General features: G+C 43.4%; 42 protein-coding genes and 1 pseudogene. 23 read left to right on the top strand and 20 right to left on the bottom strand.

Annotation, left to right across the window (positions count from 1 at the left end; genetic code table 11):
* Window positions 1-211 precede the first annotated feature (211 nt).
* The gene (locus K2P83_RS07485) at window positions 212-922 is read right to left on the bottom strand and encodes a glutathione S-transferase family protein (RefSeq protein WP_292927826.1); all 711 of its coding nucleotides are present in this window, start codon (window positions 920-922) and stop codon (window positions 212-214) included.
* A gap of 134 nt (window positions 923-1056) precedes the next feature.
* On the opposite strand from K2P83_RS07485, the gene K2P83_RS07480 reads away from it, so the two are divergent.
* Complete coding sequence (locus tag K2P83_RS07480; protein WP_292927824.1) at window positions 1057-1416, top strand: helix-turn-helix domain-containing protein; 360 nt, start codon at window positions 1057-1059, stop codon at window positions 1414-1416.
* Between the two features lie 66 nt (window positions 1417-1482).
* Here K2P83_RS07480 and K2P83_RS07475 read toward each other — a convergent pair whose 3' ends face one another.
* The 4 genes from K2P83_RS07475 to K2P83_RS07455 all read right to left on the bottom strand — a co-directional run bounded on the left by K2P83_RS07475 (window position 1483) and on the right by K2P83_RS07455 (window position 6203).
* Window positions 1483-2856, bottom strand: coding sequence for an ammonium transporter (locus K2P83_RS07475; RefSeq protein WP_292927822.1), 1374 nt, complete (start codon window positions 2854-2856; stop codon window positions 1483-1485).
* A gap of 318 nt (window positions 2857-3174) precedes the next feature.
* Entirely contained in the window at window positions 3175-3684 is a 510-nt protein-coding gene (locus tag K2P83_RS07470) for a CNP1-like family protein (protein ID WP_292927820.1), read from the bottom strand.
* Window positions 3681-5669, bottom strand: a complete 1989-nt coding sequence (locus tag K2P83_RS14315; protein WP_363279443.1) for a DUF3501 family protein — start codon at window positions 5667-5669, stop codon at window positions 3681-3683. The genes K2P83_RS07470 and K2P83_RS14315 overlap by 4 nt, the downstream gene beginning before the upstream one ends.
* A 114-nt stretch (window positions 5670-5783) precedes the next feature.
* Complete coding sequence (locus K2P83_RS07455; protein WP_292927818.1) at window positions 5784-6203, bottom strand: rubrerythrin family protein; 420 nt, start codon at window positions 6201-6203, stop codon at window positions 5784-5786.
* 493 nt (window positions 6204-6696) lie between these two features.
* Between K2P83_RS07455 and K2P83_RS07450 the strand changes: the two genes are divergently transcribed.
* The 16 genes from K2P83_RS07450 to K2P83_RS07375 all read left to right on the top strand — a co-directional run bounded on the left by K2P83_RS07450 (window position 6697) and on the right by K2P83_RS07375 (window position 25328).
* On the top strand, window positions 6697-7845 hold the full coding sequence (locus K2P83_RS07450) for an MFS transporter (protein ID WP_292927816.1): 1149 nt from the start codon (window positions 6697-6699) through the stop codon (window positions 7843-7845).
* Window positions 7846-7924: 79 nt separating this feature from the next.
* Window positions 7925-9337, top strand: coding sequence for a 3-isopropylmalate dehydratase large subunit (gene leuC, locus K2P83_RS07445; protein WP_292927832.1), 1413 nt, complete (start codon window positions 7925-7927; stop codon window positions 9335-9337).
* 8 nt (window positions 9338-9345) lie between these two features.
* Window positions 9346-9984: a 3-isopropylmalate dehydratase small subunit gene (leuD, locus tag K2P83_RS07440; protein WP_292927814.1), complete on the top strand. Its 639-nt coding sequence runs from the start codon at window positions 9346-9348 to the stop codon at window positions 9982-9984.
* A 26-nt stretch (window positions 9985-10010) separates the two neighbouring features.
* Window positions 10011-11072, top strand: a complete 1062-nt coding sequence (gene leuB / locus K2P83_RS07435) for a 3-isopropylmalate dehydrogenase (protein ID WP_292927830.1) — start codon at window positions 10011-10013, stop codon at window positions 11070-11072.
* A 161-nt stretch (window positions 11073-11233) separates the two neighbouring features.
* Window positions 11234-12346 (top strand): aspartate-semialdehyde dehydrogenase, encoded by a 1113-nt coding sequence (asd, locus tag K2P83_RS07430; RefSeq protein WP_292927812.1) that lies wholly within the window; start codon window positions 11234-11236, stop codon window positions 12344-12346.
* 317 nt (window positions 12347-12663) lie between these two features.
* Window positions 12664-15051 carry a FimV/HubP family polar landmark protein gene (locus tag K2P83_RS07425; protein ID WP_292927810.1) on the top strand — a complete coding sequence of 796 codons (2388 nt, stop codon included), beginning with the start codon at window positions 12664-12666 and terminating at the stop codon, window positions 15049-15051.
* Between the two features lie 207 nt (window positions 15052-15258).
* Window positions 15259-16056, top strand: coding sequence for a tRNA pseudouridine(38-40) synthase TruA (truA, locus tag K2P83_RS07420; protein ID WP_292927808.1), 798 nt, complete (start codon window positions 15259-15261; stop codon window positions 16054-16056).
* Between the two features lie 25 nt (window positions 16057-16081).
* Window positions 16082-16699 carry a phosphoribosylanthranilate isomerase gene (locus K2P83_RS07415; RefSeq protein WP_292927806.1) on the top strand — a complete coding sequence of 206 codons (618 nt, stop codon included), beginning with the start codon at window positions 16082-16084 and terminating at the stop codon, window positions 16697-16699.
* Window positions 16696-17895 carry a tryptophan synthase subunit beta gene (gene trpB / locus K2P83_RS07410; protein WP_292927804.1) on the top strand — a complete coding sequence of 400 codons (1200 nt, stop codon included), beginning with the start codon at window positions 16696-16698 and terminating at the stop codon, window positions 17893-17895. Before K2P83_RS07415 ends, trpB begins: the two co-directional genes overlap by 4 nt.
* Before the next feature lie 127 nt (window positions 17896-18022).
* Window positions 18023-18823: a tryptophan synthase subunit alpha gene (gene trpA, locus K2P83_RS07405; protein WP_292927828.1), complete on the top strand. Its 801-nt coding sequence runs from the start codon at window positions 18023-18025 to the stop codon at window positions 18821-18823.
* 36 nt (window positions 18824-18859) lie between these two features.
* Window positions 18860-19738 (top strand): acetyl-CoA carboxylase, carboxyltransferase subunit beta, encoded by an 879-nt coding sequence (accD, locus tag K2P83_RS07400; RefSeq protein ID WP_292927802.1) that lies wholly within the window; start codon window positions 18860-18862, stop codon window positions 19736-19738.
* A gap of 50 nt (window positions 19739-19788) precedes the next feature.
* Entirely contained in the window at window positions 19789-21093 is a 1305-nt protein-coding gene (gene folC, locus K2P83_RS07395; protein WP_292927800.1) for a bifunctional tetrahydrofolate synthase/dihydrofolate synthase, read from the top strand.
* Between the two features lie 16 nt (window positions 21094-21109).
* Window positions 21110-21793, top strand: coding sequence for an SPOR domain-containing protein (locus K2P83_RS07390; protein ID WP_292927798.1), 684 nt, complete (start codon window positions 21110-21112; stop codon window positions 21791-21793).
* Between the two features lie 103 nt (window positions 21794-21896).
* Window positions 21897-22403: a CvpA family protein gene (locus K2P83_RS07385; protein WP_292927796.1), complete on the top strand. Its 507-nt coding sequence runs from the start codon at window positions 21897-21899 to the stop codon at window positions 22401-22403.
* 102 nt (window positions 22404-22505) lie between these two features.
* A complete protein-coding gene (gene purF / locus K2P83_RS07380) occupies window positions 22506-24026 on the top strand; it encodes an amidophosphoribosyltransferase (RefSeq protein WP_292927795.1) in 1521 nt (506 codons plus the stop codon).
* Between the two features lie 126 nt (window positions 24027-24152).
* A complete protein-coding gene (locus tag K2P83_RS07375) occupies window positions 24153-25328 on the top strand; it encodes an O-succinylhomoserine sulfhydrylase (RefSeq protein WP_292927794.1) in 1176 nt (391 codons plus the stop codon).
* Window positions 25329-25391: 63 nt separating this feature from the next.
* Here K2P83_RS07375 and K2P83_RS07370 read toward each other — a convergent pair whose 3' ends face one another.
* Window positions 25392-25883, bottom strand: a complete 492-nt coding sequence (locus K2P83_RS07370; RefSeq protein ID WP_292927793.1) for a peptidylprolyl isomerase — start codon at window positions 25881-25883, stop codon at window positions 25392-25394.
* A gap of 29 nt (window positions 25884-25912) precedes the next feature.
* Window positions 25913-26506, bottom strand: a complete 594-nt coding sequence (locus K2P83_RS07365) for a peptidylprolyl isomerase (RefSeq protein WP_292927792.1) — start codon at window positions 26504-26506, stop codon at window positions 25913-25915.
* 147 nt (window positions 26507-26653) lie between these two features.
* On the opposite strand from K2P83_RS07365, the gene cysS reads away from it, so the two are divergent.
* A complete protein-coding gene (gene cysS / locus K2P83_RS07360; protein WP_292927791.1) occupies window positions 26654-28036 on the top strand; it encodes a cysteine--tRNA ligase in 1383 nt (460 codons plus the stop codon).
* A 20-nt stretch (window positions 28037-28056) separates the two neighbouring features.
* Here the strand turns inward: cysS and K2P83_RS07355 are convergent, their stop codons facing one another.
* The 5 genes from K2P83_RS07355 to K2P83_RS07335 all read right to left on the bottom strand — a co-directional run bounded on the left by K2P83_RS07355 (window position 28057) and on the right by K2P83_RS07335 (window position 34051).
* Window positions 28057-28809, bottom strand: a complete 753-nt coding sequence (locus K2P83_RS07355; protein ID WP_292927790.1) for a class I SAM-dependent methyltransferase — start codon at window positions 28807-28809, stop codon at window positions 28057-28059.
* Window positions 28810-28824: 15 nt separating this feature from the next.
* Window positions 28825-29751, bottom strand: a complete 927-nt coding sequence (gene motB / locus K2P83_RS07350; RefSeq protein ID WP_292927789.1) for a flagellar motor protein MotB — start codon at window positions 29749-29751, stop codon at window positions 28825-28827.
* Between the two features lie 41 nt (window positions 29752-29792).
* On the bottom strand, window positions 29793-30653 hold the full coding sequence (gene motA / locus K2P83_RS07345; RefSeq protein WP_292927788.1) for a flagellar motor stator protein MotA: 861 nt from the start codon (window positions 30651-30653) through the stop codon (window positions 29793-29795).
* Window positions 30654-30944: 291 nt separating this feature from the next.
* Window positions 30945-32750 (bottom strand): ABC transporter ATP-binding protein/permease, encoded by a 1806-nt coding sequence (locus tag K2P83_RS07340; protein ID WP_292927787.1) that lies wholly within the window; start codon window positions 32748-32750, stop codon window positions 30945-30947.
* A 23-nt stretch (window positions 32751-32773) separates the two neighbouring features.
* Window positions 32774-34051, bottom strand: coding sequence for a divalent metal cation transporter (locus tag K2P83_RS07335; protein WP_292927786.1), 1278 nt, complete (start codon window positions 34049-34051; stop codon window positions 32774-32776).
* A gap of 203 nt (window positions 34052-34254) precedes the next feature.
* On the opposite strand from K2P83_RS07335, the gene K2P83_RS07330 reads away from it, so the two are divergent.
* Complete coding sequence (locus K2P83_RS07330; protein ID WP_292927785.1) at window positions 34255-34659, top strand: hypothetical protein; 405 nt, start codon at window positions 34255-34257, stop codon at window positions 34657-34659.
* Here K2P83_RS07330 and K2P83_RS07325 read toward each other — a convergent pair.
* From K2P83_RS07325 to K2P83_RS07315, 3 genes are all read right to left on the bottom strand, one after another.
* Window positions 34656-34958 carry a hypothetical protein gene (locus K2P83_RS07325; protein WP_292927784.1) on the bottom strand — a complete coding sequence of 101 codons (303 nt, stop codon included), beginning with the start codon at window positions 34956-34958 and terminating at the stop codon, window positions 34656-34658. The two genes, K2P83_RS07330 and K2P83_RS07325, sit on opposite strands and share 4 nt — an antisense overlap.
* A 60-nt stretch (window positions 34959-35018) precedes the next feature.
* Window positions 35019-36737, bottom strand: coding sequence for a YbaL family putative K(+) efflux transporter (gene ybaL / locus K2P83_RS07320; protein ID WP_292927783.1), 1719 nt, complete (start codon window positions 36735-36737; stop codon window positions 35019-35021).
* Between the two features lie 64 nt (window positions 36738-36801).
* Window positions 36802-38718 carry a hypothetical protein gene (locus K2P83_RS07315; RefSeq protein WP_292927782.1) on the bottom strand — a complete coding sequence of 639 codons (1917 nt, stop codon included), beginning with the start codon at window positions 38716-38718 and terminating at the stop codon, window positions 36802-36804.
* 270 nt (window positions 38719-38988) lie between these two features.
* Between K2P83_RS07315 and K2P83_RS07310 the strand changes: the two genes are divergently transcribed.
* Together K2P83_RS07310 and K2P83_RS07305 are read left to right on the top strand one after the other, a co-directional pair.
* Window positions 38989-39519 (top strand): hypothetical protein, encoded by a 531-nt coding sequence (locus K2P83_RS07310; protein WP_292927781.1) that lies wholly within the window; start codon window positions 38989-38991, stop codon window positions 39517-39519.
* 241 nt (window positions 39520-39760) lie between these two features.
* Window positions 39761-40324, top strand: coding sequence for a nucleoside deaminase (locus tag K2P83_RS07305; protein WP_292927780.1), 564 nt, complete (start codon window positions 39761-39763; stop codon window positions 40322-40324).
* A 143-nt stretch (window positions 40325-40467) separates the two neighbouring features.
* Here the strand turns inward: K2P83_RS07305 and K2P83_RS07300 are convergent.
* The 3 genes and pseudogenes from K2P83_RS07300 to K2P83_RS07290 all read right to left on the bottom strand — a co-directional run.
* Window positions 40468-40674 (bottom strand): annotated as a pseudogene (locus K2P83_RS07300) (IS630 family transposase); the annotation flags it as partial.
* Window positions 40675-40891: 217 nt separating this feature from the next.
* Window positions 40892-43264, bottom strand: a complete 2373-nt coding sequence (locus K2P83_RS07295; protein WP_292927779.1) for a hypothetical protein — start codon at window positions 43262-43264, stop codon at window positions 40892-40894.
* Window positions 43265-43436: 172 nt separating this feature from the next.
* Window positions 43437-44126: a septal ring lytic transglycosylase RlpA family protein gene (locus K2P83_RS07290; RefSeq protein WP_292927778.1), complete on the bottom strand. Its 690-nt coding sequence runs from the start codon at window positions 44124-44126 to the stop codon at window positions 43437-43439.
* Window positions 44127-44409: 283 nt separating this feature from the next.
* Here K2P83_RS07290 and K2P83_RS07285 point away from each other — a divergent pair, with 283 nt between their 5' ends.
* The gene (locus K2P83_RS07285; RefSeq protein WP_292927777.1) at window positions 44410-44784 is read left to right on the top strand and encodes a hypothetical protein; all 375 of its coding nucleotides are present in this window, start codon (window positions 44410-44412) and stop codon (window positions 44782-44784) included.
* Window positions 44785-45015: 231 nt separating this feature from the next.
* Window positions 45016-45237 (top strand): DUF2798 domain-containing protein, encoded by a 222-nt coding sequence (locus K2P83_RS07280; RefSeq protein ID WP_292927776.1) that lies wholly within the window; start codon window positions 45016-45018, stop codon window positions 45235-45237.
* Between the two features lie 276 nt (window positions 45238-45513).
* Here K2P83_RS07280 and K2P83_RS07275 read toward each other — a convergent pair whose 3' ends face one another.
* Together K2P83_RS07275 and K2P83_RS07270 are read right to left on the bottom strand one after the other, a co-directional pair.
* On the bottom strand, window positions 45514-46734 hold the full coding sequence (locus K2P83_RS07275) for an AAA family ATPase (protein ID WP_292927775.1): 1221 nt from the start codon (window positions 46732-46734) through the stop codon (window positions 45514-45516).
* Window positions 46734-47429 (bottom strand): OmpA family protein, encoded by a 696-nt coding sequence (locus K2P83_RS07270; RefSeq protein ID WP_292927774.1) that lies wholly within the window; start codon window positions 47427-47429, stop codon window positions 46734-46736. Before K2P83_RS07270 ends, K2P83_RS07275 begins: the two co-directional genes overlap by 1 nt.
* Window positions 47430-47867: the final 438 nt, after the last annotated feature.

Below are 47867 nucleotides of genomic sequence, written 5' to 3'. Positions count from 1 at the left end.
AAAGATTGTATTACAATGAGGCATGGCCTGATTCTCCTATCTGGTTCAACAAGTTATGCGAAAACTTATTATACCAATTAGGCCTGAATCGGGCCGCAGTACTTGCTCGTTAACGGGACAGCAGTGATATTATTTCCTCGTTTCCATTTCTTCCTCCAGTTAAGATTATTTTTTTAACTGGAGTGTCCATGTCTATTGGACCACATCACTATCAATTGCTTTGCAAATCAGGATAAAACTCACGCCCGATTCGATCAACATAATTGACCAGATTGTCTTTGGCTAGGCCATATTCCTTCAACGGTGATTCAATGGGGCAGCCGATGATATTGATGAGCAACCCAAAAGCTGTGGTATCCAGCGTGGTGGGTTGGTCACCCAAGAAATAGGTTTTGTTGCCGAGGCTTGCAGATAACGCCTCCATATCCTGCTTGCCAAGTGCGAAGATTTCTTCAGCTTGGTGTCTACCGGTGCCATGACCCAAAATCTGCTGCTTGATTTTGCGGCGCCAGCCACTAGCGACAATGTCGCGGATAATGGGCGGTAATTTGCCAAAAATCGCTTGTTTATTGACTTGCCAATTTTCATCCGTATATTGCCAGCGCGAATAGAGCGCAGCCCAAAATAAATGTTCTTCAAGTAAACGCTGCATGGCAACCGATAGGGCTAATTTATCTTCTGGCAGTCCTTTATCCAGGTCTTTATAAGTTGATTTGAGATGTGTGATGATAAAACGCGAATCACCCAAGGCTTGGCCATTATCTTCGATGTAGGGCAGTTTTCCCTTGGGTGCGCCTAAAGGAAGCGCTGGTTTAATTTCATATTCAATTTCCGCCATGCGCAAGTAGGTTTCTATTTTGCAACAGAAAGGACTTAAATTTGGAATACCCCAAGTGCGTTCAAACTGGTAAAGTTTTAGCATGTCAGCTCCTTATTAGTAATAATTTCAATGCTACTTGTATAGTGCAAGTTACTTTATATTATAAACTTGTTAATTGCAAGCTAGTGTATTACATTACGATTATTCTGTTATTTTTCAAGTAAGGTTTTTGGCGTATGACGGACAATTCGAACAAAACTATCTTTGAACGATCGCATTGCCCAATTGCTTGCGCGCTTGATCAGTTGGGGGATAAGTGGTCTTTGCTGATTATCCGTGATCTGTTGTTGGGGAAAAGGCGATACCAAGAGTTTCTGACATCGCCGGAACAAATCGCTACAAATATTCTGGCAGATCGATTGAAAAATCTCGAATCTGCCGGGATTATCGTGCAATATGCATATCAGCAAAAGCCGGTGCGCTTCGAATATGAATTAACCCAAAAGGGAGGGGATTTGCGGCCGGTATTAGAAGCTTTAGTCAATTGGGGGAAAGTTTATTATCCCGGCGCCACCGTTTTTAAATCTCATGAATAGTGATCACTTACCTTAGATAATAACCCCCCCGCTGCAAGCAGCGGAGGGGTTAAACTTGAAGAACTATTAACTCTGTGATTCTGGTTTTGCCTCAGTATTTTGCGTCGGTGCTGCCGCAACTCTACTTTCCAGAGTCAAGATGCGGGATTCCAGTCTTGCCACCAATGCTTTGGTTTCTGGTGATTCAACTGGGGCTTGTGGTTTAGCGGCACGGGTTTCCAGAACTTCAACGCGCGTTTGTAATTGCTCCGGCAAGTTCTCTTTTTCAGGACCGGCAAGGTGTGTAAATTCCACGCTATCTTCATAAGGCTCGCGCGTGGTACCGGTCGCTTTGACGATGGCACCGGCAATTAGCCCGCCAGTAATGGCGATGATAAGGGTAATCATGATGCCGTTGAATTGCGCAATGGCAATATCCGGCACAAAGAAGAAAGCACTAAGGCCGCCTATTAATCCAGGCATACCGTGCAAGTTATGCACGCCACAGGTATCAACGAGTTTAAATCGGGATTCCAATACTGGCTGGAGGAAAACATAACCTAAAACAGAAACCGTGCCAGCCAGCAAACCAATGCCAAATGCGCCGGTTGGAGATACCACATCGCATAATGAACCGATAGCTACACCACCCGCCAATGCCGCATTAGCCATATCGACCATGGAGGTTTTGCCGTTGTGCAGTTTGGAACTGAGGAAATAGGTAGCAATCGTCGCGCCGGAGAGTGCCAGTAATGTATTGACGACCGTTTGCGGCATATTTTCTAAAGGTACTAGTGCCGTGGCAAAACTTGGCCAGAATATCCAAAGCACCATGGAACCTAACATGGCAAAGCGATCGGAGGTGTGATCCGATTCGATCGGCTTGCTGCGCTGGTAAGCTGTGGTGAGCACGATGGACATACTTAATCCAAAATAGGCACCAAATGCATGAATAACAATGGAACCGGCTGAATCCTTAAATCCGGTGGTATAGCCAATCGCATCATCAAGTACGAGCCACTCATTCAATAGATAAAGCGGAACGACTAAAAGCGCGAGCAATGCGTATTGAAAAACACGCAGACGTCCTAGTACAGCACCCATAGCGATTAATGCCGTGGCGACTGATAATTCAGCAAATAGCAACGAATCCAACGTGTGCGGTGATAACTGGTGACCAAAGATGCCGTTCGCACGTAACAGGATGTAGAGCGGAAGTCCAACGGCGACGACGAGATAAGTGCCAGTTACAGCACCAAACCCATAGCGGCGGACAAATACCATGAGAAAACCGAAACCGACCAGAAGCATGGTCAGGATATTGATAATGTAATTATACTTTGCAACTACTTGTGCTTCACTCACAACAGCGGCTACTTCACTAGCGCTGACCCAACTGCTGAAACCTAGGAGAAACAGCCCCACTACATTTAGTAGTGTCAAGCAAAAGCCTTTGTTCATATGATTCTTCCTTATTTTGGTTATTTGGGATATTTCTGGGGAAACACTGTTTAATACTTGGTAGAAACTTCAGTGACCAATATGGTTACATTAATCGATTACTATGTTCTATGGCGAGACCTTTAGAACGTGTTTTAATTTGAATGCAGATCAAATCCCCGGTCAAGAGTTTGAACTCTAATTACCATAAAAACAATAGGGTCTAGCCAGATTGTTGATTATATTTGTGGTGAGACTTGCGTGCGAGCAAGAGTAATCTCTGATAAAAACTGGTGCCTAAATGGGGTTTACCTTATTGGCAATAGAACGATTGCTCCGCTAACGGAATATGTTTCGATGCATGCCTACTTTCAAAGCCTGGATGGCTTCTTCAGTGGTGCTTACAATTTGCTGATGGGGACAAAAGATATTTTTGGATAGTTCTCGTTGTGCATAAAATTGCCGGACAAAGTCGAGTTTCTGCCATTCCGATACGCGAGGTTGTGTCCAGGTTTTATCATTCCGGCCTAATGCATACACTTTTCTTTCTCTAGTAGCGCAACGGATGCCTTCATAACTGACATTCAAGGCGCCTGCAGAGGATTTGATAATTAGGCTAAAGCGGATGACACCATCTTCACCTATTTTGATGGAGGTTGTGTCAACGAAATATTTGTTACCGCTGACAGCACCTGCATCGAATGCCATCAAATTTTTCTCATCCGGGTAAGCGGGGAGTTGTGTCAGTTGTTCAATCCAGGGTTTGTCGCTTTCAAATTCGTCTTTGAATGCTGGCTTAGCGCAAGCAAACAAAAACAAAACACAAATCAGCGTAAGTGCTCGTTTCATGCAACGGATAAATCATTGACTAGTGATGCGCGAATGCTGGCATCCACGGCATCTATTGTTGCTTGATAGGCTGGGTGATCAACGCCCATGCTTAATGGCGCGCCTTGCTGGAGTGATTGGATCATTTCAGGGGTGAGCTCAAAACGCAGGAAATGAACGGACGAGGTTTTTTCGCTGGTTTCCCGTTCCAGATCTTCATCAGCAATCGCGTACACGGGCGCATGCCCGGCAATTTTGACCCACACTTTATCCTCAATGCCTACCATCGTAGCCAATTTGGCTGCACGCACCGTTGGGTCAGGGTATTCAATCATCATGGTGGCTTTCCAGTTATGTCCATCTGGAATCAATGGCGTATAAGTTTCAAGCTCGTGTACGATTTCTTCTTCCTGAAAAATACGTTCTACGTGCAACATTTCCTGAATTTGATAACGAACGGTCAATTCATCTTCAAAGATCAGCGTAATATTTTCTCCCAGCGCGATTTTGCGTGTTTTCTTATGTGCCATCACTTGTGCGCGGAAATCTTTGCGTATTTTGGCATATACTTCCAATGTCAGCAGGTTGTCACGGGTTATTGGCGTCATGTGTTTTTTACCGGGTTGTGTGATAGGTGTGACTGATAAGTTGGATTCGGCTGGTGACTGAAGATCGGTATCAATGCCATAAGCCATATGCAATAAAGTGAGCGGGTGTAATTTTTGCGCTTTACTCTCGCCTATGCCTTGTTCGATATGCCGTGCGGCGATGGCGCAATCTGAACTGATGTAATCCGGATCTGATGCAGCCATTTGTTTAAAAACCGGCCGGCCAATTTTCATCGAATCGGCGAAGTGCTCGCTTTTTACACCCCAGGTGCCGTCATGGCCTGAGCAGCGTTCTACGACGTTGATTGTTGTATCGGGTATCAGTTGCAGAATATCGCGAGTCTTTTTGCCAATATTTTGCACGCGTTGATGGCAAGGGATATGGTAAGCCACATTTCCCAGCGGTTTTTTGAAATCTGTTTTAAGTAAATTGTCTTGGTTTCTTAATGCCAGATATTCAAATGGATCGAACGTGGCGGCAGCAACGGCTTGAACATCCTCATCATCTGGAAATAGCAACGGCAATTCTTGCTTGTACATCAATGTACAGGAGGGCACGGCGGAGAGAATGGCATAGCCCGCTTGAGTCAGTTTCAGTAAGTGGGGAATATTTTCATTTTTGAGTTTTTCCACTGCTTCCAGATCACCCAATTCCAGTTTCGGCATGCCGCAACAGGCTTCTTTTTCCACCAGACAGGCTGGAATTTCATTATGTTCCAGTATTTTTAGTAAATCGTGGCCGATGCCCGGTTCGTTATAATTGATATAGCAGGTGGCATAAATAGCGACTTTTCCTAGTGTGCGTGCACCATCTTTTACTGGGAAAGTATCGTTGGGTGTAGCGTTCTCGCGGAATTTTTTGGCCGTGTATTCAGGCAATTTTCTATCGGCATGAATTCCCAGCATGCTGTCCATCAACTTCCGGGTAACCGGAGTTTTGTTAATGGTATTTACGGTTTGAACCACCACGGGAATAGTGGCAAGCTTACCCATCAAATCAGTGCTGGAGAGCAATTTGTCACGAAAACCGGCGCCCTGACTTTTATATTTGGCTGCTTTGGCGCGTAACATCAGATGCGGAAAATCAATGTTCCACTCATGCGGCGGCACATAAGGACATTTGGTCATGAAGCACATATCGCAAAGATAGCAACGATCGACCACTTCCCAGTATTGGTTTTTGTTGACGCTATCCAGCTCGCCGGTAGTGCTTTCATCAATCAAATCAAACAAGCGTGGAAAAGCGGTGCAAAGATTGACGCAACGGCGGCATCCCTGGCAAATATCGAAAACGCGCTCCATTTCCTGATTCAGACTGGCTTCGTTATAAAAATCAGGATTTTTCCAGTCAATGGGATGACGTTTCGGTGCTTCCAGACTGCCTTCACGAGTAGACATAAACGGGTTTCAGCGAGTAGAAAATTTATTCGATTAAAGGATGGGGTTTAACCAACGAATAGTTAGATAAACCCCAATGACTCTATGCAATAAGCGATCGTATCGTGTAACGAATTAATCGGCTAAGCTATCGAGTGCGCGTTGAAAGCGATTGGCATGCGAGCGTTCAGCTTTGGCCAGCGTTTCAAACCAGTCAGCGATTTCGTCAAACCCTTCATCGCGCGCTATTTTTGCCATGCCTGGATACATGTCGGTGTATTCGTGCGTTTCACCTGCAATGGCTGTTTTCAGATTGTCGCGGGAAGCTCCAAATGGCATGCCGGTAGCCGGGTCGCCACAGTTTTCCAGATATTCCAGGTGGCCATGCGCGTGACCGGTTTCACCTTCAGCGGTAGACCGGAATACAGCAGCTACGTCATTTTGTCCTTCTACGTCGGCCTTAGCTGCGAAATATAAATAACGGCGGTTAGCTTGAGATTCGCCGGCAAAAGCGGCTTTCAGGTTTCCTTCTGTTTTAGATCCTTTTAGTCCCATCATTTTCTCCTTTTTAGATTAACGAATTATTGTATTTGATAAAGATGAAAAAAATGTATTTACGTATCGCACAAAACTTTGATTAACTGAGAAACGCGGGCGTGAGGTGATGATTCTGCATCTTGCCAAAGTTTTCTTCAATCTAATCAGAGCATGGCGAGTGCGTGACAATACAAAATCCAATCCGTGCAAGGAGACTATCGAAGGGCTTGTGGATTGTCAACTGTCTGGGCGTAGAACAAGTAAACTTTCGGGCTAGTAGCGAAAGGTCTGCGGTGTTTTATTAAGGCATTTGATGGAGGCGTATCGAATTGGTTGCCGCTTGCTTCTCTTAGCTGCATGGAAGGCGAGAATTCTAGTAAAATTGATCCTTCTAGGCAGTTGTCCTCAGTACACCCAGTGAGTATTCGGTATTCAATTTGTAATTTCACCTAACAAACAACATTTAATCAACAATTTTTTAGTTTAATCACTGCGTCAATTAGCTCACTTTATGCGATCATTTCCTTATTGGCGCCTTTCCGGTTTTTATTTCTTTTACTTTGCGGTGATCGGCGCATTTGCGCCGTATTGGAGCTTGTATTTGCAATCCCTTGGATTTAGTGCGCTGCAAATCGGCGTATTAATGTCATTGCTATTGTTTACCCGGATTTTCTCGCCAGCTGCCTGGGGGTGGTTGGCCGATCATATGGGGAAGCGCGTTCGAGTTGTGCAGATTGCTGCTGCAAGTGGATTATTAAGTTTTTGTGGTTTCTTCCTGGGTGAATCGTTTGCCTGGGTATTTTTTGTTATGTTGGCAATGAGTTTCTTCTGGAGCGCGTCATTGCCAATCATGGAGGCAATTACCTTGTCGCATCTGGGCGAGCGCACCGATAAATACGGGCGTATTCGTTCCTGGGGCTCTGTCGGATTTATTCTGGCGGTGGTCGGTATCGGTTATTTCTTGCAAAGCGTGGAAATTATCTGGTTACTTTGGATTATTCTGGGATTAAAGTTTGGTATTTTGATTTTTTCTTATCAAATTCCTGAGAAGGAAATCATCAACTATACCGCGGGACTGCATACGGTACGGCAGATCTGCCTGCGCCCGGAAGTCACGGCTTTTTTGATCGCCAGTTTATTGATGTTGTTTGCGCATGGCGCTTACTATACATTTTTCTCAATCTATCTGGTTGAACATGGCTATGACAAAGGATTTGTCGGATGGTTATGGGCTACCGGCGTTATCTGTGAAATCGGTATTTTTTTTATTATGCCGTGGCTGATGCGGCATTTCAGTTTAAAGCACATATTAATTTTTAGCTTTGCCTGCGCTATTCTACGTTTTCTGCTGATAGGGCAGGGTGTCGAATGGCCGCTAATTATTATTTTTGCACAAGTTTTACATGCCGCAACTTATGGCGCGCATCATATTGCGGCCATGATGGTGATCCATCAATTTTTTCATGGCCGTCATCAAGCGAAAGGTCAAGCGATTTATACCAGCATTGCTTATGGACTGGGCGGTGCCTTGGGAGCAATTTCTAGCGGTTATACCTGGGATTGGCTGGGAGCAGAGACCACTTTCTTTATCAGTGCTGCCGCGGCGTTAACCGGCATGATCTTAATCGCATGGAAAATGAAACCATTCAGTCATCAATAGATTGTGCTGCGTATAGTTTGTTGAATCAGTAAACTTTATGGGATAATCGCAGGCTAATTAAAAATTTTAAACTTGTATGATGCAAACGTTATACGACAAGCTGTGGAATCAACATGTGGTTCATACTGAAGCGGCCGAGTCGGTCAGTATGGCATTGATCTATATTGATCGCCATTTAGTGCATGAGGTGACCAGTCCGCAAGCATTCGAAAGTTTGAAGCTGGCAGGACGGAAGCCTTGGCGCCTTGATTCTATCTTGGCCGTTGCAGACCATAATGTTCCAACGACCGATCGCAGTCATGGCATACATGACCCCATTTCCCGTTTGCAAGTCGATACCTTGGATCAGAATTGCGATGAACTGGGGATTACCGAATTTAAAATGCAGGATTTGCGCCAAGGTATTGTGCATGTCATTGGCCCTGAACAAGGCGCCACATTGCCCGGCATGACAGTTGTTTGTGGCGATTCACATACCAGTACGCACGGTGCTTTTGGTTGCTTGGCATTTGGTATCGGCACTTCAGAGGTTGAACATGTATTAGCAACACAGTGCCTATTGATGAAAAAAGCCAAAGCCATGCGTATTTCTGTTGAAGGCAAATTGGGGTTGGGAGTTACCGCTAAAGATATCGCTTTGGCAATCATAGGCGAAATCGGTACTGCTGGGGGCACGGGTTATGCGATCGAATTTACTGGCAGCGCCATCCGGGCGCTATCTATGGAAGGGCGCATGACACTGTGTAATATGGCGATTGAAGCCGGTGCGCGGGCTGGTATGGTGGCTGTTGATGATACAACGATTAATTACATTCAAGGACGGCCTTTTGCACCCAAAGGTGAGTTATGGGATAGGGCGGTTGCGTATTGGCGCACACTGCAAAGTGATGCCGATGCGGTTTTCGACCGGACAGTCGCTTTAGATGCTGCACAAATCAAACCCCAGGTTACTTGGGGGACTTCCCCTGAAATGGTGACCACAATCGATGGCACGGTGCCGGATCCTTCTCTCGTTACTGATGAAGTGAAGCGCCATGATATGCAACAAGCGTTGAATTATATGGGGCTAGTTGCCAATACACCGATTCGGCAGATTACCCTCGACAAAATATTTATTGGTTCTTGCACCAATTCACGCATTGAAGATTTGAGGGCAGCTGCACAAATCGTTAAAGGAAAACGCATAGCATCGACTATTAAGCTGGCGCTGGTTGTACCCGGCTCGGGTTTGGTCAAGAAACAAGCCGAGCAAGAAGGGCTGGACCGGATTTTTCTCACCGCCGGGTTTGAGTGGCGTGAGCCCGGCTGTTCCATGTGTCTAGCAATGAATGATGATCGGCTGACTGCCGGTGAACGCTGCGCTTCTACTTCAAATCGAAATTTTGAAGGCAGGCAAGGACCCGGCGGCCGAACACATTTGGTTAGCCCGGCAATGGCTGCAGCGGCCGCAATTGCCGGTCATTTTGTCGATGTGCGTGAAATAAGCGAGTAACCTAATCAATGGAAAAATTTCATACTTTTACTGGTTTGGTGGCACCTCTGGATCGTGCTAATGTCGATACCGATGCGATCATTCCAAAGCAGTTTCTTAAATCGATCAAACGCTCGGGCTTTGGTCAAAACCTGTTTGATGAATGGCGCTATCTGGATCATGGAGAGCCCGGTATGGATCCGGCGCAGCGCCAACCGAATCCGGAATTCGTGTTGAATCAACCGCGTTATCTAGGTGCGCAGATACTATTGGCGCGAGCAAATTTTGGTTGCGGATCGAGCCGCGAACATGCGCCGTGGTCACTTCAGGATTATGGTTTTCGTGTCATCATCGCCCCCAGTTTTGCCGATATATTTTTTAACAATTGTTTCAAGATTGGTTTATTACCGATCATTCTTGACGCGGCGGTACTGGATCGTTTGTTTGAAGCAGTCAAATCAACGGAAGGATACAGCCTTACGGTAGATTTACAGAAACAAACAGTGACTACGCCAAACAATGAGGAATTTAACTTTGACAGCGATACTTTTCGTAAACATTGTCTATTGAATGGCTTGGATGAAATTGGATTGACGTTGCAACAGACAGAAATAATCAAACAATTTGAACAAAAACGGCGCGATACGCAGCCGTGGCTGTTTATGTGAATGACATTGCTGAAAGTTAGGATATGATGAAAATTGCTGTTTTAGCGGGCGACGGTATCGGACCGGAAATCGTAGCGCAAGCCGTGCGTGTGTTGAATGCTTTAAAATCCGATGGTCTGTCAATTGAGTTGGAATATGGATTGATTGGGGGATGTGCTGTTGATGCAAGCGGAGAGCCGTATCCTGACGTAACGCATCGATTAGCGAGTCAGGCAGACGCGATTCTGCTGGGTGCGGTAGGCGGCCCTCAATATGATACATTGCCGCGCCAACAACGTCCCGAACGCGGCTTGCTTGCTATTCGTAAGGAGCTGAACTTATTTGCTAATCTTAGGCCGGCGATACTTTACCCGGAACTGGCTAATGCTTCCAGCTTGAAATATGACGTAGTTGCCGGACTCGATATCATGATCGTGCGCGAACTGACTGGCGATATTTATTTTGGTGAACCGCGCGGTATTGAAAGGCGTGACGGGCAACGTGTCGGATTCAACACGATGATCTACAGTGAAGCAGAAATCCGGCGCATTGCGCATGTGGCTTTTCGGGCAGCCAGTAAACGGCAGGGTAAGTTATGCTCCGTCGATAAAATGAATGTGCTGGAATGTACGCAATTATGGCGCGATGTTGTTATTGAAGTATCCAAAGAATACCCGCAAGTGACGCTTTCGCATATGCTGGTCGATAATGCTGCCATGCAATTGGTTCGTAATCCCAAACAGTTTGATGTGATTGTAACCGGGAACATGTTTGGCGATATATTGTCCGACGAAGCTTCGATGTTGACGGGTTCGATTGGAATGCTGCCTTCTGCTTCTCTGGATGAAAATAATAAGGGTTTGTACGAGCCGATTCATGGTTCGGCACCTGATCTTGCCGGGAAGGATCTAGCTAATCCGCTTGCAACCATACTTTCAGTTGCCATGATGTTGCGCTATACGTTTAATCAGGAGGAAGCTGCGCTTCGAATAGAAGACGCGATTAAGAAAGTATTGGCGTTGGGCTTCAGAACAAAAGATATAGATGAGCCGGGTATGAAATCTGTTGGTACGCATGCAATGGGCGATGCCGTTCTGTCATTTCTGTGAATTGAAATGATTCTAAACGGTAAATTTTATTTAAGGGTGGATTGAATTAAGGTGGAATTAGTGCATTAAATCATTTGTTATACATTTATAAAGTAAGCTAATATTTACAAAAATGTTTTTAATAGTTAACCGATTGTCAATTTTAGGATAAGAGATAAGCAATGAAACAAGTTGGTTTTGTTGGCTGGCGAGGCATGGTCGGCTCCGTACTAATGCAGAGAATGCGAGAAGAGGAAGATTTTTCGCTGATAGATCCTGTTTTTTTTACAACATCACAAAAAGGTGGTGCGGGTCCTGAAATTGGCAAGGAAATTCCATTCTTAAAAGATGCCTTTGATATCAATCAGCTCAGTGCAATGGATGTCATTATTTCCTGTCAGGGTGGTGATTATACTAATCAAATTGTCAAGCAGTTGCGTCAATCCGGGTGGCAAGGCTATTGGATAGATGCGGCATCTGCATTGCGCATGGAAGATGATGCGGTCATCATATTGGATCCGGTTAATATGCCTGTGATCAAACAAGCATTGCACAATGGCGTGAGAAACTATATTGGTGGTAATTGTACGGTAAGCTTGATGTTAATGGCTGTTGGTGGTCTTTTTGATAAAGGGTTGGTGGAATGGATGAGCGCCATGACTTATCAGGCGGCATCAGGTGCGGGGGCCAAAAACATGCGGGAATTACTCCAGCAAATGGGTGAAGCGCATAGGGTGGCAAAAGATTTACTGGATGATCCTGCTTCAAATATTCTCGATATAGATCGGGAAGTTGCAGGTACTTTACGTAATAATAAATTTCCGACAGAAAATTTTGGTGTGCCATTGGCAGGTAGTTTGATTCCTTGGATTGATAAAGAAGTAGCTAATGGACAGAGTCGTGAAGAATGGAAAGGTCAAGCAGAGACCAATAAAATTCTCGGCAGCAGTAACCGGCAAATTCCTGTTGATGGTATCTGCGTGCGTGTCGGTGCGATGCGATGCCATAGTCAGGCTTTGACGATCAAATTAAAACAAGATGTGCCATTAGATGAAATTGAAGAAATTATAGCTGGCTCGAATGATTGGGTGCAGATTGTTCCCAATGAAAGAGCAGCAACGACCTCAAGATTAACACCCACAGCAGTAACAGGATCTCTATCGATACCTGTAGGACGTATGCGGAAACTGGCGATGGGTGGAGAATATTTGTCTGTTTTTACAGTAGGTGATCAATTGCTCTGGGGTGCTGCAGAGCCGCTACGGAGAATGTTGCGTATACTGATTGAGCATTAAGTGTGTTCACTGACTCGTTCACTTAAAGATTTTAGCTGATGATTGGTTTGTTTAATATGAATTAGTCTGTAATTTAAAGCATAATCGCAGCTTGCGTGATTACGCTACAATGCTAGCCTTTCGATATTTATTTTCACAAAACCAGAGAGGGTACTTCGGTGTATAAAACATCTTTTAGAGTAAGCTTGTTTGTAATCATTCTGATGTTGCCATGCGCTGTTATTCAGGCGGCTGGACTCGGTAAATTAACACTCAATTCAGCATTGGGACAACCCCTGAATGCTGAAATTGATATCGTAACCACCAGCAGTGATGAAGTGCAATCTCTAAAAGCCAGTATCGCAACGCGAGAGGCATATACGCAAGCTGGTATTAGCTATGAGTCTATCCTGTCGTCTGTAAAAGCTTCGATAGAGTCAAGAATCAATGGCATTCCCTATATCAAGCTGACTTCGCCACAAGCTGTTAATGATCCCTTCTTAATGATATTGATGGAGCTGAATTGGGCTTCAGGGCGTATATTGCGTGAATATACCGTTTTGCTTGATCCGATTGAAGCAAATACACAGAATCTTGCTGCGGCGAATAGCAATACTGCCCCGATGATAACAGCAACAAGACTAGATGCTGGGGGATCTTCTGATATCAAAAAAAATAAGCAAGCGGCAAGCTCATCTAAATCGAACAATGGTTCCTCTAGTCAAACGAAGAAAACATATGGGCCGGTGAACCGGGGAGATACTTTATCTTCAATTGCCCGTCAGGTTTTACCGGCGGGGGTTGATCTTAATCAGATGCTTGTGGCACTTTATCGCGCGAATCGTGACGCCTTCATTGCTGACAATATGAATTTGCTCAGAGCTGGTGTCGTTCTAAAGATACCCGAGAAAAGTGAGATATCAGCCATTGATACATCAGCAGCAAAGGCTGAAATCAGGACACAGATTGGGGATTGGCGTAATTATCAAGGAAAATTGGCGACGATCAGCAGAGAATCACCAGCATCTCACACAATAAGTCAGTCGGATCAAGGTCAAATCGCGACCAGTATTGATAGAAAATCTATGGCAGCATCTGGGACCCCTAAAGAAGTTTTGAAACTATCAAGTGGCGCTCAATTGCTTGATAAAGATGATCAGATTGCTGAATCTACGTTAGTAGATCGTCTCCGGATGATGGAAGAAGATGCTATCGCACGCAATCTTGCTTTGCAGGAAGCCAATCAGCGTGTGGCGATGCTGGAAAAAAGCATTGAAAATATGAAGCAATTATTGGAATTGAAGGATTCTGTTTTAGCTCAAGCACAAATTAAAGCGGAGTCTGTTACAAGACAACCAGAGGTGCGTCCACCAGTGACGGTTAACGCGTTAACTGAAAAAGATCCAATGCTGGGTATGGACTCTCCGCAGGTGCAAGAAACTCCGGTAATTCAACCCGCCACTGAATCTATACAGAATACAACAATTAATCCATCGCAATCACCTGAAACCACGGAACGATCATTGACCGATCAATTATTCGACTATATTGAATATATTGGTGCTGCCTTGACTTTGGTATCGTTACTCACTTTGTTGATTCTTAAGCGGCGTCGAGATCAGTTAAAAGAAGATTTGGAAGAGAATGATACAACGAAAGAAGACTTTTCTTCCTCGATGCGATCGAGGATGGCATCAATGGCAACTGCTCAGACTGCAGTGTCTCCGGCTGATACAAAGCAATTTGTATCAGGGGAAGTGGAGGATGATTTAACTTATGAGAACATCAATGCTTATCCTGAAACAGAAGAGCAGGTTGAGGTCTTTGATAAAGAAGATATTTCTTACGAAGAAGATGAGCATGTCGAGAAATCTGACTCAAACATAGCATCTATTTCTGAGTCTCGGTTTGAAGATGAGTTGTTGCCAGATAATTCACAACAGGATGCTGAAGTAGATCTAAAAGAAGATTTTGAGGAAGATTATAGCCAATTCACCGATTCTTCACAGACGCGCGGTTCCGCTGAATCTGCCAATGAAATAGATTTTGATTTGAGCGATGAAATCGATAAAGACAAAAAGAATTTAGCTTCAAATGAAATTTTTTCAACAGAAAGCTCTGTGGAAGAAGGCACTGAATTCCCGGATGATTCGGAGAGTTTGGAAGAAGCCAATGTTTCCGATTATGCATTGGATATTAATTTTGATGAAACAGAGCAGCCTTTAGATGCTGTAAATTCCAATGATAAAGCTGTAGAGAAGAATATTGAGGGGATGGATATTGATCTTACTGATTCAGAAATTGATTTGACGGAAGAAGAATCTGTAAGTGAAATTGAAGTTCCCAGAATTAATGATGAGTTTAGTTCTTTTGATAGTGATGCAGAAAAACCCGGCTTAACGGTTAAACCTGTGGAAGTTGATCAATCTCAGGAGATTGCACCGGATACGGCGGAATCAGAGCCATTGTCTAAGATGCCCGAGTTGGAATTGGCCGATATTAATTTGGATCTTGAAGATACCAATCCGGTGGACGAGAAAGTTGAAAAAGCGGATTTAAATGATACGGGTGAGGAATGGCAGGAAATTGAAACCAAACTCGATTTGGCAAAAGCTTATCTTGAAATGGATGATAAAGAAGGTGCCAAAGAAATGCTTGAAGAAATAATACGCGACGGTGATACAAAACAACAGAAAGCTGCGAAGAAAATGCTGAAAAGCCTTTAACAAGCGCTAAGAAACTATTTGCATTGCCGCTGCCGGTGTTATTAACAAGCTCAAAATGGTCATTCATCATAAATACACTGCGCTTTTTCGCCTGGTTTTGCCTAGCATCGGCTTCCTCGAGTCGTTTTTCAAAGGCCTTTTAACGATATCTATTGGTTACATTGCAAGATTGGACATTGGTCAATTTGGAATGGCGGGTTTTTCTTCGTGCGGATAGTGCTAATCTTAGAATATGACGGCAGCCGGTATTGCGGATGGCAGAGTCAACCGGCAGGTTGTTCGATTCAGGATGTGCTTGAAACAGCCTTGTCTCAGATAGCAAAAGAAGCAATTCGCGTCATTGCAGCTGGACGTACCGATGCGGGAGTTCATGCACTTTATCAAGTGGTGCATTTTGATACGCTTGCGCAACGGCCTATCAGTGCATGGATACGTGGTGTGAATGCGCTATTGCCAGGGGACATAGCGATACTGTGGGCAACCGAAGTATCAGATGAGTTTCATTCAAGATACAGTGCAATAGAGCGACGTTACATTTACTTACTATTGAATCACCCAGTTCGACCGGGCGTTCATGATAAAAAAGTCGGATGGTATCATCAGCCGCTTGCTTTGGAGAAAATGCAAACTGCAGGTAATATCTTAGTCGGTGAACATGACTTTTCCTCGTTTAGATCGGCCGAGTGTCAGGCAAAATCCCCTATTAGAACAATGACACGATTGAATATCTCCCGTCAGGGAAATTTATTGATTTTTGATTTGCGAGCAAATGCATTCCTGCAGCACATGGTGAGAAATATTATCGGTTGCCTTGTATATATCGGTAAAGGAAAGTATTCTGCTGAATGGATGTATGAATTGCTGGTAAGTCGTAATCGGATATACGCGGCCTCAACTTTTTCTCCTGCAGGACTATACTTGGCGGGTGTAAAATATGACTACGGCTGGCGCATGCCGGAATTAGCTGGAGTGCCAATTATTCCAGGGCTATTCATGCGAAATTAAGGACCCAAGAAAGTTTATTGATATTATGTCAGTCCGTGTAAAAGTATGTGGGATCACCCGCTGTGAAGATGCGCAAGCAGCAGTTCAATTAGGTGTCGACGCAATTGGTTTTGTTTTCTGGCAGCAAAGCACACGTTATATTGATCCGGATTCGGCACGCCGGATTGCTACAGATATACCGCCTTTTGTTTGTGCCGTTGGTGTTTATGTTGATCCCGATGCCGCATGGGTTGAAGAAACCAGCAGAGTTGCTAAATTAAATCTGCTCCAATTTCATGGTGATGAAACACCGGAGTTTTGTAATCAATTTTCTCTGCCTTATATTAAGGCGATTAGAGTCAGACAAGACACGGATTTGCTACAATACGCTGAAAGATATAGGACTGCAAAAGCTTTATTGCTGGACACTTATGCTGCAGATATGCCTGGTGGTACCGGACATACTTTTAATTGGCAGCTTATTCCGCAATATCTTCCATTGCCACTTATTCTTTCTGGTGGTTTAAATTCAGATAATGTGACAATGGCTATTCAGCAAACTCAACCGTGGGCGGTTGATGTTTCAAGTGGCGTGGAAGCTTCAAAGGGTATTAAAGATAAGAAAAAAATTTTTGCTTTCATGCAAGGAGTTAAACAATTTTGAGTGCTTACGATCTCCCCAATAAGAATGGTCACTTTGGACCTTACGGAGGCATATTTGTTGCTGAAACATTAATTTCGGCACTGGAGGATTTACGCAAGCAGTATGAATTTTATCGTGATGATCCGGATTTTCAGGCAGAGTTTGCCTATGAGTTAAAACATTATGTAGGGCGCCCCAGTCCAATCTATCATGCGAAAAGATGGTCTGAGCATTTGGGCGGTGCGCAAATACTGTTGAAACGTGAAGATTTGAATCATACCGGTGCACATAAAATCAACAATACAATCGGACAAGCATTGCTTGCCCGGCGCATGGGAAAGAAACGCGTCATTGCTGAAACAGGTGCCGGTCAGCATGGTGTGGCCAGTGCGACAGTGGCTGCGCGTTATGGGATGGAATGCGTTGTTTATATGGGTTCTGAAGATGTTAGGCGGCAAGCAACCAATGTCTATCGCATGAAACTCTTGGGTGCAACAGTGGTGCCGGTAGAGTCGGGATCTCGAACATTAAAAGATGCGTTAAATGAGGCCATGCGTGACTGGGTTACTAATGTGGAGGACACTTTTTATATCATTGGCACAGTCGCCGGACCGCACCCCTATCCGATGATGGTCAGAGATTTTCAGGCGATTATAGGAACAGAGGCCAAGGTTCAGATGCAAGAGGATTTCAATAGGCAACCGGATGCGCTCATTGCTTGTGTCGGTGGGGGATCAAATGCAATCGGGTTATTCTATCCGTATATTGATGATGTGAATGTCCGGTTGGTTGGTGTAGAAGCAGCGGGAAAAGGTATTGATACCAACCAGCATGCAGCGACCTTATCAACGGGTAGGCCAGGAGTGTTACATGGAAACCGTACCTATCTCATCCAGGATGAAAACGGTCAGATTATTGAGACACATTCTATATCAGCAGGTCTTGATTACCCCGGCGTTGGGCCGGAACATGCTTGGCTGAAAGATTGCGGGCGTGCAGAATATGTTGCAATTACCGATGATGAAGCACTTGAAGCATTTCATACGCTCTGTCGTTATGAAGGCATAATGCCAGCGTTGGAATCAAGCCATGCTCTGGCTTATGCTGCTAAATATGCGCCTACATTGCCGAAAGACAAATTGCTGTTGGTTAATTTATCCGGTCGCGGTGACAAGGATATGGCGACTGTTGCGCAAATGTCCGGGTTAACGCTTTAGCATTTCAATAATCAGTGTTGTGCATGTGTATTTTTCAGAAAAGAATTGAGAGCGGATTGAGCCGATGAGCCTAGATAGTTTTAAGAATTTAATGAATTTTTTTAGTGGACAAGAGGATACTAAAAAAATAAATCGTATTGCGAAAACATTTGCTGCATTAATAAAACAAAATCGAAAAGCTTTAATTCCCTTTATCACGGCTGGCGATCCCAGTCCGGAAATCACGGTACAGTTAATGCACCAGCTCGTTCAATCAGGTGCTGACATCATAGAGTTAGGCATACCCTTTTCAGATCCGATGGCTGATGGACCTACGATACAGAGATCTTCGGAGCGTGCTTTAAAACATCATGTGAGTCTAAATGGTGTTCTGGATATGGTGGCCGAATTCAGAAAAACGGATACGGATACACCCGTTGTTTTGATGGGATATGCAAATCCTATTGAAGCATTGGGTTATGAATTGTTTGCAGTCAAAGCAAGTACGTGTGGTATCGATGGTATTCTAATCGTTGATTATCCGCCAGAAGAATCCGGTGAGTGGGTGCAATGCTTGGATCAGCACGGAATTGATGCAATCTTCTTGCTATCTCCCACAACACCTCAGGAACGTATTGAACAAGTAGCAAAAATGGCGAAAGGCTATATTTATTATGTTTCGTTAAAGGGTGTAACCGGCGCATCACACCTTGATCTTCAGGATGTGAGTGTGATGTTGAAGCAACTGCGCCAGTATATTTCGCTACCGATTGGCGTTGGGTTTGGTATTCGTGATGGAGTAACGGCTAAAGCAGTGGCCGGTTTGGCGGACGCTGTGGTAGTTGGTAGCCGAATTATAGAAGAAATTGAGAAATCAAATGGCGAGGAGCTACTACATAATGTAGGAAATTTGTTAAATACGTTACGCAAGGCCATCGATGAAAATTAAAACAATATTCAATCTACAGTTTAGGAAACGATACTCATGAGTTGGTTTCAGAATATTATTCCACCAAAAATTAAAAGAAAAGAAACCGGCGAAAAGAAAATTGTTCCAGAAGGCTTGTGGAGTAAATGTAGCACCTGTGAAGCCGTTTTATATTACACAGATTTGGTTAAGAATCTGAATGTTTGTCCTAAATGCGATTATCATAATCGTATTTCAGCAAGAAATCGTCTTGATTTGTTGCTTGATCCTGATGGGCGGAATGAGATTGGTGCTGAGGTAATTGCAACTGACGCGCTTAAATTTAAAGACAGTAAACGCTATGTAGATCGATTAGCGCAAGCAAAGGAGAATACTGATGAAGATGATTCTTTGGTTGTAATGCAAGGAACCATCAAGACTGTCCCGGTAGTCGTCGCAGTATTTGAATTTGGTTTCATGGGCGGTTCGATGGGCTCTGTTGTCGGTGAGCGTTTTGTACGTGGTGTTAAAACCTGCATTAATCAGCATTTGCCATTTATATGTTTTAGTGCCAGTGGCGGCGCACGTATGCAGGAAGGTTTGTTTTCACTCATGCAGATGGCTAAAACAACCGCTGCCCTAACTCGGTTAAGCCATAACAAATTACCTTTTATCTCCGTATTGACAGATCCGACCATGGGGGGTGTTTCAGCAAGCTTCGCCTTTATTGGTGATGTAGTCATTGCAGAGCCCGGTGCACTTATCGGGTTTGCTGGTCCTCGCGTTATTGAGCAGACGGTGCGTCAAACACTTCCCGAAGGCTTTCAGCGAGCTGAATTCTTATTGCAGCATGGCGCGATTGATATGATTGTGGATCGAAGACAAATGCGCGATAAGCTTGTCAATCTTTGTACACAGCTGATGCGTGTGCCTGCACCCATATCTTTGTTAAAGTAGCCCATACTTCAATATTTTGCTATTGTAGGATAACTAGTGGTTCATATTACATGAATGCACCAAGTAGAGAATCTGACTCACTCGTCGACTGGTTAACTTATCTTGAAGCACTCCATCCCAAAACCATTGAAATGGGATTGGATCGTGTGAATCAGGTCAAGCTGCAACTTGGACTGGCACCTAAATTTCCAATTATTCTAGTGGGTGGTACAAATGGAAAAGGTTCAGTGTGTGCGATGCTTGAATCGATATTGTGTTGTGCTGGTTATCAAGTAGGTTGCTATACTTCACCCCATTTACTTCGTTACAACGAGCGCGTGCGTATCGACAAAAAAGAGGTTGATGATGAAAGATTCTGCAACGCATTTGCGAAAATTAATGCCGTAAGAAAAAATTGCCAGACTTCTTTAACATTTTTTGAATTTGGCACGTTGGCTGCGATGTATTTGTTTATTCAGGATGAAGTTGATGTGGCAATTTTGGAAGTCGGTCTGGGTGGTCGTCTTGATGCAGTCAATATATTTGATGCGGATTGTTCAATTTTAACCAGCATTGATCTAGATCATATGGAGTACCTTGGAGATACGAGGGAAAAGATAGGATTTGAGAAAGCCGCGATTTTTAGAAAAAACAAACCGGCTATTTGTGCGGAAACTGATCTACCCGATTCGGTTAATCAGCAAGTTGAAAATATTGGTGCAAGTTTTTATCAATTTGCAAAAGCATTTGGTTTTTCTAAGAAAGATACACAATGGGATTACTGGGGGCCGAGAGGGTGGCGGTATTCTTTGCCTTTACCCGCTTTGCGCGGTGAGAAACAATTGAAAAACGCGAGTACTTGCTTGGTCGCACTGGATTCGCTAAATGAATTGTTGCCTGTCAGTATGAATGACGTACGTCAGGGATTAACTGAAGCGGTCATAACGGGCCGGTTTCAGGTTGTTTCAACGCAACCCATGATAATCCTGGATGTGGCACACAATCCGGCTGCAGCTTCTGTTTTGTCTGAAAATTTAGCTGCGACAAAACCGACTGGTCATACCTATGCAGTATTTGCTATGTTGCAAGATAAAGATATTTTTGGAGTGATTCAGGAATTAAAAAATGATATTGATTTCTGGCTGGTATCATCTATTTATACGCCTCGTACTGCTACTGCTGATTATTTAATTGATGAGATTCATAAAGCCGGTATTTCAAATAATAAGAATGTCATTTATAAGTTTTCGGATTGTGTGGCGGCTTTTGTTTTTGCCTGTGAACAAGCAACTAAAAATGATAGAATCTGCATATTCGGATCTTTCTATACGGTGGGTGACGTGTTGCGTTATTTAAACACGCTGCAAAGCAAGTAATAATTGGATATTTCAAATGACTAAAAATATCAGTGAGGAAGAATTATTACTACGAAAGCGCGCGAGAAGACGTTTGGTTGGCGCTATCATTCTAGTTCTCATTTCGGTAACTGTGTTGCCGATTATTTTTGATGAGCCAAAATCGGAGAATGAGAAGCATGAAATTGCTATTAATTTACCAATACCCAATCAAAACGACAGGAATAGTTTTGCACCTAAAGCAGAACCAGTTGGCCGAGAATATATTCATGGCGTAGATGTATTATCCGAATCACAGAGCAAGCCTAAAGGTACGCCGCATAATGCCGAGGAAGGCATCGAAGTAGCCGGTGAGCAGAAACGTATTCCGATTCCGGGCATTAAACCGAAAATTGATAAACATCCCATTGAAGTAAAAAATACTGCTGCTGCAAATATTACAGCAGCAGTCGCGGTGGCAACGCCTGCTATTACAGCGGCAGATACGACAAAGAAGGGGTTTGTCGTACAGCTAGGTGCATTTTCTGATCAATTAAAGGCAAAGCAACAACAGGAAAATTTGGCATCAAATGGATTTAAGGCATATACGGAAACGCTTAAAATCGATAATAATGAAGTGACGCGTGTGCGCATTGGACCTTTTACGGCACGAAGCGTTGCGGAGAATGAAATAAAAAAGCTTAAGAAAATCGGCCTGGATGGGGTGGTGGTGCCAAGATGATTGTGAAGTTTGATGAGTATCTAGGTAGGCTACTACCTCTCTCAACTCTTGAGTAACTTTAATTTAAAATGCTTAATCACAAGAACTGTATCAATTCTAGCCAATGACTGTTTTTGATTATGTTGTATCCGGTATTTTTCTTGTATCGATAGTTCTAAGTATAATTCGAGGATTTGTTCGCGAAGCATTGTCTGTTGCTGGCTGGATTGTTGCTTTTATAGTAGCTAGTGCGTATGCATCATTTTTTGAACAATTTCTACCTACGGAATTAACTGGTGAAACACTCCGTATTTCTATTGCATTTGTTTTAGCATTTCTTTCTGTATTGCTTATTACAGCCCTGGCGACCATGATGTTGTCTGTTTTAATTAAAGGTATTGGATTAGGGTTTATAGATCGATTACTTGGTTCTGTATTCGGCTTTATCAGAGCACTTGTTATTGTAATGTTACTGGTTCTGATCGCTGGATTAACAACGGTTCCTAATCAAGTATTCTGGCAGCAAGCTGTATTAAGCCGTCCACTGGAAGCGATAGCAATACAAATTTTACCTTGGTTGCCTAGTGATCTGTCAAAGCGCATCAGCTACGAAAGAAAACAAAATTCTTAATATGCTTCACTACGCTCTCATTGTATAGTTATGATTCCATTTGTTAAATATTTTCAATCCACATCTTTAAGCTGATTAGAGCAAATCTTACGGAGTATTTCTATGTGTGGAATTCTCGGCATTGTTGCAAAATCGCCAGCTAATCAATTGCTTTATGATGGTTTATTAATGCTGCAGCATCGTGGTCAAGATGCAAGTGGTATCGTAACTGCACGAGGCAATACTTTTCATATGCACAAAGGCCTTGGATTGGTGCGTGATGTGTTTCGTACCCGGGATATGCGAGCGTTAGCAGGTAATATCGGTATTGGTCATGTGCGCTATCCCACAGCCGGGTCTGCCAATTCCTCAGCTGAGGCACAACCTTTTTATGTGAATTCACCTTTTGGTATTGTACTGAGCCATAATGGAAATTTGACGAATGCGGAGGAACTTAGCCAGGAGTTGTTTAGGGCAGACTTAAGGCATGTCAACACCAACTCAGATACTGAAGTTCTGCTGAATGTTCTCGCACATGAACTACAAGAAAGCACGCGTAATTGCCAGCTTGATCCTGCCACAATCTTTACTGCTGTATCGGGCGTACATAAACGTTGCAAAGGTGCCTATGCTGTTATAGCCATGATTGCCGGATACGGGTTGTTAGCTTTCCGCGATCCCTATGGCATACGTCCGCTAGTTTTTGGTACGGTTGAAAGTGAAAATGGGCACGAGTACCTGATTGCATCAGAAAGTGTTGCTCTCGATACATTGGGCTTTAAACTGATACGCGATGTGGCACCAGGAGAAGCTATTTTCATTGATGAAGCTGGAAATTTTTACAATAAACAATGTGCAACCAATTATTCGCTAAATCCTTGTATTTTTGAATATGTATACCTAGCTCGGCCTGATTCCGTGATCGATGGTATTTCGGTCTATGAAACACGATTGAATATGGGCGAGCATCTCGCTGAAAAGATCAGAAAATCAATGCATCATCTGGATATTGATGTGGTAATTCCGATACCTGACTCAAGCCGACCGAGTGCCTTGCAACTCGCCAATCAATTGGGGGTTAATTTTCGTGAAGGTTTTGTTAAGAATCGTTATGTTGGTCGTACCTTTATCATGCCAGGCCAACAACAACGACGTAAATCAGTGCGTCAGAAACTCAATGCAATCGGTATAGAATTCCGTGGCAAAAATGTTTTGCTGGTTGATGATTCGATTGTACGCGGCACGACAAGTCGTGAGATTGTGCAGATGGCGCGTGAGGCTGGCGCACATAAAATTTATTTTGCGTCTGCAGCCCCCCCAGTGAGATATCCCAATGTGTACGGTATAGATATGCCAACGCGCCAAGAATTAATTGCAACCGATCGCGATACAGAGGAAATTTGCCGTGAAATTGGTGCCGATTACCTGATCTATCAGGATCTGGAAGCACTTAGCCGGGCTATCTCGAAAATATCTCCCACCGTAAGAAATTTTGAGACTTCATGCTTTGATGGAAACTATATCACAGGCGATATAACAGCAGAATATTTACGCACCATTGAGTTACAACGAAATTCCAGTCAATCTTTTTTGCAAACCAGATCCAATTCACAACTTGATTTAAGTTTGGTTTTTTCTGATTAATAATTTCTGTTTAAATTGGATGAATTACGTTTTTCTATGCGTACAACAATCAGGTCAATAGTAGTAAATACTATAATTTTTCAAAATTGTTTACATTTTTACGTTTTTGCTTGAGGTTTTATATACATGTCTGATCATTTACAACCAGAGACACTTGCACTTCATACCGGAATTCATCGTAGTCAGTTTAACGAACATTCCGAGGCAATGTATTTAACATCAAGTTTTGTCTTTGATAGTGCCGCACAGGCAGCTGCACGCTTTTCCGGGAGTGAGCCGGGAAATATTTATGCCCGGTTTACCAATCCCACTGTAACCGCATTCGAAGAGAGGCTTGCGGTGCTGGAAGGTGCAGAAGCATGTATTGCAACTTCTTCAGGTATGTCAGCAATACTTGCATGTGTAATGGGATTACTCTCTGCCGGTGATCATATTGTCGCTTCGCGCAGCTTATTTGGAGCCACTGTCAATTTATTCAATAACATATTGAAGCGGTTTAATATCGATACCACGTTTGTATCGGCTACGGATGTTAATTCATGGGAAACTGCAATACGGCCTAACACCAAGCTATTTTTTCTGGAAACGCCGTCCAATCCATTAACAGAGATTTCAGATATCGCTGAATTATCAAAAGTTGCCAGAAAGGCTGGTATTTGGCTAGTTGTTGATAATTGTTTTTGTACCCCCATCCTGCAGAAACCGCTCGAATTGGGTGCAGATATTGTTATACATTCTGCAACCAAGTATTTGGATGGGCAAGGTAGGGTATTGGGGGGGGCTGTGTTAGGTAACCAGGAATTACTAATGGATGGCGGTATATATGGTTTCCTGCGCACAGCCGGACCAACACTTAGTGCATTCAATGCTTGGGTAATATTGAAAGGTCTGGAAACACTCAAAATACGTGTGGAGGCGCATGCCAGGAATGCCTTGAAAATAGCCCAGTGGCTTGAATCTAAACCAAATGTGACACGTGTATTTTATCCCGGCTTAGTGTCTCATCCGCAATATGAGTTGGCAAAATATCAACAGAAGTCAGGTGGCGGTATTGTCACATTTGAGGTGAAAGGTGGTAAAGAAGCGGCTTGGCGTATCATAGATTCAACGCGGCTGATATCGATCACTGCTAATCTAGGGGATGCCAAGAGCACATTGACACATCCTGCAACAACAACCCATGCTCGTATTAGTCAAGAAGCACGGGATGCTGCTGGCATATCCGATGGATTGCTACGTATCGCAGTGGGATTGGAAGCGGTACAAGATCTTCAGGATGATCTGGCACGAGGGCTATCGTAAAGAGCCTTGACTGTATGTGCCATGTTTAATTTAACCAAAATGCTTGTTGATTATTGCCAGTGACTAAATTACTTCAGCTTTCTGGATAATGACATCTTCGATCGGGACATTCTGGTGACCAGCAGAATCTCCAGTCTTAACCTTCTTTATTTTATCAACAACATCTTGTCCCTCAACCACTCTCCCAAATACACAGTAACCATAGCCTTGTGATGAAGGGGATTTGTAATTTAGAAATCCATTATTGGCAACATTGATAAAAAATTGCGCGGTTGCAGAATGCACGTCAGCAGTACGTGCCATTGCTATGGTATAGGTATCATTTTTGAGCCCATTAGCAGCCTCGTTTTGAATGGGTGCTTGCGTGGTTTTTTGTTTCATTCCGGGCTCAAATCCACCACCCTGAATCATAAAATCATCAATGACGCGATGAAATAATGTGTTGTCATAAAATCCGCTGGTGGCATAATTTAAAAAGTTCTGTACAGTTTCAGGCGCTTTCTCACTATCCAGCTCAAGTGTTATAACACCAAAATTAGTTTGTAATCTGACCATATCAATCCTTTGTTGGTTTGTGATTCCTGTTATTGAGGGTTCTGTTTCTCAGGAACGGGCAATTTAATAATTTCTTCGATAATTACGCTATTTTTGGGCACATCTCCTGGAAAAGGGCCGCCTGATCCAGTTGGTGCGGATGCGATTTTATTCACAACTTCCATTCCCGTGATTACTTTACCAAATACAGTGTATCCATAACCGCTTTGGCTGGGTGCTTTATAATTGAGGAACCCGTTATTCGCGACATTGATAAAAAATTGCGCGGAAGCAGAGTGCGGATCTGATGTGCGCGCCATTGCTATTGTTCCAATCTCATTCTTTAAACCATTCGCCGCTTCATTTTGAATCGGTGGCCTGGTTGGTTTCTGCTTGAAAGCAGTATCGAATCCGCCACCTTGAATCATAAAACCCGATATCACACGGTGAAACAGCGTATTTTTATAAAAATCGTCTTCAATATATTTCAGGAAATTCTCCACTGTTTCGGGTGCTTTGTCCGGATAAAGCTCAAGTACGATATTCCCTAAGTTCGTTTTCATTTCAACCCGTATGTCTGCGGCATTAACACTGATATGTACCGAGATTAAAAACAGAAAAATCAAAATCTGGCGGAGTCGCATAGGTATCCTATTAGTTATAAACGAGGGTAAGAGTTTCATATTTACAATATGCTATACTCATTGATTATTTGTTTTTGATTCAGTCATCAAGAACATCCGAATTCTATCAAGAAGATAGTCAGCTCTACAATTTTATCTGTTGGCCTTATGCTTAAAATTTATAACTCAATTGCCCGGGAAAAACAAGATTTTGTTCCCATCATGCCTGGAAAGATAAAAATATATGTTTGCGGTATGACTGTCTATGATTACTGTCACCTGGGGCATGCAAGGGTTCTGGTGGTTTTTGATACGGTTGTGCGGTGGTTTAAGGCGAAAGATTTTGAGGTCAGTTATGTGCGGAATGTTACTGATATTGATGACAAAATTATCAAACGTGCGCAAGAAAACGATGAATCAATCGAAACGCTGACGCAGCGTTTTATTCAGGCTATGAATGAGGATTCTTCAGCGCTGGGTGTTTCATCACCGACCCACGAGCCGCGTGCAACTGGATACGTCGAGAACATGATTGGTATGATCGGCACCTTGATTGAAAAGAATCTTGCCTATCAGGCAAGTAATGGTGATGTTTATTATGCTGTGCACAACTTTCCAAGTTACGGAAAACTTTCCGGTAAATCTCTGAATGATCTTCGTGCCGGCGAACGCGTAGAAATTGATTCGAATAAAAAGGACCCGTTGGACTTTGTGCTGTGGAAATCTGCAAAGCCGGGAGAGCCGTCTTGGGAATCTCCTTGGGGAAAGGGGCGTCCGGGCTGGCACATTGAGTGCTCGGCAATGAGTGAACAACTATTGGGTGTGCATTTTGATATTCATGGCGGGGGACAGGATCTGCAATTTCCACACCATGAGAATGAAATTGCCCAAAGTGAAGGTGCGCATGATCATCCCTTTGTTAATTACTGGATGCATAATGGATTTGTGCGCGTTGATAATGAAAAGATGTCAAAGTCCTTAGGTAACTTTTTTACGGTTCGAGAGATACTGAAACATTATCAACCTGAGGTGGTGCGTTTCTTTATTTTGCGTGCGCATTACCGCAGTCCATTAAACTACTCTGATCAGCATCTGAAAGATACAAAACTTGCACTGGATCGTCTGTATATTGCTCTCAAGGAAGTGAAGCCGGTTGATATGCTAACGATCAATTGGAGTAATCTCAATGCGCAGAGGTTTAAAGCTGCAATGGATGATGACTTTAATACACCGGAAGCAATTGCGGTATTGTTTGAGCTTGCCAGTGATATCAATAAAACAGGTTCAAAAGAGAATGCGGGGCTACTAAAAGGATTGGGTAATTTATTGGGTTTGTTACAACAAAATCCGCAAGAATATTTGCAAAATAAAGTTGTTACTAGTGAATTGGATTCTTTAACGCAAGATACGATTGAACTTTTGATTCAACAACGGATAAGCGCACGCAAAGAAGGCCGGTATTCCGATGCTGATGCGATTCGAAAAAATCTTCTGGAACAAGGCATCATTCTTGAGGATAATCCCCAAGGCACTGCCTGGCGTCGCACATAAATATACTTGGTTCAGTCGATCTATATTTTCCATAGATATAGTGTGGATTTTGAAAAATCATCTAATGGGATACTTTTATAAGGTGTGATGCCAGGGATCATGAAGGTATTGCTGATGAGTAGACTGCCCGGACGCATTTCCTTAACCGCTTTGTGCCAAAGCGATTCCATAGGAACCGGCGACAGATAGGCATAGACAACATCATATTTTGAGAAATCGTATTCCCAGAAATCCCCCCAAAATACTTTACAGGTTGAGGCGCAAAATAGACTTCTTAGTTTACTGATTAAGAATGGCAAAGGTGCCGATTCAATGCCGTGGAATATGCCATTTCTGTGGGTGTTTGCCAGATTCTTCACTAAGCCGCCGCAGCCGCTCCCTAGATCAACAAAAGAAAATTGCCCTTGCTCAGGTAATAATGCTTCAAGCGCATGATTTACCCTTTTACTTGAAAGATAAAGCGGTACTTGGGTCTTATAAGTTTTTCCATAAACCAGCAATAAGCAGAGAAAAAATACCAGAAACCAAGTGGAAGAAATATTTAGCGCCAGTGTGGCGATAGCCAACGGAATAAATGCCAGGTGAATCGGAATCCACCATACCGGCATTCGCATGGAATAACTAATCAGTCCAGCCAATAATCCCTGCACTAGACTCCATTCAAACAGGCTCAATGCAATTGCTGATTGCGCTACTATAAAAAAACCAATCGATACTAGGGTGAATATTTGAATAAGCAGCGCGATAACGACTGGATGGAGGTGTTTTAACATTTAGGATTGGTAGTGTTATAAGGAGCTATTTTCTGGGTTCTGTAATAATTCTTTATTGGGCTCATCCTGCATATCAATATCGAGTGTGTGCTTATCCATCGTGATGGATTTCTCAGCTCTCTCATTCATAACCACGATACTGATCCGGCGATTAATTGGGTTGAGCGGGGCATCCTTATCAAATAACACGGCAGAAGACAAACCGATGACTTGTAGAACTTTGCTTGTATCCATGCCACCAACAATCAGCTCTCGCCGTGAAGCATTCGCACGATCAGCCGATAGCTCCCAATTGCTATAGCCCTTGTCTCCGGTTGGAAATGGTTTTCCATCCGTATGCCCGGAGAGGCTGATTTTGTTTTCGACATCGTTGAGCATTTTACCAATTTCGCGCAGGATGGTTTTAGTATATGGCTGCAATTCGGCTTTTCCCGATGCAAACATAGGACGATTCTGTTCATCAACAATTTGGATTCTTAAGCCATCCGATGTGATATCCAGTAAAAGCTGGTTTGCAAATTTCTTTAATGATGGATTGGCTTCAACCGCATCTTCTATTTTCTTTTTTAGCCCTTCCAGCTTGATCAATTCGGCGCGCTCCTTGATGATTTTTTTGGCCTTTTTATCTTCTTCAGCAGTACTTTTCTGTACTTGACCTTGCTGACGTGTCAAATCGGTTCCACCTCCTTTAATTAAACTGCTGCTTTCACCCACAGATGATCCACCCATCAGCGCAACTTTTAACGGTGTTTTAAAATGCTCAGAAATGCCTTCCAACTGACTCTTGGTTGATGATCCCAATAACCACATTAATAAAAAGAATGCCATCATAGCGGTGACAAAGTCAGCATAAGCAATTTTCCAGGCACCACCGTGATGGCCACCCGCTACCTTCTTAATCCGCTTGATGACAATCGGGCGCTGCGAAAGATCATCGGCCATAACTATTCTCGCAATTCAAATGGGAGATCTTTTTGGAAAAACTACTTTGTTTTGCTCTGTTTGACATGTTCTTCCAATTCAAGGAAAGACGGTCTCTCGGTTGTGAACAAGACTTTTCGGCCAAATTCAATTGCAAGAACCGGGGAATAGCCATTTAAATTGGCCAGCAATGTGATTTTTATACACTCAAATAGCTTACTGGATTCATGCAAACCATGTTCAAGTTTGCCGGCGAGCGGGCTGACAAATCCGTAAGCCAGTAAAATTCCAAGGAATGTGCCCACCAAAGCCGCAGCAATCAAAATTCCCAATTCTGCTGGTGGAAGATGAACCGATTCCATGGTGTGTACCACCCCCATCACGGCAGCCACAATGCCAAAAGCAGGTAATCCGTCGCCCAGTTTAGCGACTACATGTATGGGTACTTCACCCTCTTGGTGATGTGTCTCCAGCTCGCTATCCATTAAACTCTCAATTTCCAGAGAATTGAGATTGCCGCCGACCATTAATCTCAAATAGTCCGTGATAAATTCTGTGATATGGTGATCAGCCAAAATATCGGGGTATTTCGTAAAAATAGGGCTGTTGGCTGGGTCGTCCACGTCGCCTTCAATGGACATTAATCCTTCTTTACGGATTTTTCCGAGTATTTCATAGAGCAATGTCATTAAATCCATATAAAGCGCTTTGGTGTATTTGGAGCCTTTGAAAACAGTAGGTAGTGCTTTTAGAGTAGCTTTAATGGCTTTATTCGAATTGCCAACCACTAAAGCCCCTAGAGCACCACCACCAATCATAAGCACCTCAACGGGCTGCCACAATGAAGCGAGATGACCGCCCGCTAATGCAAAACCGCCAAATACAGAAATAATAATGATGAGATAACCAACAGAAACTAGCATTACGGTAACTCCTTAGAATGTGATTATGCAATCTATCGACGGCAGATTCTGAAGTGGGAAGTTAGCATATGGCTAGAAAATTCATTTCTGGAGATAAGGCTAGTTTTCCCTGTATTTTCTGGATTTCTAGTATTGCTGCTACTTTCCTTGTAGGCACAATTAATAAATGGCGCCTGAGCCAAGGAGCCTAAGCGTTGTAAAGAATGCTTTAGAAGCAATTGCACAGGATGCCAGATCAGAAAATCTGACAGTTAAAAGCAATTCGTTCTTTGGGGTAGTTATTCCCGGTGGTTAGGGGAGGGGAACTTGCTGATGTTGCTTAATTTCTTCTTGTTGTTGTAACTCCCACATATGCGCATAAGTGCCGTTGGCTGCCAGTAGTTGCGTGTGGGAGCCACGCTCGATGATGCGGCCATGATCCATCACTAGAATTTGATCGGCATCGGCGATGGTGGATAGCCGATGGGCAATGGTTAATGTGGTGCGGTTTTGGGCGATACGTTTTAATTCCGCTTGTATGCGTTTTTCGGATTTTGAATCCAATGCCGATGTGGCCTCATCAAAAATCAAGATTCCAGGATTTTTCAGAATGGTACGAGCAATTGCCACACGTTGTTTCTCACCACCGGACAATTTCAAACCGCGCTCACCGACGATCGTTGCATATTTTTCCGGTAGGCTTTCAATAAAATCATGGATATGTGCTGATCGGGCTGCCGCGTAGATGTCTGCTTGTGTCGCATCTGGTTGCCCATAAGCGATGTTGTAAAAAATACTGTCGTTAAATAGCACGGTGTCTTGTGGAACGATACCCATAGATGCCCGCAGACTTTGCTGGGTGACATCCCGGATATCCTGATTATTGATGAGGATGCAGCCCGATTGCACATCATAGAAACGGAATAGCAAGCGTGCGAGCGTAGATTTACCAGAACCGCTATGGCCTACCACCGCAATGTTTTGCCCGGCTGGAATATCAAAGCTGACGTCAAACAGTATCTGCCGATTGGATTCATAACTGAAATTAACCTGGCTAAATCGGATAGCTGGATTCTGTGCACTGAGCATTTGGGCATCCGGTTTATCCTGGATTTCCTTATTCTCATCTAATAGCGTGAACATGCGCTCCATATCAGCCAGAGAATGCTTGATTTCACGATAAACAAAGCCCAGAAAATGCAATGGCATGTAAAGTTGCAACATAAAAGCATTGATTAGCACCAGATCGCCTATGGTCATGCTGCCCTCGACGACTTTATCGGCAGCCAGCAACATTAAAAGCGTGACGCCCACAGCAATGATAACGCTTTGCCCGGCATTCAACGTTGCCAGTGAAGTTTGGTTGCGGACGGCGGCCTTTTCCCATGATTGCAAATGCTCATCGTAACGACGCGCTTCCCAGGTTTCGTTGCCAAAATATTTTACCGTCTCGTAATTTAGCAAGCTGTCTATTGCCTGGGTATTGGCTTTTGAATCCATATTGTTCATGGTGCGGCGAAAAATCATGCGCCATTCGGTAACGATCAGCGTCAGTGAAATATAGGCCAATAGGGTCAAGAAGATAATAATGGAAAACCTGATGTCGTACTTGCTGATTAAAATAGCGAGCACCAGACTGATTTCAAGCAAGGTAGGCAGGATATTGAACAGCATAAAATTCAACAGAAATGAAATGCCGCGTGTACCCCGCTCAATATCGCGAGAAACGCCACCGGTTTGACGTTCCAAGTGAAAACGCAAAGACAGGGTGTGCAAATGCATGAATACTTTGTTCGCAACCCGGCGAATCGCGCGTTGTGTTACTTTGGCGAAGATTGCGTCACGCAGTTCCCCGAATAATGTGCTACATAGGCGTAAGACGCCATAGCCAACTAATAAAAGAACCGGTAGTGCCAGCATGGCACGCGGTTGATCTAAGGCATCGACAATTTCCTTCAGAATCAAGGGTACCGAAACGTTGGCGAGTTTAGCCAATACCAATAAACTGAGTGCCAGGACAACCCTGACTTTAAATTCCCATAAATAGGGCAGCAGGGCGGCAATCGTTTTCAAATTATTGCGTGTGGCTGCAGGTTTCTCAAGTCGAGTGGGGCGCATCGGGATCGATTAAAAGATGCAGATTAAAGTAGTAAATAACTGATCGAACATCCCAACAAAGCAGCCACTCCCAGCCAACACCAGAGCAACATGAGTTTTCCAGGACGATGCTCGTCAGGTATGCTTTTATTAAACATCGCCTGCATGTTCAGTATTGCCAGAATGGGCGCCGCTACAAAAGCAATCACGGTGGCAATTTTCACCATTTCCCGCATGGAGGTCATATAAAAGAACAGTATTAATAATGTGCCGGTGATGATAATGAATAACCAGATTAAATAAGTTCTCTCATTATTGCGATGCTTAATTTGTTGTGGGAACAACAATTCAAGCGAAGCACTAATAGTGCGTGGAAAAGCATCTAGTACGGTCAGTGTGGTACTAAACATGGTGGCCAGTGCGGCAATGGCAACAACAGGATAAGCCCATGGTCCCAGGGCTTGTTCATACATATTCATCAACTGGCCTGCAAATGCAGCGCCTCCAGGTGCAAATGTTTCATCACTGCCATACATTACGAGTGCACCTAGTAATAAGAAGCATATCGCCAGGAAGGCGGTTCCGATATAGCCGACTCTGAAATCGAATAAGGTTTCTTTCATGCTGGTTATCTTGCCGTCGCTTTCATTCTTGCTTTTTGACCAGATGGAATGCCACACGGAAAGATCCAGCGGCGCAGGCATCCAACCAAGAAATGTTGCTAAAAATATTAAATGTGCGGTATCGGAAAAAGAGAAAAAAACAGTTGCCGATTTATGATGTCCTGGATTATCGAATAACAACATGATCACGGCAGCAACAGAAGTTATCGTGAGTACCAGGATGATGACTTTCATCAATTTATCTAACAATACATAGTGACCGCTCACCAGTAATGTGAAGGAAAATAGGAGTAATACACTGCTGATGATAAATGCAACTATCTGGGGATCATGTCCGCCAAGTCCTTCCAGTCCAAAAATATGCGTTATCAAACCGGAAGTAACTACAGTAATAGCCGCTTGAACGATAAACATGGTGGCTATCGTCATGAGCAGGTATAACCACACGGCCCATTTCCCGAGTTTCATATAGCCGTGTAATATGTTTTGCCCCGTCGCAGCGGTGTAGCGCGGTCCAAATTCAAAGAAAGGATACTTAACCACATGGATGATAATGATAGCAATTATCAGCTCAAATCCGAACATCCCGCCCGCTTGTGTGGATTGAACCAAATGGGATACGCCGACAGCGGCCCCTGCATACAATAATCCAGGACCCAAACGTGAGATAAAATGATTAAAAAGTTTGTAGAGTGACATTGTTCTTATTTCTTTGAGATATCGTATTATGAAACTGGGTTCTGGTTTTTTCAAAAAAACACAGTAATTGTTTCTTGCCCTCTTGAGTTCCTGAGGCAACGGCGCTAAGGTAACACAAGTATTGATATCCTTTGTGCTGATTTGTTGGAAGTAAGCAGAATGGTGATCACAGTGGAATTTTAGAATGTGCTACCAGATCAATTATGGAAATTACCTGCTATCGAGATCTTGAAATCAACCGGGAAGCGCGTCACTTGCCGGCGAGTACTTATAATCTGGCAATCACCTTGTTAGCGCGCTGTCCTACTAAGCATTTATTTGTTCCCATTCGCAGCATGCAGTATATGGCGATCATTGACCAGGAAGAGTTTGTGTTTATCGATGGAGAGCGTAAATGCTGGATTGATATCGCGTGGCGTAATTTTAAACCGCAAGCCCGCGATGCACTGACTCAGCCGGTTGCTTACGAAGCCGTTTATTACCGTGCGAACCTGTCAGCAATCATGTCACGGTTGCAAAGGGAGTTTCCGGATGCCTTGCAAGCCCTGGTCAACAAAACAAAGCTGGATGGCCCGGCCCGTATTATCCATTTTCCAGCAAAAGATTAATCATCATCCTTTAATTCGGCATCCCAACCCTTTTCCTTGGCGCTCGTAATAGCTTGTTCGTATAACCGGTTATGCCGGGCGCGTAATTCATCCGGCAGACGGCTGGGTAAATGCGCATAAGGCTCCCAGGCACTGTGAACTTTTTCATACAGCGATTGCATTTGTGCGCCGCTCCAGCCTACGCAAGTCTCTGTTTCGGGCAGAATACCAAACACCCAAGCGTCGCGTACGATGCGGCCCAAGTGCGTTAATCCTGCATTCTGATCCTGATCGATACCCACATAAAATTGTTCTGTCATTGCGTTAATCTCTTGAAAATTTGCATATTACTGTAGGTGGTTTTAAGCTTGTAAGCCAGATTAGCTTTCTCTATGGATAGATTCAGATTTTGCATTGAAGCGATCCAGTATGTGATGGGTCATGCTCTTGGCGAGCTCTTCCTCGCCAAAGAATACAGTACCTATCTTGTCTTTGCGTAATAATTTTGTTTCATCCTCACTGCGAGTACGCAATACAATTTCAATTGTTGGATTTAATGTGCGTGCGGTATCAATCATCTGGCGAACATTCAATGGATCGGATGTCGCGACGACCAGCATGGCGGCATCCGTAATATGCGCTTGTATCAGTACTGAAGGTTCCGTGGCATCACCTGATACAGCATTTTTGCCTTGTTTGCGAAGATCCTGAACCAGTTCACGATTTTGCTCTGCGATGATATAAGGGATATCCTTTTCATTCAGAGCATTTGCAATGCGCTGGCCGACGTGGCCGTAACCCACGATAACAACCTGTCCCTGAAGAAATTTACGTTCTGTGCTCATGGGTAGCTCAGCGAATGGATCATCGCGATTTTCATATTTGCGTGCTACTGCAGAGTATTTCAATATCCAGTTTCGAATCGGTACGACCGCAGCAAAGGCAATAGGATTAAAAGCAATCGAAATTAAGGCGCCAGCAAGCACCAGACTCATTCCTTCGCTAGACATCAATCCAAGCGATAGCCCCAATCCTGCCAGGATAAAAGAAAACTCTCCAATCTGTCCTAAACTTGCCGCCACTGTCAGTGCGGTATTAAGTGGATAGCGAAGCATTAGAACCAGCAGCATGGCCGCCATAGATTTGCCAACAATAATGATGGCTACAACAGCTAAGACATGCATAGGTTCATTGATTAGAATGGTGGGATCAAACAGCATGCCGACAGAAACAAAAAACAACACTGCAAAAGCATCGCGCAATGGCAGTGACTCCTCGGCAGCACGATGACTGAACTCGGATTCGCGCATGACCATGCCAGCGAAGAAAGCACCGAGTGCAAACGACACGTTAAATAGCGCTGCAGCACCATAAGCAATGCAGATCGCAAAAGCAACGACAGAAAGAGTAAATAATTCACGCGATCCTGTGCGCGCAACTTGCCACAATAACCAAGGCAATACACGATGACCGACTACCAGCATCAACGCAATAAAAGCTGAAACCAGTAACAACGTATGTCCGACGGTGAGCCATAGAGAACTGGTTGCACTCTCAGTTCCGTTGGATCCTCCCAGCATGGTGGCAAACGAAGGTAAAAGCACAAGAATCAATACGGTGACAAGGTCTTCAACAATCAGCCAGCCAACGGCAATCTGGCCGTTCATGGTTTCCAGAAGACTACGTGATTCAAGCGCTTTAAGCAGAACAACCGTGCTGGCACAAGATAATGACAAACCCAGTACTAAACCCGCACCTAAACTCCAGCCCCAGGAGTCAGCCAGAACCATGCCTAAAATGGTCGCAACGGCCATTTGAACAATTGCGCCAGGCAAAGCGATACGTTTTACTGCAAGCAGATCATTGAGTGAAAAATGCAATCCAACACCAAACATCAATAACATGATACCGATTTCTGATAATTGAGAAGCAATGCCAATATCTGCGACAAACCCGGGTGTAGCGGGGCCAATAGCAATCCCAGCGAGCAGATAGCCTACCAAGGCAGGTGTTTTAAGCCGTTCCGCAATAAAGCCAAAGATTAAAGCCAGACCAAAGCCGGCTGCAATCGTAGTAATCAGTTCAATATTATGTTCCATTCGAATTCCAGTATTTTTGCCTTATAGGAGTATTGGCCGGTTTGTTTGGTTCGCTTTATAAAGATTAGCGGATACTTTTATGCGTATCAGCTTCAATATCGGTACTGGGAGCGCGATCAGATACAGCAGGTGTGTTTAAAAATTTCTCGAACTCAACGCGCTCTTCTTCAATGGCATTCAGAATCTGGCGTTTAAACTCATCGCGTGAAAATGCCTCCTCGAGCATCAGAAGCAGCTTTTCAACGGTCAATCCAATGGTGATGCCGCCAATAATACCACCGATGGCTGCGCCGATGGCCGTGCCAATGCCGGGAATGAATGAGCCCAGCGCCGCCCCTGTAGCGGCACCAGCCGCAGCCCCGCCTAAAGCACTGATAGCTTTGCCGGCAGTCACCTTAATTAAGGCTTGGGCGCCGAGCTTGATGATCCCCTTTCCGGCCACCTTGGCAGTGATCTTGCCGGCGATTGCACCGGTGATGGCACCCGCGGTACCAATGCTGCCTGAGATCAGCATGCGATTTTCAAGATTGATGATGACACTGTGTGTGGGCGGTTCTTTGAGCGCACTCAGTGAAGCATGTCTGACAATCTCCAGTTGTGAATTATCAGCAGGCTCAACACGATTCTCCGCCAGAATCTGCTCAACTTTTTGTAAATGCTCTGCGCGTAATTGCTGATTATTCTGTAGCACCTCTTCAATGGATTGTTGTACCGGGCCAAATACATTGCCTTGCATCAGATAATTTTGCAGCTTCTCGGCCATCCAGTTTTCCAGAACTCCGGTGGCTAATGCCACAATCCGTTCATACTCCCCCGGCAGGCTGTAATACCAATCCAGATAATCATCTACATTGTCGATCATTTGCTGAAATCCGGTACCGGTGGTTTCGCGCAATTTGCCCAGCGATGCTTCCAGCTTGCTGAGGCTGTCGAGATAAGCCTGCTCAATTTGCGCGGCTGTTCCGGGCTTGTAGTAATCATCACCGATCATTTCCACTGTTTGAATCACGGTTTGTTTTGATGCCTGTATTTCTTTGATCGTCTCCGGATTGGAACGCAGCCAGGCATCGACGTAAACAGTCGAAGGCACGTAAACAAAGAATATAAAGAAAGTAGCAAATGCCGAGGTGAGCGCCCAAGCCCAGGGCGAAACCGCAGGCGGCTGATCGGTATCCTCTATGGGAGCGAATATGCGGCGGTGTTCGGATAATGGAACCATAAAACTGGAAATTCCGAGCGCCACATTATAAAAAAACAGCAAGCTACCCAGAAAAACACATCCCAGATAAAGCACATCACTGAATGAATGCAAGCTATCTAGTGCATACCGCTTCATTCCTTCAATAAAACCCAACAACCGGTTGGTTTCAAGAATCAAGATACTGTTGGTTGTCCCATCCAATCTCTGGCTTTCCATCGCGACAGCTTCCACCAATGAGGCATATTGACGGTTTGCATCGGTATGGTTCACAAACACAACAAAAAACACGGCCATCGACAGCGCAGTTACCCAGCGCGACCAGGCTAAGGATTTATGTACGGCGATATAAGGCTTATATTCACGAACAGCAATGGGGAGGAAAATAGTATAAATGACGGCAAATACCGGAATAGCCGCAAAGAAGATTATCCACTCCTGTTTTTCTGCCGCGCCGAGATAAAATAACAGTAAAAATGCAAAAACAATCGACCACAGCAACCATCCAATATACGCCAGAATCCGGCGGGTAAAGAGCCAATGCAGAATGCCCAATTTTTTAAATTGGCTGGAAAGATAAATTCTTTCAATTGTCACCGCATAAATCGCAGCAAAGTAAATGGGTAATCCAAACAGGAATGTTACCAATAAGGCAAACCACAACTGCTTATCCGGAATCAATCGCCCAAAATAGTAAGCAAACCCCAACCAACTCGCAGAAAATGCCAAATAGCCGAGCGTTCTTACGAAACTAAAGTTTTTAAGCGCTGAAAACACAACCATGATTCCTTCTGATCAACAACCGGGGATAAAAACGAGCTACAGCAGGACGGAAAAATAAACTAAAGTCGCTGGCTGATAGTAGACTTGATCTGGCTAGGGGCTGTCAAGATATTGATGAGCTGATGACAGTTTTCGGAGTTTATGATAAATGCGACTGCAAGTTTAATTTTAAATGATCGAGTTATTAATTGTTATCTCTGTTGTTTTGCCAGTAAATTGCTAATAATACATAATAAATTATTCTTAATTCATGAAGTTACAAGATAATCTATGCCACCTGTTAATTTAGATGTTGACGAATCCCTTGAAGATGACCAAAAGCTTTGGCGTTATATGACTTTATCTAAACTCATATTTATGGCTGAGACAAATGTTTTGTGGCTTGCTAGGGCAGATACATTTAAAGATAAGCATGAAGGTCGATTTCCAGATGAAATGAAGGAGATAACTGAGCAAGCATATAAAGAGTTTGATGATAATGATGAATCTCCTGTAAAAAATGCGGATGATTTTCAAGACTACCTTCTTAAAAATTCATTTATAAGTTGTTGGCATAAGAATTTTGATGAGAATATGGTGATGTGGGAAATCTATGGCAGAGATAACAACGCAATTGCAATTCGAACTACAGTTAAGAATATTAAAGAAAGTATTGATTCTTCTTGTTTAACTTGGCACTCACTTAAGCTAAAAAGTGTTATTTATGAACAAGCAAATGAAATTCGTGGAGTATTGCCATATGAAGATTGTTTCTTTATAAAAAGGCCACATTTTTCTTTTGAAAAAAAAAGTAAGGATTAGTTTAGATACCTATTCACGTGATCCATCGAAGAAAACACCATATGGATACAAGCTTCCAGTTGATATTAATAGACTTATAGAAAAAATACTAATCCATCCAGATAGTCCTGACTGGTTTATGGATGTTATTAGCTCCATAGTTAAGAAATATGAAATTAAGGTACTTGTGTTACGTGGATTATATGGCACAAAATAATTGTTTTCTTAGCGACTGATCTGATAATTTCTTATTGCGTGCACAATGAATCACTGGACCGACATCAAACTACCGATCCCAGAATGGCTCAATACCTGGGCTAACGGAATCCCGGAAGCTTTTCCCGATGTGAATCAGAGAATGGCATTGGTCATTGATTTAGCTCGTATGAGCATAAAAAATGGAGGGGGGCCATTCGGCGCGGCCGTTTTTAATCAGCATACCGGCGAGCTCATTGCGCCGGGGATCAACTGGGTTGTTCCCGGCAGATCCTCATTATTGCATGCCGAAGTGATGGCGCTGGCTTTAGCGGAACAAACGCTGCGTAGCTACGAACTCACAAGTCATGGCTCGTTTGAGCTGGTGACCAGTGTGGAACCGTGTTGCCAGTGTTTGGGTGTGTTGCTGTGGGCAGGTGTGGTCTCGGTTGTTTGTGGTGCGCATTCGGAAGATGCACAGGCGATCGGTTTTAATGAAGGTCCTCGTTCGTTGCACTGGGAACAGGAGTTGAAGCAAAGAGGAATTAGCGTAACACGGGAAGTGATGCGTCCTCAGGCTGTAGAAGTTTTGCAAAGCTATACCGGAGAAATTTATAATAGTCAGCTATAAGCTTCAAACCGATCTAGATAATTTGAGATATTTTTGCTTTAATTCGCTTACGATAGTTACTAATGTCAGAGTTGGTCGAGTGGTTCAGGAAAATTGAGGGCTCGTATGAGACAAAAAATATTAATGTAGTGTCTCTCAAATGTTTATACATGCAAACAATGCTGAGATTTCATCATAACGTTACGGGCACGCTGAATTTTCCGCAAAATTATTTCGCCCTTGGCATTCCAGACATAACGTTTGGGATTTTGATTGCGGTCAGCCAAATAGGTAAAAATTCAATCTGCCAGTTCTTTAACTGAAGCAAGGCTGCCACTGACGATTCGATCAGTCAGATCGCGGAAGAAACGGAGCGTATAACAACATAAAGATGAACTCTGTACTCAAGATACATTTCTTCTGGAATGCTGTCATTGACAGTGAAGCAGGGCGGATGAGCTTGCGTCATCCGCCAAAAAAGTTAACAGTTTATTTTGGACTTGCGATTCCCCGTGGTCTTGCCACGGGGATAGGTGCAGGGCGCGCGGAGCTAATTTATTGAAATAAATCCAATCAGCATAAATAAACTCAGCGATTAACTGGTTTAGCTGCTGGAACATTTTGTGCTGCTGGAAGCGGTGTATTGGGTGCTAACTCTGAAGATTTAGTTGTCGGCTGCGATCCATCTTTTGTGGCCTGTTTTTGGTCACTAGGGGCAACATCCGGTTGGGGAGCGGCAACTGCCGCTTCTGCTTCAGGTTTAACTTCGCTTTCAGTGGCTGGTTCTTTTTTGTTGGATGAAAATTGATTCCATAATTCTTCAACTGTGCCTTGGTGCAGGTGGCCGGTATGCCAAAGATAAGCGATGCTGCCTAGCAGTAACAAAATGAGTAAATAAGATTTCCATGGACTTTTTTTTTCTGCATAAGGATCTGTGAGTGAACGTTGAGCACCGGGTGGTAAGGTGGCTATTTGTGTCAATGATGCTCCAAATGGAATATTAATAATTGCACGTGTGTTAACTGCCCAGCCATTACCATCTAACAAGGGTGCCAAGTTACGCTTACGTAGTTTGAGAAAAGCCAGCAGAACGGACGGGCCAGAGATCAGTAAGATCAATCCAACGATAGCTAATGGCATTTGCCACCAGACTAAGCTGATAAAACCGGTAACAACGGATGCAATCGCGGTGCCGATGGCGCCAATTGCCAGACCGATGGCGGCAAAAATCCCTGCAAACTTGCCCACATCAAATGGAGCAGGAGGCGTTTTGCCCGTGTCATTTGTTTGTGTAGTATTTGCGATACCTGATGCCGCCTGATCCTGTACTGCCTTTTCGCGAGCGCTAGCCATTTTCTCGATCTGCTCACCAATCATTTTGCCGATTCGCTTGTACGGATACCAAAAGGCTTGGCGTACACTGATGGGATGCTCGATGATTTTTACGATGGTTGCATTCCAATCCCGGCCTGTGCGATCATAAAATATACCATTACGGCCTACCATTAAATTATCGGCATCACCATTCGTAAAAGCCGCAGCTATAATCATCTTTTCATTGTCACTACCTTCACGCTGACACTCACAATAAGCGAGGTAAGTGCCACTTAAATTGGCCATGATGCTGTGCTTGTTAACGTCTGTTACCCGTAAACAGAAATCGCAACTACGACCATCTAAATATAAAGATCCTGCTTGAAAAATAGCCTTGTTTTGAGCAGTATAAAAATCACGGAATGATACAAAGTTATTCAAAAGACGAAATAGATCGCGGTGGTAGCGAATCAGTTTTTCTACAGAAATAATAGCATCTGATGCCTCGGCGAGTGCTTTGTCTTCATGGATCATAGACAAGACTTTCTCTTGATAGCCACTTGCCAGAATATATCGAATTCGCCTGATTCCTAAGGTTTCAACGGTAGCTCCGCGTTTAGCATCGAGCCATGCTTGATGCGCTGAGAAATGATTGCACAATTGTTGCCACTCTTCGTAATTGAGATTTTCTTTATCACCTAGCAGAGGACCGATCACTTTATTCTTAAATTCGGTGATTGCAAAAATCCACGCAGGGTTAATTCCTGCCGTAAGTGGAAGTAGTTTGTTCGCTTCAATTTTTGCAATAGGCAGGGAGGCAATTTGTTCGGAGTCAGTAGATAAATTTTTACTGGCGAGTGCTTCGTATTCTGTGAGTGCAGGATTGAGCGGTTCGCTTGCACGTTGATCGAATTCAGCAAGTCGGCAACGCGTAAAGTAATCATTAATTTTAATTTTTACACGATCAAACGCTGACTTGGCAGCTTCAGTCTCTTCGCCTAAGAGTAGAATATTGGTTGCATCGCGTTCCGCTTCCTGCCACCATTCCGAATAAGCTCTGGCTTCCAAAAAGAACTGATTGATTTTTTCTTCCGAGACACCGGGTAAACCGGATCGGTCTTCTTCCGCTCCGACACAAGTTATAATGTCCTCAATGACTAATTGGGTATCAGTGTCAGTGGCTGTACTCGAAGGGATGATGCCGTCACCATTAAATTTTGTATCGGCAAAAATCTTATTCAGGTCTGCAGTATCCTCAACTGAGATGGTCAGCTCGTTTTTCTTGCCGATATTCAGCAAAATTTGTTTTGCTGAAGCCAATAACGCGGCTCCTTCCGGTGTGCTATCGTCAATAGAATTTAGCGGAAGAGTATCCGATCCCTTGGTAAGGTCCCCTGGCTGCTTAAGTAGTGACGTTGCCCAGTTAGCAGCAGCAATAATTTCTGGTACGCGTATATGTCCGTCTTTATCGGTATCAATGAACTCAAGCGTTTTACTGTCGAACTCAAGGTTGTTAGTTGGACAACTTAGGGCTGCCCAAAGCTTTGGGTCAAGTTCACCGAGAGATTTTAGATCGATCCCCTCTTCTAAACGGACTTGATCAAAACCACCGGAGCGAAAAAAGCGCCATTTATGTAGGCTATTCATAATTTCCTTTTTTCGTGATTAATTGATTTTTATACATTTCTTGAGCATTGCCTTTAGATAAGAATTCTGATTTAAAATGTGTTGATATATGGGTGTTTAGCTTGGTATGGTTAGGCGAATTCAATTGCTTGCATCGAAGTGACACTTGCACGCCATTTTGGTTGAGCAAGCTTTATTCACTTCGCGACAAACAGGCGGTGACATGATTGCGATAGAAATTTTCTGTTAGCCCTAGGATATCTGCTTCATTTTGGCAGATACTCAATCTCGAATGATTTCTGATACCGCTCTCTTCAAGCCGAACTGGTAGTGCTTGAGCTCTGACGCTTGGTAGTGCGCCATTGTTAGGTGGAATTGATTCTACATCAAGCTGTACAGGCATGGTGCCTGCAGAACCAAAACCCAGTTGAATTGTGGCTTGTTTTGATAAGTTAATAATTCGATCTCCGCTACCACCCCAGCGATCATTGATACGCACTATGATCTGTTGCTTGGTTTTAAGGTTAGTCACCCGAACGTTACTACCGATGGGAAGAGTTCGATGTGCTGCTGTCAATTGCTCAGGGTCATAGGCTTCGCCGCTTGCAGTGTTCCGTCCTTCCATAGCTGGGGCATAGTAGGTTGCGATGCCCGTTTCGGAAGGCCATAGAGGTTCTTGTGTAGAGTTATTTATTTTATTTTGACTAGTTGATGAAACCAGAACCTCTGTTTGTTTGGCGGTATGGACACTTGCGTTGGGTGCTCTATCAATATTCTGAGTGTTCATAGATTGTGTAGGATGCGAAGTATCATTTATTACTGGTGTTGCGATGCATCCACATAATAATAAAATAAGAGGGCTGAAAATATAACTATCTTTCATGGTGTTGTGTTTTTTCACTATTTTAAGGATAAAGGAGCTTTGTCACTGACATAGGACTTATCCTACACGATTTCAAGTTCTATTATTCAATTATTTGAATATGAATTATTGCTCCCAGATACCAAAATAATGCTTTGTATATGAGCGAACGCAAGTTAGGAATTCTATCTATAGCATTTGGTTTTATGCAGGATCAGATAAAAGTAAAAGGAAAAAAACATTTGCACAGTTAAAAAAGTAGCTCGTTTCTTAAAAAATTTCAAAATTCATATTGAGTGAGATCATGAAATACTGGAGAGATATTACATTACCAATCCCGGAATGGTTTAAAACTTGGGTTATTGATATTTCTAAGCCCTTTCCAGAAATAGATCAGAGAATGTCTCTGGTTATTGATTTAGCTGGCATAAGCGTTAAAAATGGAGGAGGGCCATTCGGTGCGGCTGTTTTTGATCAACATACCGGTGAGCTTGTCGCTCCGGGAGTCAATTGGGTTGTTCCCGGCAAATCTTCATTGTTGCATGCCGAAGTGATGGCATTGGCTTTAGCGGAACAAACGCTGAGAAGTTATAAACTCGTAAGTCATGGTTCGTTTGAGTTGGTGACGGTGTGGAACCTTGCTGTCAGTGTTTGGGTGTGTTGTTGTGGGCGGGTGTGACTTCGGTTGTTTTTGGTGCACGGTTGGAGGACGCACAGGCAATCGGATTTAATGAAGGCCCCCGTTCGTTGCACTGGGAAAAGGAGTTGAAGCAAAGAGGAATTAGCGTAACACGGGAAGTGATGCGTCCTCAGGCTGTGGAAGTTTTGCAAAGCTATTTTGCTTTAATTTGCTTACGATAGTTACTAATGTCAGAGTTGGTCGAGTGGTTCAGGAAAATTGAGGGCTCGTATGAGACAAAAAATATTAGCGCATTGTATTTATTGTTTAATGATGTCGGCAACTATGACCGGTTGTGTTTCCGCGACAGTTACCGCGGTCAATCTTGGATTTTCTGATGCTTTTATCAGAGAATGGCTTTATTCATGGAGTATTGCTTTTCCAATTGGTTTTGGTGTTTTACTTGCGCTGTCACCGCTCTATAGGCGCGCTGTAGATGCAATTGTACGTTAGCTATTCCATAGTTCTGCAGATTACTTTTTCTATCGCCTAATGGTTTCCATTACAAAATGAAGATAATCTCTCCAGTATACATGGATGTATTGACTCCATTAGGATGCGTACCGGTATAGTTCTACTTGAAATTATTACTATCATGAATCATTGCTGTCCCGCTAACTTATGCTGACGTGATAACCAGTTAATTCAAAGCTTATAATCAGTTATCATTATTTCCAGATGCGAAGGTTTTGTATTTTACAAAATTAACCTAAAAATATAGCAATTAATTTAACTGAGCAAATCCATGAGACAGCCGAGGAATCCTGCAGAGTCCGTGCGGTGACAAAAAAACCAAACACTAACCATGAATGCGACCATTGATAATGCCAGCAATGTAGATGGTACCATTAAACTTTTTTGTTCATATTTGGCTTTAATTGTCTTGGCAATATCGTCATAGGATTTCTCGGAAACATCTACTTCTGTTCCAGAAATTTCAGGAGTCTGATCATTTACTACTCTGTTCTCTTGCTCTGTTTTCTTTGTAATAGATGTCACGGATTTTTCTTTCTCAATCGGCGGTAGCGACGCTGTTTCCAGAACGGCACTATTGGCAACTTCCTGTGTTGCTTGCTGCAATTCCTGTTTTTTTCTTTCTCTGTTGTTGAGTAAGATGATGTAATGAAACACATCGGTAACCAATCCCATTCTCTGTGTCGCTTCATAGATATCTTGCGCGTCGACGAGTGGCTTGTCTCTTTCATACGCCACATTGAATGATCTGTCACACAGAGAATTAATCGTCCGTGGTGTTCCGCCGGAACTAAATGCGATCGAAAGCGCTTCCCATCCGGTATCTGAAATCAGGTTGGGAGCACCGCCAGCTACTTGGATGCGATGTGTGATATATTTCAGTACCCTATCAACATTCATTTTTCCCAGCGTTTCAAGTGCAGCGATCCGCTGTTTAAAGGGTGCCATCTCCGGTTTGTTGATCTTTTCCATCAATTCTTCCTGACCGAGAAGCAATAGCTGAATGAGTTTAGTGGATCCTTCTTCAAGATTGTTCAGTAAACGAATGCCGTTGATAACATCATCTGACATCAGATGTGATTCATCCATAATGACCAGGCATTTTTTTCCTTCAGAATTGATTTTTAAAAGCGCATTTCTGATATCCCGCATTACAAAGGTTTTTTCAGATGATGTAGGTTGTAATCCAAGCTCCTGCGCAAGAAATAGATACAGATCAGAACTGTTGGCAGGCGGCTCAGCCATCCAGATTACCTGGATGTCTTCGGGAAAATCAGATTTTATCATCTGACTGAGTGTGGTTTTGCCGGAGCCGATTGGTCCGGTTACGACGATTAAACCTCGACCGCTCTGTAAAGATCCGGAGATCTGTTTGCGTATACGAGCATGATCACCCTGATCATAAAAAAATAGTGGATCCGGTACATTCTCAAATGGAAGTAAATTAAGGTTAAAGTGCTGTGCGTACATGTGCATTAATTTGTTCCTTCTTGCGGCATTAGTTTTACTTCGACTCTACGATTTTTTGCTCTACCTTCTTCGGTCGTGTTGGAAGATATCGGGCGAGTATCACCATAACCAGTAGCTGATATCCGGTTTTTCGGGATGCCATGCAACACCAGGATGTTTGAAATGGCTTTTGCACGGCGTAATGATAAATCCATATTATCGGTACCTGGTTTACCGGTTGGGATGTTGTCGGTATGGCCTTCTATGAGGACGCGGCTATCTGGAGATGATGATATTTCTTTGACCAAATTTTCAATCGTAGCGTAAGTAACATCTTGGAAAACATCTTGTCCAGAAAGAAATGTTTTGCCATCAAATATTGTCAGTGTTCGTGATTGAGATTTAGTATCGATAGTTTTATTGTCTTTTAAAGCGCTTTCAGTTGTTGCCGGTTGATTCTTAAACTGGGTAATTGTTTTATCCACACCTTCAACAAGCGCCCTGTTGGTATCCTGATCTTCAGTTAAATAATTGAAGGCATCGGTTGTTGATTCAGGAATGGATGCAGGAGCAGGAACAGGTGGTACAGGAATAGGTATTATTTCCGACCGGTAATCTTGATAAGCCATTGCGTGAACCGGAAGTTTTAACGCTTTAAACGTGACAATCGCCGATAGGGAAAAAAATATAACAGACAGTCCAATAATAATAGAACGCATCATAAAGTACTCGATTTAATATGTTTTAGAACTTAAGCGAGTATTAACGGATTTAAATCAAAATATTTTAACGCATTGAACGATACTTTGCTTATTTGAATGGAATTCGTCAATAAATATCTTGAATTTAAATCGGAATGTTGCAATCCGTACAAAAGATGATTGCGAACCATTGTATAGCTGTGCGGTGGTTCCGTCACTCGCTGATCATCAGCGGAATTGGGTCAGCCAATTTCTATTATTCAATGTAAATTTTTCCCCAAATAAGTTAATTGAAGCATGGTGCCATGCACATTTTATTGGAGTTGCCCCCTTTGAACGGACACATTATGTTCTGTTTAAAGGAGAAGAAATATGACACAAAACTACAAACCTGCTTACCCACCGGAGTTTCGTCAGCAGATGGTGGAATTGGTAGCATTAGGCAAATGACAGAGGCAA

The sequence above is a fragment of the Nitrosomonas sp. genome, from assembly GCF_019752415.1.
GTDB lineage: Bacteria > Pseudomonadota > Gammaproteobacteria > Burkholderiales > Nitrosomonadaceae > Nitrosomonas.
Note: the sequence above shows the minus strand (reverse complement) of the source record. Positions and strands in the feature narration are given on the sequence as shown.

Bases quoted from the DNA above. Each gene is read 5' to 3' on its own strand.
- K2P83_RS07485 (WP_292927826.1), bottom strand. From the start codon at position 922: ATGCTAAAACTTTACCAGTTTGAACGCACTTGGGGTATTCCAAATTTA.
- K2P83_RS07480 (WP_292927824.1), top strand. From the start codon at position 1,057: ATGACGGACAATTCGAACAAAACTATCTTTGAACGATCGCATTGCCCA.
- K2P83_RS07475 (WP_292927822.1), bottom strand. From the start codon at position 2,856: ATGAACAAAGGCTTTTGCTTGACACTACTAAATGTAGTGGGGCTGTTT.
- K2P83_RS07470 (WP_292927820.1), bottom strand. From the start codon at position 3,684: ATGAAACGAGCACTTACGCTGATTTGTGTTTTGTTTTTGTTTGCTTGC.
- K2P83_RS14315 (WP_363279443.1), bottom strand. From the start codon at position 5,669: ATGTCTACTCGTGAAGGCAGTCTGGAAGCACCGAAACGTCATCCCATT.
- K2P83_RS07455 (WP_292927818.1), bottom strand. From the start codon at position 6,203: ATGGGACTAAAAGGATCTAAAACAGAAGGAAACCTGAAAGCCGCTTTT.
- K2P83_RS07450 (WP_292927816.1), top strand. From the start codon at position 6,697: ATGCGATCATTTCCTTATTGGCGCCTTTCCGGTTTTTATTTCTTTTAC.
- leuC (WP_292927832.1), top strand. From the start codon at position 7,925: ATGCAAACGTTATACGACAAGCTGTGGAATCAACATGTGGTTCATACT.
- leuD (WP_292927814.1), top strand. From the start codon at position 9,346: ATGGAAAAATTTCATACTTTTACTGGTTTGGTGGCACCTCTGGATCGT.
- leuB (WP_292927830.1), top strand. From the start codon at position 10,011: ATGAAAATTGCTGTTTTAGCGGGCGACGGTATCGGACCGGAAATCGTA.
- asd (WP_292927812.1), top strand. From the start codon at position 11,234: ATGAAACAAGTTGGTTTTGTTGGCTGGCGAGGCATGGTCGGCTCCGTA.
- K2P83_RS07415 (WP_292927806.1), top strand. From the start codon at position 16,082: ATGTCAGTCCGTGTAAAAGTATGTGGGATCACCCGCTGTGAAGATGCG.
- accD (WP_292927802.1), top strand. From the start codon at position 18,860: ATGAGTTGGTTTCAGAATATTATTCCACCAAAAATTAAAAGAAAAGAA.
- folC (WP_292927800.1), top strand. From the start codon at position 19,789: ATGAATGCACCAAGTAGAGAATCTGACTCACTCGTCGACTGGTTAACT.
- K2P83_RS07390 (WP_292927798.1), top strand. From the start codon at position 21,110: ATGACTAAAAATATCAGTGAGGAAGAATTATTACTACGAAAGCGCGCG.
- K2P83_RS07385 (WP_292927796.1), top strand. From the start codon at position 21,897: ATGACTGTTTTTGATTATGTTGTATCCGGTATTTTTCTTGTATCGATA.
- purF (WP_292927795.1), top strand. From the start codon at position 22,506: ATGTGTGGAATTCTCGGCATTGTTGCAAAATCGCCAGCTAATCAATTG.
- K2P83_RS07375 (WP_292927794.1), top strand. From the start codon at position 24,153: ATGTCTGATCATTTACAACCAGAGACACTTGCACTTCATACCGGAATT.
- K2P83_RS07370 (WP_292927793.1), bottom strand. From the start codon at position 25,883: ATGGTCAGATTACAAACTAATTTTGGTGTTATAACACTTGAGCTGGAT.
- K2P83_RS07365 (WP_292927792.1), bottom strand. From the start codon at position 26,506: ATGCGACTCCGCCAGATTTTGATTTTTCTGTTTTTAATCTCGGTACAT.
- cysS (WP_292927791.1), top strand. From the start codon at position 26,654: ATGCTTAAAATTTATAACTCAATTGCCCGGGAAAAACAAGATTTTGTT.
- K2P83_RS07355 (WP_292927790.1), bottom strand. From the start codon at position 28,809: ATGTTAAAACACCTCCATCCAGTCGTTATCGCGCTGCTTATTCAAATA.
- motB (WP_292927789.1), bottom strand. From the start codon at position 29,751: ATGGCCGATGATCTTTCGCAGCGCCCGATTGTCATCAAGCGGATTAAG.
- motA (WP_292927788.1), bottom strand. From the start codon at position 30,653: ATGCTAGTTTCTGTTGGTTATCTCATCATTATTATTTCTGTATTTGGC.
- K2P83_RS07340 (WP_292927787.1), bottom strand. From the start codon at position 32,750: ATGCGCCCCACTCGACTTGAGAAACCTGCAGCCACACGCAATAATTTG.
- K2P83_RS07335 (WP_292927786.1), bottom strand. From the start codon at position 34,051: ATGTCACTCTACAAACTTTTTAATCATTTTATCTCACGTTTGGGTCCT.
- K2P83_RS07330 (WP_292927785.1), top strand. From the start codon at position 34,255: ATGGAAATTACCTGCTATCGAGATCTTGAAATCAACCGGGAAGCGCGT.
- K2P83_RS07325 (WP_292927784.1), bottom strand. From the start codon at position 34,958: ATGACAGAACAATTTTATGTGGGTATCGATCAGGATCAGAATGCAGGA.
- ybaL (WP_292927783.1), bottom strand. From the start codon at position 36,737: ATGGAACATAATATTGAACTGATTACTACGATTGCAGCCGGCTTTGGT.
- K2P83_RS07315 (WP_292927782.1), bottom strand. From the start codon at position 38,718: ATGGTTGTGTTTTCAGCGCTTAAAAACTTTAGTTTCGTAAGAACGCTC.
- K2P83_RS07310 (WP_292927781.1), top strand. From the start codon at position 38,989: ATGCCACCTGTTAATTTAGATGTTGACGAATCCCTTGAAGATGACCAA.
- K2P83_RS07305 (WP_292927780.1), top strand. From the start codon at position 39,761: ATGAATCACTGGACCGACATCAAACTACCGATCCCAGAATGGCTCAAT.
- K2P83_RS07295 (WP_292927779.1), bottom strand. From the start codon at position 43,264: ATGAATAGCCTACATAAATGGCGCTTTTTTCGCTCCGGTGGTTTTGAT.
- K2P83_RS07290 (WP_292927778.1), bottom strand. From the start codon at position 44,126: ATGAAAGATAGTTATATTTTCAGCCCTCTTATTTTATTATTATGTGGA.
- K2P83_RS07285 (WP_292927777.1), top strand. From the start codon at position 44,410: ATGAAATACTGGAGAGATATTACATTACCAATCCCGGAATGGTTTAAA.
- K2P83_RS07280 (WP_292927776.1), top strand. From the start codon at position 45,016: ATGAGACAAAAAATATTAGCGCATTGTATTTATTGTTTAATGATGTCG.
- K2P83_RS07275 (WP_292927775.1), bottom strand. From the start codon at position 46,734: ATGCACATGTACGCACAGCACTTTAACCTTAATTTACTTCCATTTGAG.
- K2P83_RS07270 (WP_292927774.1), bottom strand. From the start codon at position 47,429: ATGATGCGTTCTATTATTATTGGACTGTCTGTTATATTTTTTTCCCTA.